The sequence below is a fragment of the Streptomyces sp. MAR4 CNX-425 genome, from assembly GCF_048656465.1.
Lineage (GTDB): Bacteria > Actinomycetota > Actinomycetes > Streptomycetales > Streptomycetaceae > Streptomyces.
This window is the reverse complement of sequence record NZ_JBMDLF010000008.1, coordinates 1-57,671: the sequence shown is the minus strand read 5'-3', so window position 1 is coordinate 57,671 and position 57,671 is coordinate 1. Positions and strand designations below refer to the sequence as shown.

43 protein-coding genes and 2 pseudogenes are annotated in these 57,671 nt (G+C 75.3%); 16 read left to right on the top strand and 29 right to left on the bottom strand.

The genetic code is table 11. The features are described from left to right. Positions 1-225: 225 nt before the first annotated feature. Both ACHZ99_RS22160 and ACHZ99_RS22155 read right to left on the bottom strand, forming a co-directional pair. On the bottom strand, positions 226-423 hold the full coding sequence (locus tag ACHZ99_RS22160; protein ID WP_420306447.1) for a hypothetical protein: 198 nt from the start codon (positions 421-423) through the stop codon (positions 226-228). A gap of 235 nt (positions 424-658) precedes the next feature. Then, a complete protein-coding gene (locus ACHZ99_RS22155; protein ID WP_420306446.1) occupies positions 659-850 on the bottom strand; it encodes a hypothetical protein in 192 nt (63 codons plus the stop codon). A 198-nt stretch (positions 851-1,048) separates the two neighbouring features. Here ACHZ99_RS22155 and ACHZ99_RS22150 point away from each other — a divergent pair, with 198 nt between their 5' ends. After that, complete coding sequence (locus tag ACHZ99_RS22150) at positions 1,049-2,296, top strand: helix-turn-helix domain-containing protein (RefSeq protein ID WP_420306445.1); 1,248 nt, start codon at positions 1,049-1,051, stop codon at positions 2,294-2,296. A 192-nt stretch (positions 2,297-2,488) separates the two neighbouring features. Here ACHZ99_RS22150 and ACHZ99_RS22145 read toward each other — a convergent pair whose 3' ends face one another. After that, positions 2,489-4,276, bottom strand: coding sequence for a serine/threonine-protein kinase (locus tag ACHZ99_RS22145; protein WP_420306443.1), 1,788 nt, complete (start codon positions 4,274-4,276; stop codon positions 2,489-2,491). A 250-nt stretch (positions 4,277-4,526) separates the two neighbouring features. Between ACHZ99_RS22145 and ACHZ99_RS22140 the strand changes: the two genes are divergently transcribed. Both ACHZ99_RS22140 and ACHZ99_RS22135 read left to right on the top strand, forming a co-directional pair. Further along, positions 4,527-6,494 (top strand): TPM domain-containing protein, encoded by a 1,968-nt coding sequence (locus tag ACHZ99_RS22140; RefSeq protein WP_420306442.1) that lies wholly within the window; start codon positions 4,527-4,529, stop codon positions 6,492-6,494. 88 nt (positions 6,495-6,582) lie between these two features. After that, complete coding sequence (locus tag ACHZ99_RS22135) at positions 6,583-7,335, top strand: PspA/IM30 family protein (protein WP_420306441.1); 753 nt, start codon at positions 6,583-6,585, stop codon at positions 7,333-7,335. Positions 7,336-7,384: 49 nt separating this feature from the next. Here ACHZ99_RS22135 and ACHZ99_RS22130 read toward each other — a convergent pair whose 3' ends face one another. From ACHZ99_RS22130 to mgtE, 5 genes are all read right to left on the bottom strand, one after another. Next, on the bottom strand, positions 7,385-9,886 hold the full coding sequence (locus ACHZ99_RS22130) for a SpoIIE family protein phosphatase (protein WP_420306440.1): 2,502 nt from the start codon (positions 9,884-9,886) through the stop codon (positions 7,385-7,387). Between the two features lie 217 nt (positions 9,887-10,103). Next, positions 10,104-10,652 carry an ATP-binding protein gene (locus tag ACHZ99_RS22125; RefSeq protein ID WP_420306439.1) on the bottom strand — a complete coding sequence of 183 codons (549 nt, stop codon included), beginning with the start codon at positions 10,650-10,652 and terminating at the stop codon, positions 10,104-10,106. 105 nt (positions 10,653-10,757) lie between these two features. Continuing rightward, entirely contained in the window at positions 10,758-10,946 is a 189-nt protein-coding gene (locus ACHZ99_RS22120; RefSeq protein WP_420306438.1) for a hypothetical protein, read from the bottom strand. A 156-nt stretch (positions 10,947-11,102) separates the two neighbouring features. Next, positions 11,103-11,855 carry a GntR family transcriptional regulator gene (locus ACHZ99_RS22115; protein ID WP_420306437.1) on the bottom strand — a complete coding sequence of 251 codons (753 nt, stop codon included), beginning with the start codon at positions 11,853-11,855 and terminating at the stop codon, positions 11,103-11,105. 198 nt (positions 11,856-12,053) lie between these two features. Then, complete coding sequence (mgtE, locus tag ACHZ99_RS22110) at positions 12,054-13,388, bottom strand: magnesium transporter (protein WP_420306436.1); 1,335 nt, start codon at positions 13,386-13,388, stop codon at positions 12,054-12,056. Between the two features lie 193 nt (positions 13,389-13,581). Between mgtE and ACHZ99_RS22105 the strand changes: the two genes are divergently transcribed. The 3 genes from ACHZ99_RS22105 (at position 13,582) to ACHZ99_RS22095 (ending at position 16,692) form a co-directional block, all read left to right on the top strand. Then, entirely contained in the window at positions 13,582-15,009 is a 1,428-nt protein-coding gene (locus ACHZ99_RS22105) for a glycoside hydrolase family 18 protein (RefSeq protein ID WP_420306435.1), read from the top strand. Positions 15,010-15,123: 114 nt separating this feature from the next. Continuing rightward, the gene (locus tag ACHZ99_RS22100) at positions 15,124-15,900 is read left to right on the top strand and encodes a PIG-L deacetylase family protein (RefSeq protein ID WP_420306434.1); all 777 of its coding nucleotides are present in this window, start codon (positions 15,124-15,126) and stop codon (positions 15,898-15,900) included. Between the two features lie 42 nt (positions 15,901-15,942). Next, a complete protein-coding gene (locus tag ACHZ99_RS22095; RefSeq protein ID WP_420306433.1) occupies positions 15,943-16,692 on the top strand; it encodes a MerR family transcriptional regulator in 750 nt (249 codons plus the stop codon). A 108-nt stretch (positions 16,693-16,800) separates the two neighbouring features. Here the strand turns inward: ACHZ99_RS22095 and ACHZ99_RS22090 are convergent, their stop codons facing one another. The 6 genes and pseudogenes from ACHZ99_RS22090 to ACHZ99_RS22065 form a co-directional block, all read right to left on the bottom strand. Next, positions 16,801-18,135, bottom strand: coding sequence for an FtsX-like permease family protein (locus ACHZ99_RS22090; RefSeq protein WP_420306432.1), 1,335 nt, complete (start codon positions 18,133-18,135; stop codon positions 16,801-16,803). Positions 18,136-18,139: 4 nt separating this feature from the next. Continuing rightward, positions 18,140-18,985, bottom strand: coding sequence for an ABC transporter ATP-binding protein (locus ACHZ99_RS22085; RefSeq protein WP_420306431.1), 846 nt, complete (start codon positions 18,983-18,985; stop codon positions 18,140-18,142). 169 nt (positions 18,986-19,154) lie between these two features. Next, positions 19,155-19,329 (bottom strand): annotated as a pseudogene (locus tag ACHZ99_RS22080) (Uma2 family endonuclease); the annotation flags it as partial. Then, positions 19,326-20,585 carry a hypothetical protein gene (locus tag ACHZ99_RS22075; RefSeq protein ID WP_420306430.1) on the bottom strand — a complete coding sequence of 420 codons (1,260 nt, stop codon included), beginning with the start codon at positions 20,583-20,585 and terminating at the stop codon, positions 19,326-19,328. The gene ACHZ99_RS22075 and the pseudogene ACHZ99_RS22080, both read right to left, overlap by 4 nt. A gap of 52 nt (positions 20,586-20,637) precedes the next feature. Next, on the bottom strand, positions 20,638-21,096 hold the full coding sequence (locus tag ACHZ99_RS22070; RefSeq protein ID WP_420306429.1) for an RrF2 family transcriptional regulator: 459 nt from the start codon (positions 21,094-21,096) through the stop codon (positions 20,638-20,640). Positions 21,097-21,148: 52 nt separating this feature from the next. Continuing rightward, positions 21,149-22,849, bottom strand: coding sequence for a sensor histidine kinase (locus tag ACHZ99_RS22065; protein WP_420306428.1), 1,701 nt, complete (start codon positions 22,847-22,849; stop codon positions 21,149-21,151). Positions 22,850-23,058: 209 nt separating this feature from the next. Between ACHZ99_RS22065 and ACHZ99_RS22060 the strand changes: the two genes are divergently transcribed. The 3 genes from ACHZ99_RS22060 to ACHZ99_RS22050 all read left to right on the top strand — a co-directional run bounded on the left by ACHZ99_RS22060 (position 23,059) and on the right by ACHZ99_RS22050 (position 26,951). Further along, the gene (locus ACHZ99_RS22060) at positions 23,059-23,949 is read left to right on the top strand and encodes an ABC transporter ATP-binding protein (protein ID WP_420306427.1); all 891 of its coding nucleotides are present in this window, start codon (positions 23,059-23,061) and stop codon (positions 23,947-23,949) included. A 14-nt stretch (positions 23,950-23,963) separates the two neighbouring features. Continuing rightward, positions 23,964-26,432 (top strand): FtsX-like permease family protein, encoded by a 2,469-nt coding sequence (locus ACHZ99_RS22055; protein WP_420306710.1) that lies wholly within the window; start codon positions 23,964-23,966, stop codon positions 26,430-26,432. A gap of 87 nt (positions 26,433-26,519) precedes the next feature. Beyond that, complete coding sequence (locus ACHZ99_RS22050) at positions 26,520-26,951, top strand: hypothetical protein (RefSeq protein WP_420306426.1); 432 nt, start codon at positions 26,520-26,522, stop codon at positions 26,949-26,951. 276 nt (positions 26,952-27,227) lie between these two features. On the opposite strand, the gene ACHZ99_RS22045 is transcribed toward ACHZ99_RS22050, so the two are convergent. The 12 genes from ACHZ99_RS22045 to ACHZ99_RS21990 all read right to left on the bottom strand — a co-directional run bounded on the left by ACHZ99_RS22045 (position 27,228) and on the right by ACHZ99_RS21990 (position 41,378). Then, the gene (locus tag ACHZ99_RS22045; protein ID WP_420306425.1) at positions 27,228-27,518 is read right to left on the bottom strand and encodes a muconolactone Delta-isomerase; all 291 of its coding nucleotides are present in this window, start codon (positions 27,516-27,518) and stop codon (positions 27,228-27,230) included. Positions 27,519-27,559: 41 nt separating this feature from the next. Further along, positions 27,560-29,047 (bottom strand): aldehyde dehydrogenase family protein, encoded by a 1,488-nt coding sequence (locus ACHZ99_RS22040; protein WP_420306423.1) that lies wholly within the window; start codon positions 29,045-29,047, stop codon positions 27,560-27,562. Next, positions 29,044-30,096, bottom strand: a complete 1,053-nt coding sequence (locus ACHZ99_RS22035; RefSeq protein WP_420306422.1) for an oligopeptide/dipeptide ABC transporter ATP-binding protein — start codon at positions 30,094-30,096, stop codon at positions 29,044-29,046. The genes ACHZ99_RS22040 and ACHZ99_RS22035 overlap by 4 nt, the downstream gene beginning before the upstream one ends. After that, positions 30,093-31,112, bottom strand: coding sequence for an ABC transporter ATP-binding protein (locus ACHZ99_RS22030; protein WP_420306421.1), 1,020 nt, complete (start codon positions 31,110-31,112; stop codon positions 30,093-30,095). Before ACHZ99_RS22030 ends, ACHZ99_RS22035 begins: the two co-directional genes overlap by 4 nt. A 15-nt stretch (positions 31,113-31,127) precedes the next feature. Further along, on the bottom strand, positions 31,128-32,075 hold the full coding sequence (locus tag ACHZ99_RS22025) for an ABC transporter permease (RefSeq protein ID WP_420306420.1): 948 nt from the start codon (positions 32,073-32,075) through the stop codon (positions 31,128-31,130). Beyond that, on the bottom strand, positions 32,069-33,169 hold the full coding sequence (locus ACHZ99_RS22020; protein ID WP_420306419.1) for an ABC transporter permease: 1,101 nt from the start codon (positions 33,167-33,169) through the stop codon (positions 32,069-32,071). Before ACHZ99_RS22020 ends, ACHZ99_RS22025 begins: the two co-directional genes overlap by 7 nt. Positions 33,170-33,231: 62 nt before the next feature. Beyond that, positions 33,232-34,914 carry an ABC transporter substrate-binding protein gene (locus ACHZ99_RS22015; protein ID WP_420306418.1) on the bottom strand — a complete coding sequence of 561 codons (1,683 nt, stop codon included), beginning with the start codon at positions 34,912-34,914 and terminating at the stop codon, positions 33,232-33,234. Further along, complete coding sequence (locus tag ACHZ99_RS22010; protein ID WP_420306417.1) at positions 34,911-36,680, bottom strand: phytoene desaturase family protein; 1,770 nt, start codon at positions 36,678-36,680, stop codon at positions 34,911-34,913. The genes ACHZ99_RS22015 and ACHZ99_RS22010 overlap by 4 nt, the downstream gene beginning before the upstream one ends. Before the next feature lie 50 nt (positions 36,681-36,730). After that, a complete protein-coding gene (locus ACHZ99_RS22005) occupies positions 36,731-37,714 on the bottom strand; it encodes a membrane dipeptidase (protein WP_420306416.1) in 984 nt (327 codons plus the stop codon). 60 nt (positions 37,715-37,774) lie between these two features. Beyond that, positions 37,775-38,509 (bottom strand): maleate cis-trans isomerase family protein, encoded by a 735-nt coding sequence (locus ACHZ99_RS22000; RefSeq protein WP_420306415.1) that lies wholly within the window; start codon positions 38,507-38,509, stop codon positions 37,775-37,777. A gap of 251 nt (positions 38,510-38,760) precedes the next feature. Further along, the gene (locus ACHZ99_RS21995) at positions 38,761-39,606 is read right to left on the bottom strand and encodes an IclR family transcriptional regulator (protein WP_420306414.1); all 846 of its coding nucleotides are present in this window, start codon (positions 39,604-39,606) and stop codon (positions 38,761-38,763) included. A 122-nt stretch (positions 39,607-39,728) separates the two neighbouring features. Then, on the bottom strand, positions 39,729-41,378 hold the full coding sequence (locus ACHZ99_RS21990; protein WP_420306413.1) for an alkaline phosphatase D family protein: 1,650 nt from the start codon (positions 41,376-41,378) through the stop codon (positions 39,729-39,731). Between the two features lie 242 nt (positions 41,379-41,620). Between ACHZ99_RS21990 and ACHZ99_RS21985 the strand changes: the two genes are divergently transcribed. The 6 genes from ACHZ99_RS21985 (at position 41,621) to ACHZ99_RS21960 (ending at position 52,312) form a co-directional block, all read left to right on the top strand. Beyond that, positions 41,621-44,119: a protein kinase domain-containing protein gene (locus ACHZ99_RS21985; protein ID WP_420306412.1), complete on the top strand. Its 2,499-nt coding sequence runs from the start codon at positions 41,621-41,623 to the stop codon at positions 44,117-44,119. Between the two features lies 1 nt (position 44,120). After that, positions 44,121-46,466 (top strand): protein kinase domain-containing protein, encoded by a 2,346-nt coding sequence (locus ACHZ99_RS21980; RefSeq protein WP_420306411.1) that lies wholly within the window; start codon positions 44,121-44,123, stop codon positions 46,464-46,466. Positions 46,467-46,598: 132 nt separating this feature from the next. Next, positions 46,599-48,782, top strand: coding sequence for a molybdopterin oxidoreductase family protein (locus ACHZ99_RS21975; protein WP_420306410.1), 2,184 nt, complete (start codon positions 46,599-46,601; stop codon positions 48,780-48,782). Between the two features lie 182 nt (positions 48,783-48,964). Then, positions 48,965-50,341: an FAD-dependent oxidoreductase gene (locus tag ACHZ99_RS21970; protein ID WP_420306409.1), complete on the top strand. Its 1,377-nt coding sequence runs from the start codon at positions 48,965-48,967 to the stop codon at positions 50,339-50,341. Then, positions 50,338-51,540, top strand: coding sequence for an NAD(P)/FAD-dependent oxidoreductase (locus ACHZ99_RS21965; RefSeq protein WP_420306408.1), 1,203 nt, complete (start codon positions 50,338-50,340; stop codon positions 51,538-51,540). The genes ACHZ99_RS21970 and ACHZ99_RS21965 overlap by 4 nt, the downstream gene beginning before the upstream one ends. A gap of 178 nt (positions 51,541-51,718) precedes the next feature. Continuing rightward, positions 51,719-52,312 carry a YbhB/YbcL family Raf kinase inhibitor-like protein gene (locus ACHZ99_RS21960; RefSeq protein ID WP_420306407.1) on the top strand — a complete coding sequence of 198 codons (594 nt, stop codon included), beginning with the start codon at positions 51,719-51,721 and terminating at the stop codon, positions 52,310-52,312. Positions 52,313-52,386: 74 nt separating this feature from the next. On the opposite strand, the gene ACHZ99_RS21955 is transcribed toward ACHZ99_RS21960, so the two are convergent. Then, complete coding sequence (locus ACHZ99_RS21955) at positions 52,387-53,019, bottom strand: TetR/AcrR family transcriptional regulator (protein ID WP_420306406.1); 633 nt, start codon at positions 53,017-53,019, stop codon at positions 52,387-52,389. A gap of 121 nt (positions 53,020-53,140) precedes the next feature. Here ACHZ99_RS21955 and ACHZ99_RS21950 point away from each other — a divergent pair, with 121 nt between their 5' ends. Further along, on the top strand, positions 53,141-53,929 hold the full coding sequence (locus ACHZ99_RS21950) for an SDR family NAD(P)-dependent oxidoreductase (RefSeq protein WP_420306709.1): 789 nt from the start codon (positions 53,141-53,143) through the stop codon (positions 53,927-53,929). 144 nt (positions 53,930-54,073) lie between these two features. Here ACHZ99_RS21950 and ACHZ99_RS21945 read toward each other — a convergent pair. Together ACHZ99_RS21945 and ACHZ99_RS21940 are read right to left on the bottom strand one after the other, a co-directional pair. Next, a pseudogene (locus tag ACHZ99_RS21945) lies at positions 54,074-56,382 on the bottom strand (glycosyl hydrolase); the annotation flags it as partial. 481 nt (positions 56,383-56,863) lie between these two features. Further along, positions 56,864-57,253 carry a hypothetical protein gene (locus tag ACHZ99_RS21940; RefSeq protein WP_420306405.1) on the bottom strand — a complete coding sequence of 130 codons (390 nt, stop codon included), beginning with the start codon at positions 57,251-57,253 and terminating at the stop codon, positions 56,864-56,866. Between the last annotated feature and the right edge of the window lie 418 nt (positions 57,254-57,671).

Genomic DNA, 57,671 nt, shown 5'->3' with positions numbered 1-57,671 from the left:
TCCCGAACACACGAGTCGCCGACCCCGAAGCCCTGCCGGTCGGCGGGGTCGTTCATGGACTCACCCGGACGTGAGGTGGGGCGACCGCTCTGTCTGCCGGATGGGAGACGGCAGGCAGGGCGGCTTACGCCGTTGCCGGCGGCGGCCTCTGACGTGCGGTCGGAGCACGGGCGGGCGACCCGCGACACGGGGGGCTCCATGCTCCACCCCACTACCGGGCGGGCATCAGTGGCCGGGATGTCGGCGGATGAGGACGGTGGCGTCGCTGACGGCCGACAGGTCGCCCGCCGCGCGGGCCGTCGCGCGCCCGTCGGCCAGTTCGGCGCACCGCCCGCAGTCGGCGGCCGGGGGCGCGTCGGGGAGGGGCCATACGCCCGGCAGGTGAACCGGGTCACCCGGGTAACGGCGTGGGGATGCGGTCACCGGGCCACCCCTCGCCGGGTGAGCACGCGGCACGTAGGCCGTACGCTCACGACCGCCCCCGGTGGCAGCGCGGGCAGGCGCACAGCGGCCAGCTTGGGCGCAGCTCCGGTGGAGCGTCGGTGTTCGGGCGGAACCACGTGGTGCGCACAGCGCGGCGCTGTCCGGCCGCGGTGACGCGGTAGACCTTGAGCGTCAACGCGGGGCGCCGGCGCCACCGATACGGCCCGGCAGGCACTCAGGTCACCTCCATGCCGTAGAGGGGGCCGAGCCCGATGCCGAGCCCGTCCACGGTCGGCAACGGGGCCCGGCGTCCAGCCCGCTGCCGGTGCGCCTCCTGCCGTCGTTCGTGGTCGTGGACGAGGGCGTACGGGCGCACCAGCGGGGCGGCGCGACGGCGGCGGCCCGAGGCGGGCAGTAAGCGACTCACCAAGGGCCCGAAGACCCTGGCGGGACAGTGCGGCATATCAACGCTCCTTCGCAGCGTGGGCCACGCCCCGGACCGTTCTGGGTCCCGCCCACGCCGGAGGCCGTGGGGGAGGTCGCGGGGGCCTGGCCGTCCACACTCCCGGGTGAGCACACGCGGATCCATGCCGAAGCCCTATACGGGCGTCCTAGAGTCGAGTTCATGAGGGAGCACGCTGCGGACCTCTGGTCACACCCCCGCCTCGCAGCGGCCGTCGCGGCCGAGGACTGGGGTGCGGTGCTGCGGTTGTACCGTCGGCTCACGGGCACCGGCCAGACGAAGGCCGGCGAACTGGTCGGCCTGACACAGCCGGACGTCTCCGCCATCGAGCGCGGCCGGCGTCGCGTCACCTCCCTGGAAGTATGGCAGCGCATCGTCTCCGGCCTCGGAGTACCGGCGGCCCTGCTCACCTCCGGGCCGCAGCACGACACCCAGCCGGTGCCCGGCCTCGCGCTCGCCGGCGTGCTGCCGGACGGCGACCTGCTCGCCCGGGTGACGAGCGTTGTTCGCGCCGAGCGGAAGCCCGACGCGGCAACCCTGGACTGGCTGGACCGCCTGCTCGCCGAGCACCGCCGGGCCGAAGACCGCATCGGATCCGGCCCCTTGGTCGAGCTGATCCGCCGGCAACTGCGCGTCGTGGTCGAGATGCACGCCGGCGCCCGGGGAGAAACGGCGAACCGGGTGGTGCGTCTGGCCTCGGAGCACGCCCAGTTCCTCGCGTGGATGGCCCAGGACCAGGGGGAGACCGCTTCGGCGCTGGCGTGGTACGACCGCGCCCACGAGTGGGCACTGGAGGCCGCCGACGCAGCCATGGCCGCCACCGCGTTGAGCATGAAGGCGCACATGGCGTGGTCCGGCGGGCGCGGCGTCCGCTGCGTACGTCTGGCCGAGGCCGCCCGCTGGTCCGCCCCCGGCACGTCCCTGGGGGTGCAGGGCATGGCCGCTCAGATGCAGGCCCGGGGACACGCGCTGGAGCAGGAGTCCGACGCCGCGCGCCGGCTGCTGGACGAGGCACAGGACCTCATCGTCCGGGCCGCTGAGCGCCCGGAGGACGAACCGCCGTGGATGTACTTCTACGACGAGACGTGGTTCACCCTCCAGCGGGGCATGGCGCAGATGCACCTGCGTCGGTGGCCGGCCGCAGCCGAACTCATTGCGACGGGTCTTGAGGCCCTGCCGGACTCCTATCGGCGGGACAAGACCTGGTACCGCGCATGCCTGGCGCACGCACTTGCCGGTGCCGGAGAGGGGCAGGAGGCCCTGTCGGTGGCGCTGTCGTGCGTGGGCGACTCCGCCGAAGTCGGCCGGCCGCACTCGTGGAACGAGCTGCACACCACGGCGGCGCTCCTCCTGCGGCAGGGCGCGCCGGAGTCGCGGGAACTGGTCGACGCTCTACGCGAGCACGGCTAGGCACGCTCACGCCCGAAGTCGGTGAAACCGGTGAGAGACGCCCTTGGGGGCGACGCCCCGGCCGAGAACGCCGTTGTGTGGCTGGCGGGAGGTCCGTGACGCGGACGGCCTGGGACGGTGGGTGGCCCGGTGTCGGGGTGGGCGGGCCCGGCCGGCCCGATCGCGGCTGGTACGGGCCGAGGGCGGCTCATCTCAGTCCTTGGGCGTGGCGACGCCGGCGGGCAGTTTCGCGTCGACCCCTTCCAGCGCGCACGTCACGAAACGAAAGCCCTCGTCCCAGTCGTCGGAGTTGGTGTAGCCGACGACGTCGTGCTGCTCGGTGCGCACCCACGCCTGCTTGAACCGGCTGGCGCAGATCGCGTACAGGTCCACGTTCTCGTACGGAACGTCCTGGGACGCCTCGACATGGCCGATGACCTGCTGGTCGTGGGGCCGGTCGCAGTCCGCCAGGAAGATGTCGTCGTCCTCCTCGTCGATGCAGTCCCCGGTGCCCAGCTGCGATATGTAGAGGGACGCGCCCTGCTCCCGGTGTTCGCCCAGATTCCCGCCGGTGAGGATGCCGCGCTGGAAGACCAGGCACGCCGCCTCGGCCCCTGTTCCGGAACCGCCCGCGTCATCGGGCCGCAGGACGGTCAGGAGGGCGTCTGCCAGACTCCGGCGGAGTTCAGCCGTCTGCCGGCCGCACTCCCGGCGCACGGGCGCCTCGCCGCCCCCGGCGTCCGGAACGGTGGCGACGACCTGCCCTGCCGGGGTGGGGCTCGACTCCGTCTCGACACAGTCCACGGTCACCACGTCGGTCAGGACCGTGTAGTCGTCGTTGTGGGTGCCGACGATGACGCAGTCCCCCGCCTCCAGCGGCTTCCGCAGCCCGACGTCGCCGCCGTACAGCACACCCGCCTCCGTGGCGGAGTCGTCGGCGTCCGCCGGCCCGGTGCGGTCGGCCTGGCGCGCCGGGGGGTCCGTCTGGCCGGTGTTCTGCTGCCCGTCGTCGCTCAGGGCGGCCACGGCGGTCAACGCGGCGGCGGTCAACGCCACGGCGCCGGCGACCGCCCACGCCAGGATCCTGGGCGGCTGCGGCGGGAGGCTCTTGCGGGTCGGGCTCCCGCCGGAGCCGCCCGGCGGGTCCGCCGCGGCGCGTGCGGCCGTCTCGACGGCGGCGAGTCCGGTGAGGGCGGTGTGCAGGGTGGGGCGGTGGCCGGGCTCCTTCGACAGCAGGCCCATGATGAGGTCGGCCAGCGGGTCGCAGGCGTTGACGGGCCGGGCCGGCGACTCGGTGAGGGAGGCGGTGGCGGTGCTGTCGCCGTCGCCGCGGTCGAAGGGCGGGTGCCCCTCGGAGGCGCAGTAGAGCGTGGCCCCGAGAGAGTACAGGTCGGAGGCCGGCGGCTCCGCGCCCTGGACCCGCTCCGGTGCCATGTAACCGGGGGTGCCGATCACACCGTTGGTCATCCGCGTCTGCCCGGAGCCCGCGTAGAGGGAGATCCCGTAGTCGGCCAGCATCACCCGTCCGTACCGGTTCCCCGAGTGGTCCGGGGCGAGGAGGATGTTGGCGGGCTTCACGTCGCGGTGCACGATGCCCAGGGAGTGCCCCGTGCTCAGCGCCTTCAGCACGGCGATGCCGACGCGGGCGATGTCCGCGTCGGACAGCCTGCCCTGGTCCCGGATGATCGTCCGCAGGTCGGTCGCGTCGGTGACGTACTCCATGACGATCCACGGCAGCCCGTCCTGCTCCACGAGGTCCACGACGTTCACCACGTGCGGATGGCCGCGTAACAGCGCGGCGTTGCGCGCCTCCGCCCGGGCCCGTGAGACGCGCTGTGCGCGGGTGCCGTCGCCCGGGTCGCTCGACACGTCGATCTGCTTGATCGCGACCTGGATCCCCAGGTGCTCGTCCTCGGCCAGCCATACGCTGCCCATGCCGCCGGCCCCCAGCAGGCGCAGCAACCGGTACCGCCCCACCCGCGAGCCATTCAACTCCGTCACCGCGGTTCTCCGTTTCACGCCCACCCGTCGGTCAAGCCTTCAATCTCCCCACTGGACCGGGGCTTCCGCAACCACACGAGCCGGCCGTTGCGGTCCGGTAGGGCCGCCACCGCCGGGGGCGGTCCGGGGCAGGTGACGGGGCCCGGGGGGGGTTCTGCGCTCCGGGTCCGGGTGCGGCTCCGGCAAAAGCCGCATACCCTCCCGTACAGGGCGCCGACCTGCGGCGCGTACCTGTGCGGGAGGCGCGCGCATGCGGAGACGGCGGCTGGCCGCCCGGCTCACCACGGCCGCGGCGCTCGCGCTCCTGCCCGTCGCCGTTCCGCCCGCCTCCGCGCGGGGCGCGCCGGCCGCGCAGCCGCCCGCCGCCCCGGCGGCCCACGCCCCGCCGGCGGCCCGCGCGCCCGCCGCCGACCCCCTCCCCCTCGACCGCGACGGGCAGATCACCGACCGGGTCGGCGCCCTCGGCGACCGCCGGTACGCCGTCTCCGCCGCCGGCTCCGGGTTCTCCCGGCGCGACGTCGACGCCGTCAACGCCGACGAGCCCGCGCCGCGCCGGAACGACTGGGCGGGCGCCGCGATCGGCGGGGCGCACGGGTACGCCGCCGTGCTCGACGGCCGCCCCGTCCCCGCGCCCGACATCACCCCCGGGCCCGCCGACCCCGGCGGGGCCGACGACCCGGACGACACCGGCGCCGCCACGTTCCTGGTGCCCGCCGTCGCCGCCCTCGCCGTCGTCCTCGCCGTGTACCTCTACCGGCGGCGGAAGGCCGCGCCCAAAAAGCCGGTGCGGCTGCGGGAGGGCGGCCCGGCCACCCGCCCGCCGACCCCCCTGCCGGAGCTCGACGCCCGCGCCCGCGAGCTTCTCGTCGAGACCGACGACGCCGTCCGCACCAGCCGGGAGGAGCTCGGCTTCGCCGCCGCCCAGTTCGGCGACGAGACCGCCCGCCCCTTCGCCGCGGCCGTCGACCACGCGCAGGCCGAGCTGACCGCCGCCTTCCGGCTCCGGCAGGCCCTCGACGACGCGCAGCCCGAGGACGACGCCGCCCGCCGCGCCATGCTGGACGAGATCGTCACCCGCTGCACCGACGCCAACGCCCGCCTCGACGCCGAGTCCGACGCCTTCGACGAGGTGCGCGCGATGGCGCCCCGGGCGCCGGAGGTCCTCGCCGCCGCCGAGGCCGCCGCGCAGGGGCTGCCGGAGCGTATCGACGCCGCCGAGAGCACGCTGACCGCGCTGGCCGACGCCTACGGCCCCGGCTCCTCCGCCGCCGTCGCCGGCAACCCCGCCGCCGCCCGCGACCGCCTGCAGTTCGCCGTCGACAACCTCACCCACGCCGGCGCGGCCCTCGCCGCCGACGACCGGGCCACCGCCGCCGTCCACGTACGGGCCGCCGAGGCCGCCGCCGGCCAGGCCGGCACCCTCGCCGACGCCGTCGCCCGGCGCGAGCGGGAGCTGGGCGAGGCCGCCGCGGCGCTCGCCGACGCGCTGCGCGACCTCCGCGCGGACCTCGCCGACGCGCGGGGCGTGGTGCGGGGCACGGCCGCGGACGGGTCGAGCGCCGACCTGCGGGGCCGGGTCGCGCGGGCGGAGACCGTGCTGGATGAGGTGGAGCGGGAGACGTCCGGCGGCCGGTACGACCCGCTCGCCGCGCTGCGCCGCGTGGAAGAGGCGGACGCGGCGCTTCAGGAGGCGCTCGCCGGGGCGCGGGAGCGGGAGGACGCCGAGCGGCGGGCGGGCCGGCTGCTGGACCGGGCGCTGGTCGGCGCGCGCAGTTCGGTCGCCGCCGCCCGCGACTACGTCACCACCCACCGCGGCGGCGTCGGCCCCGCGGCCCGTACCCGGCTGACCGAGGGCGAGCGGCATCTGACGCAGGCCGCCGAGCACGCCGGCACCGACCCGGCGGGCGCCCTCCGGCACGCCCAGCGCGCGGACGGACTCGGCCGCGAGGCGCGGCGGCTGGCGGAGGAGGACGTCAGCGGCTTCGACGGCTCGTACGGCGGCGGGCCCTTCGGCGGCCGGTACGGCGGCGGCTACGGCAACGGCGGCGGGCGCGGGGGCATGGGCACCGGGATGCTCGGCGGCATCATCCTCGGCGGCATGCTCGGCGGCTTCGGCGGGGGCCGGGGCGGGGGCTTCGGGGGCGGCTCCGGCCGCGGGCCCGGGAGCTTCGGCGGCGGGGGCACGCGCGGGCGGATGGGCGGCGGAGGCCGCTTCTAGCGCGTACGGAGCACGGAGCACGAAGTACGGAGCACGAGCACGGAGCACGCGGTCCCGGCCCACGCCACCACCCCCGGAGGAGACCCCCATGACCGGCAAGCAGACCATCCTCGGGCGCACCCTCCAGCTCGCCCGCGCCGACATCAACGCCCTCGTCGACCAGGCCGAGGACCCGCGGAAGACGCTCGACCAGCTCATCCGCGACTACGGCAACCACATCCGCGAGGCCGAGCAGGCCGTCGCCACCACCGTCGGCAACCTGCGGCTGATGGAGGCGGACCACCGGGAGGACACCGGCGCCGCCGACGAGTGGGGCGCCAAGGCCCTCGCCGCCAGCCGCCGGGCCGACGAGTTGCGCGCCGCCGGCGACGGCCCGCGGGCGGAGACGTTCGACAACCTGGCCCGCAAGGCGCTGGAGCGGCAGATCACCGCCGAGAGCGAGGCGACGGCGGCGGAGCCGCTGATCGCCGCGCAGACGGAGGTCGTGGAGAAGCTGAAGAAGAACCTCGACGCGATGCGGGAGAAGCTGGCCGCGCTCGACTCCCGGCGCGACCGGCTCGTCGCCCGCGCCGCAACGGCGGAGGCGCGGCACCGGATGCTCGACGCGGTCGAGAGCATGGACGTCACCGACCCCACCGCCGACCTGGGCCGTTTCGAGGCGAGGATCCGCCGCGAGGAGGCCCGCGCGGCCGGCCGGGCGGAGCCGGCGGACTCGTCGCTGGACGCCCAGTTCGAGCAGCTGGACGACCTGGGCAAGCAGGCGGAGGTGGACGCGCGGCTGGCGCTGCTCAAGGGCGGCGGCGACATCCCCCGGATCGGCGACGACCAGGCCGCGGCCTGAGCCGCGCGCGGGCCCCGCCCCCGGGCGTCCGCCGCGGCCCGCCCCGGGCTCAGAACGCCGACAGCAGGGCCTCCGCGTCCAGCTCCTTCCGCGGCTCCGACCCCGGCAGCGCCAGCTCGTACCAGACGGTCTTCCCCCGGTGCGTGCGCCTGCTGCCCCAGTTGTTGCTGAGCATGCTGACCAGTTGCAGTCCCCGCCCGCCCTCGTCGGTGTCCCGGGCGCGGCGGCGGCGCGGCTGGACCAGGTTGCTGTCCCACACCTCGCACACCAGCGTGCGGTCCAGCAGCAGCCGGAGCCGTATCTCCGGCTCGCCGCCGCCGCTGCGGCCGCCCTCGCCGTGCCGGAGCGCGTTCGTCACCAGCTCGCTGACCAGCAGCTCGGTGGTGTCGATCAGCGGCTCCAGCTGCCAGGCGGCGAGCTGCGTACGGGCGTGTTCGCGGGCGAGCGCGACCGAGCGGGGCTCCGCGGGCAGCAGCCAGTCGCCGACGGTGTCGGCGGGCAGTCCGCGGATACGGGCCATCAACAGGGCGATGTCGTCCTCTCCGTGCCGGGTGTAGAGGGTGTCCAGGACGTGATCGCAGACGTCCTCCAGCGGCTGCGCGGGGTCGGAGAGCGCCTTGCGGAACTCGTCCAGGCCCTCGTCGAGGCCGTGGTCGCGGGACTCCACGAGGCCGTCGGTGTAGAGCGCGAGCAGCGCGCCGTCCGGCAGCTCGACCTCGACCTCCTCGAAGGGCTCGCCGCCGACGCCGAGCGGCATGCCGGTCGGCACCTCCAGCAGCAGCGGCGGCTCGCCGGGCTCCACGACGACCGGCGGCAGGTGGCCGGCGTTGGCGATGGTGCAGCGCCGGGTGACGGCGTCGTAGACGACGTACACGCAGGTGGCGAGGTAGACCTCGTCGGAGACCCCGCCGAGGCCGCCGGCGATCTCGTCGAGCGCGGCGAGCACCTCGGCGGGCTCCAGGTCGAGCATGGCCAGGGTGCGTACGGCGGTGCGGAGTTCGCCCATGGCGACGGCGGCGCGCAGGCCGCGGCCCATGACGTCGCCGACGATGAGCGCGGTGCGGTGGCCGGGCAGCTCGATGACGTCGAACCAGTCGCCGCCGACCTCGGTGGCGGTGTTGCCGGGGAGGTAGCGGCAGGCGATGTCGAGGCCGGCGGCCCCGGGGTCGCCGGGCGGGAGCAGGCTGCGCTGGAGGATGAGGGCGCGGGAGTGCTCGCGGCGGTAGAGGCGGGCGTTGTCGATGCAGACGGCGGCGCGGGCGGCGAGCTGTTCGGCGAGGGCGGCGTCGCGTTCGCCGAAGTCCTCGCTGCCGCGGGCGCGGGAGAACTGGACGAGCCCGACGACGGTGTCGCCGGCGACCAGCGGCACCGCGAGCGTCGTCTGCACCAGCCCGCTGTCGCCGCTCTCGCCGCCCGGCACCCGGCGCACCTGGGCGGTGCGCAGCGCGGCGGCGTACGGGGAGTGGAAGTCGAAGCGGTGGGTGGAGCCGACGGCGGTCACGGGGGCGTCGGAGACGGCGCTGGCGAAGGCGACGCGGCGCAGCTCGGCGCTGCCGTCGGCGATGCCGGGGCGGCCCTCGTCGCCGTCGAGGAGGCTCTGGTAGACGTCGACGCAGGCCATGTCGCAGAACTGCGGGACGGTGACGCCGAGCAGCTCGCGGGCGGTGGTCTCCAGGTCCAGCGAGTTGCCGATGCGGGCGCCGGCCTCGTTGAGCAGCGCGAGGTTGCGGCGGGTGCTGGCGGCCTCGCTCTCGGCCCGGCGGCGGCGGGTGACGTCGGAGGCGATGGCGGCGACGCCCATGGGCCGGCCCGTGCCGCTGTGCACCCGGTACAGCGATATGGACCAGCGCAGGCTGCCCGGCTGCCCCTCGCGCCCGGACGGCTCCTCGCCGGCGGGGCCGAGGATCTGCATGTCGGTGACGGGTTCGCCGGTGTCGAGGACCTGGCGGAGGGCGGCGGTGACGCGCTCGGCCTCGGCGCGCGGGAGGTAGTCGCGGGGGGTGCGGCCGGCGTGCGAGGCGACGGTGCCGCCGAAGGCGGCGGCGAAGCGCTCGTTGACGCGTACGAGCTGGAGGTCGGTGCCGAACAGCAGGAAGCCCATCGGGGCCTGGCCGAAGACGGCCTGCGAGGCGGCGAGGTCGGTCTCGATGCGGCGCAGCGCGTACGCGTCGACGGCGACGCACAGCGCGCCGCGGACGCCGTCGGCGCCGGTGGTCGGCATCACGTACAGCTCGGCGATGCCGTCGACGGCGGGGTGCGCGGCGCCGGCGGCGTCCGTCGACGCCGGTCTGCGGTACGGCAGCAGGCCGGTCCACTCCCGTCCGTCGAGGATCTCCGCGACCTTCTCCCCCACGTCCGCCCGGTGCTCCTCCGGAACCAGCGCCAGCACGGCGTCGCGGCCCACCACCTCGGCCGCGGGGATGCCGAGGAGTTCCTCGGCGCGGGCGCTCCACCGCTCGATGCGCCCGTCCGCGTCCAGGGCGAAGGAGGCCACCTGGATGTGGTCGTAGATGGAGCCCGGCGGACTGCTCTGCCAGAACGGTGCTCCCACGCGCCGCCCCCTTTGCTGATCCTGCTCCGGGTATGCACCGCAGAGTATGCGCGAAGATCTGTATCCGGAACATGGTCGTCGGGTCACGGGTTCGGAACGCCCCACCGGTCCCGTCCCCGTCACCGCTGCGTCTGCGAAGTGGTGCCCGCCCGGCACCCGGCGCTACGCCCCCGTGCGCCCCCCTTCCGTACGCCGAAGAAGCCCTCCCCCGTACGTTCTAACCAGCGGACCCCAGCTCGAACCACACGGTCTTGCCCCTTCCCCCGCAGCGGGTTCCCCAGCGCAGTGCGACGCTGGCGACGAGTTGCAGCCCGCGGCCGCCCTCCTCGTCCGGCGCGGCGGCCCGCACCAGCGGCGGGACCGGCAGGGTGTCGGAGACCTCGACCCGGACGCCGCCGCCGGCGCCGGGGCCGCCGACGGCGCGCAGGCGCAGGCCGACGGGGCCGGAGGCGTACCGCAGGGAGTTGGTGACCAGCTCGCTGACGAGCAGGACGGCGAGGTCGCTCACGGGGTCGAGGTGCCAGGTGCGCAGGGTCTCGCGGACGACGGCGCGGGCGGTGCGGACGCAGCCGGGGTCGTCGGGGAGGCTCCACTCGGCGGCGCCCGCGGGGGCCGGCGCGCCGGCGGCACCGGCGGCAGCGGCGGCACTGGACGGGCCCGGCGCGCCGGACGGCCCGGGCGTGCCGCCGGGAGCGGCGAGCAGCGAGGGCGGCGGCGGGGCCAGGGGGGTCACGGCGGCGTGGCGGAGGAACGGGGGGTTGCTCACGCCTACCACATCCCAGCGGAGTCCTGTCGGATTTGCCCGACTTGAGGGGAGTGGTAGTTGCATACCCGTTTTGGTGGGAAATATCACCTACATGCGCATACCGGACTACCTGGAGTCGGGGTCCCCGCCGCCGGTGCACTCCACCCGGTATATCTGCCGCTGCTCCGCCGGCCCGAAACGGGAGACCACGTTCTCGGCCTCGTCGCGCGTGGCGTAGCGGCCGACGCGGTAGCTGTTGCCGTTCCCGTCCTCGCGGACGACGACCCACCGGTACGCCGCGCCGCTGTCAGTCATGTGTCCCACCCCAGGAATGCTTGCCTTCCGAATATGCCAGAGCTTACGCCCGGCATTCACTCCCCGCATACGGCTTTACACGAGAAGTGCATTTCTCGGCCAGAAGTTCGAATCGGGACACGAAAAACGCCGCCCGGGCACGGCCCCGGGCGGCGGCTACCTGACCGGCAGGTGGTAACTGACGCGGTAGCGGTCGGCCGGCACGATCACGTCCGCGGTCTCGACCGCCCGCCCCGAGGCGTGGAACGTCCGCTGGATGCACAGCACCGGCTGCCCCGGCACGGCGCCCAGCGCCTGCGCCTCCTCGGCCAGCGCGGGGCGGGTGCCGACCTCCTCCACGACGTTGTCCACGACGACGTCGATCGCCGCCATCCGCTCCACCACCCCGCGCCCGGCGAGCGGCCCCTCCTCGGGCAGCATCACGGGCGTGCGGCCGGTGAGGGCCAGCGGCTCCCAGGAGGTCGACAGCAGCACGGGCTCGCCGCCCGAGCGGAAGACGTAGCCGGTACGCATCACGGGCTCGCCCGCGGCGACGTGCAGCCGGGCGGCGACGCCGGCGTCGGCGGGCTCCTGCGCGCTGCGCGACTCCCAGGAGCCGGTGACCGCCTCGTCGGCCTGCTCCTGGCGGAAGGGGGTGACGTCGCCGAGGCCGCGGTAGCCGGTGCGGGCCAGCCGGTGCGGCTCGGGGCGGGGGCGGACGTACGTACCGGAGCCGGACCGGCCCTCGACCAGCCCCTCGGCCATCAGCACCTTGCGCGCCTCCAGCGCGACGGTGTCCGAGACGCCGTACATCCGGCGGATACGGGCCTGGGAGGGCAGCCGCGCGTGCGGCGGCAGTTCGCCGCTGACGATCTTCCGGCGCAGCTCCGCGGCGACCCGGAGATAGGCAGGCTGCTCACCTAGAGGCACCGTTTCTTCACACCCCCGTCGACGCGGCCGCCGTCCCGGCCCACGCCATCCCCGGCCTGCGCCGTTCCGGCCTGAACACGCGCGAAAGCCTGGCAACCGGCGGCCCGGCGCCGCAACCCCGGGCCAGAACTTCACGGTACGCGCTCACCGGCCCCGCGCTCCGGCCCGGTTCTCCGGCCCGGTTCTCCGGCCCCGTTCTCACAGCCCCAGCACGGCGCGCGCGATGAGGAAGTAGATCACCAGCCCGGTCGCGTCGACCAGCGTGGTCACCAGCGGGGCCGAGATCACCGCCGGGTCGATCCCCGCCTGCCGCGCCAGCAGCGGCATCACGGAGCCGACCACCGCCGCCCAGGAGCAGATCACCACCAGCGACAGCGACACGGTCAGCGCGATCCGGCCGTCGGTCATGAGCGTCGCCAGCACCACGCCCACGGCGCCGAGCCCGACGCCCAGCAGGAACCCCACCCGGCACTCCCGCCACGCCACCCGGGCCACGTCGCCCGGCCGCAGCTCGCCGACCGCGAGCGCGCGCACCGCCGCCGTCGCCGCCTGCGCGCCGACGTTTCCGCCGGTGCCGACGAGCAGCGGGATGAACACCGCCAGCGCGGTCACCTCCGCCAGCTCCCCCTCGAACGCCTGGAGTACGCCGGCGGTGAGGGTGGCGGCGAGGATGAGGAGGAACAGCCAGATGATGCGCGCGCGGGCGAGCCGGAAGACCCCGACCGACAGGTAGTGGCCCTCGACCGGCTCGGCGCCGGACTGCCGCGCCATGTCCTCGGTGTCCGCCTCCTCGATCAGCTCGATGGCGTCGTCGACCGTCAGGATGCCGACGAGCCGCTCCTCGCTGTCCACGACGGGCAGGCCGAGGAGGTTGGCCGCCTGCATCAGGCGGGCGGCGGCCTCGGCCGCGTCGGTGGCGTAGACCCGCGGGAACTCGGTGTCCACCAGCTCGATGAGCGGGCGCCCCGGCGGGGCCAGCACCAGGTCCCGCAGCGAGGCGACGCCGACGAGGTGCCGGCGGTCGTCGACGACCGGCAGCGTGTAGACGGTCTCGGCGTCCGCGCCGGTCCGGCGCACCCGCTCCAGCGCCTCGGCGACGGTGGAGCGCTCCTTGAGCAGCACCAGCTCCGGCGACATGTACCGGCCGGCGGCGTCCTGCGCGTAGCCGAGCAGCGGGGCGGTCAGGGAGCGCTCGTACGGGCTGAGGCCGGCCAGCACCCGCTGGGCGAAGTTGGCGGGGGCCTCGCCGAGCAGCCGGGCGCGGTCGTCGGGGTCCATCTCCTCGACGACGTGCCGGAAGGTCTGGTCGCGCAGCCCTTCGAGGATCTTCTGCTGGTCGCCGGCGCCCAGCTCCTCGAAGACCTCGACCGCGCGGTCCTTAGCCAGCAGCCGGAAGCAGAAGACGGCCGTGACCTCGTCGGCGCGGGCGAGTTCGTCGGCGACGACGTGCGGGGGGTGGTCGGCGAGCCACCGCTGCAACCCGGCGACGTCGTTGCCGTCGAGGAGGTCGCCGAGGCCGACGTCCGCGGTCATACCCGTACCTCCCGCCCGCGTGCCGCCGCTGTCCGGCTTCACCCTAGATCGTGCCGATTACCGTGCTGAGCAGGGACGTGCCACCGGGTGCGCCGTGCCGTACGAACCCTTGACGAACCCTTGACCCTATTGGTCTAGGCCAATAGCGTTCGGCGCACCGAGAGAAGCGCGATCTCCCGAGAAGAGGGTTTCCATGCACCGAAGACTCGTACGCCGACTGGCCGTTGCCGGCTGTGCGCTCTCCCTCCTGGTCACCCCCGGCCTGACGACGGCCGGTGCCAGCGCCGCCACCCCCGACGACGCCGCCGCAGCCCCCGCCGCCGAGCGGCACGGCGGGAAGGGGGGCGGGCACCACCACGGGGACCGGGACGAGGCCCGGCGGGTCGGCTACTTCACCCAGTGGGGTGCCCGGGACCGCGACTTCCTCGTCAAGGACCTCGTCACCAGCGGCACCGCCAAGCGGCTGACGCACCTCAACTACGCCTTCGGCAACGTCAGCCCGGACGGCAAATGCTTCGAGGCCAACCTCGGGGACGAGGGCGACGCCTACACCGACTACCAGCGCCCCATGACCGCCGCCGAATCCGTCGACGGCCGGGCCGACAAGCCGCGGCAGCGGCTCGCGGGCAACTTCAACCAGCTCCGCAAGCTGAAGCGGATGTACCCGGACCTGAAGGTCATGATGTCGCTGGGCGGCTGGGCCTGGTCGACGCACTTCTCGGACGCCGTGCGCACGCCCGAGTCGCGCCGGGAGTTCGTCTCGTCCTGCCTCGACCTGTTCATCGAGGGCAACCTGCCGCGGATCGACGGCAAGGGCGGCCCCGGCAGCGCCGCGGGCCTGTTCGACGGCATCGACCTGGACTGGGAGTGGCCCAACTACCCCGGTGACGTCGACACCGTCTACCGCCCCGAGGACAAGGAGAACTTCACCGCGCTGGTCGCGGAGTTCCGCCGGCAGCTCGACAAGGCGGAGCGCGGACGCCACGACCGCGACCGCGGCCGGGGACACGGCCACGGGCACGGGCACGAGTGCGACCGGGACCTGCTGCTGACCGCGTTCCTGCCGGCCAGCTCGGCGGCGATGGACGCGGGCTACGAGACCCGCAAGCTCTTCCCCCACCTCGACTACGCCACCGTCCAGGGCTACGACCTGCACGGCGCCTGGGAGAAGAACACCAACCAGCAGTCCGCGATCCACTCCCCCGACGACAGCCTGGAGCAGGTCGTCGACGACTGGCTGGAGCGCGGCGCGCCGCGGGACAAGATCGTCCTCGGCATCCCGTTCTACGGCCGCGGCTGGCAGGGCGTCGAAGGCGGCGGCGACGGCTTCAACCAGCCCGCCGCGGGCGCCGCGCCCGGCACCTGGGAGGCCGGCTTCGAGGACTACAAGGTCCTGAAGGAGTTCGCGGCCTCGGGCGAGTACGAGGTCTACCGGGACCGGGAGAACGGCCACGCCTGGCTGTTCGACGGCAACACGTTCTGGACGTACGACGACCCGCAGGTCATCGCCCAGAAGGCCGAGTACATCGACGACCGCGACCTCGGCGGCGCGATGGTCTGGTCCCTCGACGGCGACGACGACGGGGAGCTGTACCGGGTCCTGGACCGCGGCCTGGACTGAGCGGTCCGGAGCAGTCCACCCACCGACGAGGCGGTGCCGGGTCCGGGCCCGGCACCGCCTCTCACTTCGTTTCCCCGCCGGGGCGATGACGGCGCGTCATGTGACCATGGCGGCATGACAGACAGCGCACACCCCGCGGCGGCGCCCCTCGCCCCCCTGCCCGACGACTGGCGGCGGGCCCTCGCGATCGTCGCCCACCCCGACGACCTGGAGTACGGCACCGCCGCCGCGGTGGCGAAGTGGACGGACGCCGGCAAGGAGGTGGCGTACGTCCTCGTCACCCGCGGCGAGGCCGGGATCGACGGCCTGGAGCCCGGGGAGTGCGCCCGGGTGCGGGAGGCGGAGCAGCGGGCCAGCTCCGCGGTCGTGGGCGTCACCGCGCTGGAGTTCCTCGACCACCGCGACGGCGTCGTCGAGGAGGGCCTGCCGCTGCGCCGCGACCTCGCCGCCGCCGTCCGCCGGCACCGCCCCGAGCTGATCGTCACCCTCAACCACCACGACACCTGGCTCCCCGGCCCCGGCGCCCCCCGCAACACCCCCGACCACCGCGCCGTCGGCCGCACCGTGCTGGACGCCGTCGGCGACGCCGGGAACCGCTGGATCTTCCCCGAGCTGCGGGAGCAGGGGCTCGAACCGTGGGACGGCGTCCGCTGGACCGCGGTCGCCGGCTCCCCGTACCCCACCCACGCCGAGGCGGTCACCGGGGCGGCCCGGGACCGCGCGGTGGCGTCGCTGGCCGAGCACCACGCGTACATCGTCGGGCTGGGCGAGGAGGACCCGCGCGCGTACGCCCGCGACCTCATCGACCAGATGCTCTCCGACACCGGCGAGCGCGGCGGCGCCGAGCTGGCCGTGGGCTTCGAGCTGGTGCCGCACGCCTTCGGGGACTGACCGCTTGACCTTGACGTAGCGTCAACTTCTACGGTTTCCGTCATGGAATGGTCCATCCAGGAGATCGCGCGCACCGCGGGCACCACCAGCCGCACCCTGCGCCACTACGGCGAGCTGGGGCTGCTCCGCCCCAGCCGGGTCGCGGCCAACGGCTACCGCTACTACGACGAGCACGCCCTCGTACGGCTGCAGCGCATCCTGCTGCTCCGCGAACTCGGCCTCGGCCTCCCCGCCATCGCCGACGTGCTCGACGACGGTGACGAGGCGGCGGCGCTCGGCGCGCACCTGGAGCTGCTGGAGCAGGAGCGGCGGCGCATCGGCCGGCAGATCGCCTCGGTGCGGACCACGTTGCGGAAGCTGAGGGAAGGTGAGCCGCTCATGGCGGACGAGGTGCTCGACGGGTTCGACCACACCCGGTACGAGGAGGAGGTCACGCGGCGCTGGGGCAAGGCGGCGTACGAGCGGGGCGACCGGTGGTGGCGCGCGCTGAGCGAGGAGCAGCGGCGGGACTTCCAGCGCCGCCAGCGGGACATCGCCGCCGACTTCGCCGCCGCGCACGCCGCGGGCGAGGCGCCGGACGGGGCGGTGGCGCAGGAGATCACGCGGCGGCAGTACGAGTGGATCGCCGTGGGCTGGCAGGGGCGCGAGCCGTCGGCGGAGGCGTTCGCGGGGCTGGGGCAGCTGTACGTGGACGACCCGAGGTTCACCGCGAACTACGACGACCACGGGGCGGGCACCGCGGAGTTCGTACGGGACGCGATGCGGGTGTACGCGGAGCGGAACCTGCACTAGCGGGGCCCGGACGCGCCGTACGCCCCCACCGGCCGCGGCCCGCCCGACCGCCCGTACCCGCGCCGAAGGGCCCGTCGATCCCCTCGACGGGCCCTTCCCCGCGCCCCCTCACGCCGCCAGCGCGACCGTCTCGACCGCCGGCGTCCGCAGCACCCGCCGGGCCGTGCCCAGTGCGGTGGCCATCGTCGCCGCCACGGCCACCCCGGCGACCGCCGCCCAGATCCCGTACCCGGCCTGCGGCAGGACGTCGTCCGTACGCGCCACGGTGAACGGCACGATCCCGGCCACCGCCGCCACCGTCCCGAACAACACCCCGGTCACCGTCAGCAGCAGCCCCTCCAGACCGACGCCCGCCAGCACCTGACCGGGCGTCGCGCCCGCCAGCCGCTGCTGGCCGAACTCCCGGCCGCGGTACGAGGTCGCCGCGTACAGCGTGTTGATCAGCATCACGCAGGCGAAGACCGCGATGATCCCGACGACCACGAAGTTGAGCGTCTCCAGGTTCTTGTCGTCGACCGACCGCGTCAGCCCGGCGGCCTCGATGTGGTCGTTCTCGACGGCCTGCATGTACAGCGTCGCGACCGAGATGCCCACGAAGAGGACCATCGGCATCAGCACCCCCGACAGCTGCGCGGCCCGCTGCCGCAGCCCGTGCACCGTCAGGTAGCCGCTGCCCCCGCCGAACGCCGTCAGCAGCCCGCCGGTCAGCCGCAGCAGCCCGCCCAGCAGCGCCGGCGAGAAGGCCGCGAAGCCCACCGACAGCAGGATCGCCCCGTACGCCGGCGGCGCCATGGCCTCCGGGCCCGCGTCGCCCATGGCGAAGCCGGTCAGGCACAGCGCCGCGCCCAGCCCCAGCGCGGCGGAGCCGCCCCAGGTGCGCAGCCGGGCCCGCGGGGCGCGCCGCCCGCGCGCCCCGGTGGCCCGCCGCACCGCGAGGAACGCGGCGCCCACCGAGGCCAGCAGCGTGATGTCGATCCCGGTCAGCAGCGCGACGGTGCCGAAGACGTGGTCGACGTCCGCCGCGACCTGGCCGCTGTCCTGGAACATGTCCAGCAGGATCCGCCCGCCGACCACGCCGGGCACGATCGCCAGCAGCGACCCGGCGAGGCCGACGACCGCCGCCTCGCCGACGATCATCCGGGTGATCTGCGCCGGGGTGGCGCCGGTGGAGCGCAGCAGGTCGATCTCGGCGGCGCGCTGCCGTACGGCGACCGTGAGGGTGGAGGCGACGGCGAAGAACACCAGCAGCGAGCCGTAGCCGCCGACGACCATCGCGGCCGTGGACAGCGACTCCGAGCTGGTGTCGTCGACGCCGTCGGCGCCGGCGGTGTCGAGCAGCGAGTTGAACATCATGATGATCGTCGCGCCCAGGAACGCGGACAGGAGCGTCGCGGCGAAGCGGCCGGGCCGCTGCCGGATCGAGCGCATGGCCAGCGAGAACATCGGCTCAGACCCCCAGCGGCGCGGAGTCGCGCCCCTCGTGGGCCGCGGCCCCTTCGTACATGTCGCCCAGGTGGGTCATCCGCTCCGCGACGGCGTCGGCGGTCGGGGCGTTCAGCTGCCCCACCAGCCGGCCGTCGGCCAGAAACAGGACCGCGTCCGCGTACGAGGCCGCCACCGGGTCGTGCGTCACCATCACCACGGTGCGGCGGTCGACGCGCACGGTCTCCCGCAACAGGCCCAGCACGTCGCGGGCGCTGCGGGTGTCGAGCGCGCCGGTCGGCTCGTCGGCGAACACCACGCTGGGCGCGGCGACGAGCGCCCGGGCGATGGCGACGCGCTGCCGCTGGCCGCCGGAGAGCTGGTCGGGCCGGTGCCGCATCCGGTCCGCGAGGCCGACGCGGGCCAGCACCTCGCGCACCCGGCCGCGGTCCACGCGGCGGCCGGCGAGCTTCAGCGGCAGCACGGTGTTCTGCGCGACGTTCAGCGTGGGCAGCAGGTTGTACTGCTGGAAGACGAACCCGATCCGCTCCCGCCGGAACTTCGTCAGCTCCGTCTCGCTGCCCCCGGTCATCTCCGCGCCGTCGACCATCACCACGCCGCTGTCCGGCCGGTCCAGGCCCGCGGCGCACTGCAAAAGCGTCGACTTCCCGGAGCCGGAGGGCCCCATCACGGCGGTGAAGGACCCGGCCGGCAGGCTCAGCGTCACCCCGTCGAGTGCGGTGACGGCCGCCTCCTCGGCGCCCCCGCCGCCGTAGACCTTGGTCACCTTGACCAGCCGCAGCGCCTCGTGCGGCGCGCCGCCGGCGTCGGGACCCGCGGCCGGCGCGCGGCGCTCGTTGCGTCCGAACATCGTCTTCACCCCTCGCTTCTCCGGCACTCCCTGTGCCTGACTTCGAAGCTACGGACGGTGACGGGCGCGGGCACTGGGCGCATGACCCCAATGCGGGGTGGTGTTACGTACACCCTGCCGGGGCGGATCGGCCTCACGCAGGAGGTCGGGTGGTGCCCGCGGTCGGGGGGACGGTGGGCGCGGTGACGGGACGGCCGTGCCGGGACCGCTGCGGCACCGTCGTGAAGACGAGGGCTCCGTCGATCAGCCCGGTGTGCCGTGGCACCTGCGGGAGGTGATCCAGGTCCGTCCGCGAACCACCCCTCCGCGCGGGGCGGGCGCATCCGGCCCGGCAGGGAGGTCAGTGCACCGTCCAGCGGTAGCAGCGGGTGACCGTGCCGCCGGCGGGGTGGGTGAACGAGGCGGTGCCGAGGGCGTCGCCGGCGTTCGTCAGCCAGCTGACCCCGCTCTCCACCGCGCCGTCCGGGAGCCCCAGGTCGACCACGCGGCCGTGCCGCCAGTAGACCGCGCGCTGCCCCGCCTCCGTGAAGCAGTGGCCGGCGACGTCGCCGCGGTCGTTGAGGGCGGTGGCGGTGGTGCCGTAGCGGGCTTCCGGGAGGGTGGGCAGCGGGGTGAGGCCGGTGTGCGGGGACCAGCGGAAGGGGCCGTCGGTGGCGTTGCTGCGGCCGATCACGTGGCCGCGGGCGTTGAGGAAGCGGCCGTCGAGCGGGACGCTGCTGGCGCCGCCGTCGAAGCGCGCGAAGTCCGTCAGCCGCTCGCCGTCCCAGACGAACGCGCGCCACTCCCCCGTGTCGCCCTCCGCCGAACCGGCCACCAGGCCGCGCGCGTTGACGCCCGCGCCGAACACCGGGCGGTACGCGCCCGTGAGCCGGGTCAGCTCCGTGACCGTGCCGTCGTGCCACAGGAACGGGTCCGGCGACCAGGCCATGAAGCGCAGCTGGCCGGCGACGACGTGGCCGCCCGCGCCGAGCGCGGCGCCGCGGGCGCCCACCGCCTCGGGGTCGGGGGGCGTGACGCGTACCGGGGCGGCGGGGCCGAGGACGTACAGGCCGCCGCGGGGCGGGAGTTCGGGGTCGGCCTGGTACTCGGTCTGGGTCCGGACGAGGACCCGGCCGCGGTCGTCGATGTGCGTGCCCCACGCGCGGTAGTCGTCGCCGGCCAGCACGCGGCGGGGCACGCCGCGGCGCCAGACGACGGCGTGCGTCCGGTCCTCCTCCGGCAGGTGGTGGTAACCGACCAGCGCGCCGTGCCCGTTGACGCCCCGCAGGGTGTACGCACCGGAGGCGTGCGGCGCGCGCGGCCGCCGCACCCGCGCGCCGCGCCACACCGCCTGCACCTCGTCGCCGTCCGGCCCGAGGGCGCGGCCGACCGCCGGTCCCGCGGGGTGGACGTACGCGAGGAACGTCATGGGCAGCGAGCCGTCGGGGTTGGCGAGCGGGCGCGCGCTGACGCGGGGGCCGGGGCGCGGGGAACGTGCGGGGCGTGCGGGGCGTGCGGGGCGTGCCTGGGCGCTCGCCGCCCGCGGGACCGACGCGGCCAGCCCGCCCGCCGCCGCGCCCGCGAGCAGCGCCCGCCTGCCGATGCTCCGGTTCTCGGCCACGTCTCTCCTCCGGTCGGGTACGGCTGTCCGTAAGGGAGACGCGCAAGCCCCGCTAGGGGTTGGTCCAGGCGTCGGGGTCCTCCGCCAACTCGTGTACGTACCCCGGCATCCGGGCCGACGCCACGTCCGCGAGCGTGACCTCCCCCAGGATCTTGCGCACGTTCACGCGCAGCGCGATCCACAGCGGCAGCAGCGACTCCGCCGGCCCCACGTACGACAGCTCCGGCGGGCGCGCGCCGCGCACCGACACCAGCGGGCCCTCCACCACCCGGATGACGTCGGCGATGGTGATCTCGTCGGCGGGCCCCGCGAGCCGGTAGCCGCCACGGCCGCCGCGCTGGCTGACCACGAGCCGGCCGCGGCGCATGTCGCCGAGGATGCTCTCCAGGAACTTGTGCGGGATACCCTGCGCGTCCGCGATGGCCTCCGCCTTGACCGGCGCGTCCTCCTTCGCCGCCGCCAGCTCCAGTGCCGCGCGCACCGCGTAGTCTGCTCGTGCCGAGATCCGCATGCCGGTCATTATGTCTGCATGGCGCCACTCCGCTCTGTCAGGGGCATGCGCGTCACACGTGCGTGCCGGGCGGCCCGGCCGGGAGCGGTATCACCGCGCGGACGCGGTAGCCGCCGCGCGGGCGCGGGGCGGCGTGGAGCGTACCGCCGTAGACGGCGAGGCGTTCGCGCAGGCCGATGAGCCCGCTGCCGCTGCCGTCGCCAGCCGCGGCGCGGGCGGCGGGGCGGCCGCCGGTGTCGGTGACCTCGACGCGCAGTTCGCCGGGCGCGTGCGCGACGGAGACGGCGACGGAGGCGCCGGCGGCGTGCTTGACGGCGTTGGTCAGCCCCTCCTGCACCACGCGGTAGGCGGCGAGGTCGACGCCCGCCGGCAGCGGGGCCCCGGGGGTGCCGGTCACCGACAGCGCCACGGGCACGCCGGTGTCGCGTACCCGCCCGGCCAGGGCGGCGAGTTGACCGAGGCCGGGCTGAGGGGCGAGGTCCACGGCCAGGGCGGGGTCGGGAACGGTGCCGGGGCCGGTGCCGGTGCGGGCGCCGGCGGGGGTGCGCGCCGGGTGGGGCGGGGGATCCGCGGCGCGGTGCGCGCCGGCCTCGCCGTACGGCCCCCGGGCCGGACCCGGATCCGCGTCCGTCGCGCGGCCTGCCACGGGGTCCGCCGCCGGATCGGCCGCGGCGTCCGGCGGCGCCCCGGCCGCCCCCTCCGGCCGGGCCGCCGCCGCCATCGTCAGCAGCCCCATCACGTGCCGCAGCTCCGCCATCGCCGCCCGCCCGCCGGACTCCACCGCGCGCATGGCCTCCCGCGCCTGCTCCGGCGACGTGTCCAGCACCTTGCGGGCGGCACCGGCCTGGATCGTCATCATGCTGACGTTGTGCGTGACGACGTCGTGCAGCTCGCGCGCGATCCGCGCCCGCTCCTGGTCCACGGCCCGCCGCGTCGCCGCCTCCTGCCTCTCCTGAAGGGCGCGCACGCGCTGCTGCCAGGTGTGGATCGCGTTGGCGGCCAGCCCGACCGGCAGCAGCACCAGCAGCGGCTGGAACCCGCGGTTCAGCTCCGGCACCGCCCCCGACACCGCGAACAGCGGCACCCCCGCGACCACGCTCGCCAGCGCGCTCCTGCGGTGCGGGCTGTACATCGCCGCGCTGTACGCCGCGACCACCCCGGCGGCGAACGTGAACGCCGTCGCCCCCCGCGTCGGCTCGCCCAGGTGGAACGCCACGGCCGAGCCGAACACCACCCAGCACGCGGCGAGCGGGTAGCGGCGCCGTACCGCCAGCGGCACGGCGGCCAGCGCCGCGAACGCCAGCTCCCAGCCCTGCACCGGCGGCAGCACGTGCTCGACGACGTCCGGCAGCCGGTAGTCATGGGCGGGCTCCGGCAACCACGCCCCGCCGGGTCCCCCGGCGTCCGGCGGGTCCGGCGCGCGCGGCTCCGGGAGCCGCGGCAGGCCGGGCGGCGCGGGCTCCGGGACGACCTTCTGGGGGGCGTCCTGGCGCTCCTCGTAGAAGGAGCGGTCGAGGTCGGCGACGACGGTGCCGACGGCGAGCACGAGGGCGAGGGCGATGTCGGCGGTCCAGGCCCACCGGGAGAGCCGCGGGGGCGTGCGCACGTCGCCGCCCGATCCCCGGGTCCCTCCGCCGCGCCCGCCCGTACGCCCGTCCGTACGCCACCGCGCGAACCACCCGCGCGCCCGCCGCCCGGCCGCCCGCCCCGCCGCGCGCCCGTACCGACCGATGCCCGCACCCGCCCTCGTCACCGGTTCAGTGTGCCAACCCGCCCCCCGCCGCCGGATCCCCCGCGCGGCCCACCCCCCGTCAGCCCCGCGCCTACACCGCGCGGATGACGCCGCCGGCCGTCGGCCGGATGCGGTACGGACCTTCCGCACCGCGGCCGACGTGCCCGCCCCGCCGCCGCGCCTAGCGTCTGGCCGCACGCCGACCGCCGAGCTGGGGAGGAACCCGGGCCATGGCCGCAGAACCGCACACCGCCGAAGCCGGACCAGGAGCCGGAGCCGGACCAGCAGCCGGACCGGACACCGGCCCGGAGACCGCGCCCGGGACGGCCGCCGGCCACGGCGCCGGCGTCCTCATCGACCTGCGCGGCGTCAGCAGGACGTACGACGAGGGCCCGCCCGCGCTGGACGACCTGACCCTCGCCGTGCGCGCACGAGAGGCGCTCGCCATACTGGGCCCGTCCGGCAGCGGCAAGTCGACGCTGCTCAACCTGGTCGCCGGGCTGGACCGCCCGAACACCGGCACCGTCACCGTCGACGGCCTGCGCGTGGACGGGCTGAGCGAGAGCGCGTCGGCGAAGTACCGGCGGGCGTCGGTCGGCATGGTCTTCCAGTTCTTCAACCTGCTCGACGACCTCACCGTCGCCGACAACGTGCTGCTGCCGGCGCAGTTGGCCGGCATGCCCCGGGCCCGCGCCGCCGCCCGGGCCGCCGAGCTGCTGGCGTACCTCGGCATCGACCGGCACGCCCGCGCCTACCCCGGCCGGCTGTCCGGCGGCGAGCGGCAGCGCGTCGCGGTGGCGCGGGCGCTGATGAACCGCCCGCCGCTGCTGCTCGCCGACGAGCCCACGGGCGCGCTGGACACCGCGTCGGGCGCGGAGGTGCGCGAGCTGCTGCGCGACCTGCACGCCGAGGGGCAGACGATCGTGCTGGTGACGCACGACCTGACGCTGGCGGAGTCGTGCGCGACGCGGACGGTGGAGCTGGTGGACGGGCGGATCGCCCGGGACAGCGCGGCGGACGGGGGCGCTCCGGCCGCGTACGGGGTGTCCGGCTCGCCCAGCGCGCCCGGTGCGCCCGGCGTGTCCTTCACGTCCGGCGACGGCCGCGGGACCGCCCGGTGAGCGCCCTGGGCCGGGTGGTGCGCGCCGGGGTCGGCCGGCGGCGCGTGCAGACCACCGTGATGGTGCTGACCACGCTGCTCACCGTCGCCGCCGCCGTCCTGGCGACCGGGCTGCTCGTCTCCTCGCGGGCCCCCTTCGACGACGCCTTCGCGCGGCAGCACGGCGCCCACCTCACCGGGCAGTTCGACGCGGCGAAGGCCACGGACGGGCAGCTGCGCGCCACCGCCGACGCCGAGGGCGTCGCCGCGGCGGCCGGCCCGTACCCGATCACCCAGCTGCGCCTGCACGTCGCCGGCGCACCCGCCGGGGCCGTCTCGCCGCCGCTGGCGGTGGCCGGGCGGGCGGACGCCGGCGGGGCGGTGGACGACGTCGACGTCACGGACGGCCGCTGGGCGGAGCGGCCCGGCGAGTTGGTGGTCGAGGCGGGCGCGCGGGCCCCGGACATGGTGGTCGGCGCCCGGCTCACCGTCGACGGCCTGCGGGACGGCCCGACGCTCACGGTCGTCGGGATCGCCGAGTCGGTGGGCGAGAGCGCGGGCGGATGGGTCGTACCGGAGCAGCTCGGCGAGCTGGTCGCGCCCGGCGGCCCGCGCCCGGACCGGCAGATGCTCTACCGCCTCGACGACGCCGGCTCCCGCGCGGGCGTCACGGCCGGGCGGAAGGCGGTGGCCGCGGCGGTACCGGCGGGGGCGCTGACGGGATCGCAGTCGTACCTGGACGTCAAGCAGATCGCGGAGGGCAACACCGCCGCCTTCATCCCGTTCGTCGTCGCCTTCGCGCTGCTGGGGCTGGCGATGTCGGTGCTGATCGTGAGCATCGTCGTCAGCGGCGCGGTGGGCGCGGCGACGCGGCGGATCGGGGTGCTGAAGTCGCTGGGCTTCACGCCGCCGCAGGTCGCCCGGGCGTACGTGGCGCAGGCGGCGATCCCGGCGACGGCCGGGGCGGCGCTGGGCGCGGTCGTGGGCAACGCGCTGTCCGTACCGATGATGAGCGAGGTGGCGAGCGCGTACGGCACGGGCCGGATCCTCATCCCGCTCTGGATCGACGTCGCGGTGCCGGCGGCCGTCCTCCTCCTCGTCGCGGCGACGGCGCTGGGCCCGGCGCTGCGCGCCGCCCGGCTCCGTACGACGGCGGCGCTCAGCGTCGGCCGCACGCCGCGCGCGGCGCGGGGGCGGCGCGTACGGCACCTGCTGGGGCGGCTGCCACTGCCGCGGGCGGTGGGGCTGGGGCTGGCGGGCCCGTTCGCGCGGCCGGCGCGGTCGGCGACGATGGCGGCGGCGGTGACGTTCGGGGCGCTGGCGGTGACGTTCGCGGTGGGGCTGGGGACGTCGCTGCTCGCGGTGCAGAAGGAGGGGACGCCGGACGCGTCGGGGGACGTGGTCGTCCACCGCATGATGGGGCCGGGCGGCCCGGTGGCGCCGGGGCCCCGGGGCGTGCCGGAGGCGCCGGGCGACCCGGGTGCCGTCCCGGGCGCGCACGCCCCCGCGGAACCGGACCCCGCGCCGCCGGCCCCCTCCACCGCCGCGGCCGCCCACACCACCTCCGCCTCCTCCGCGTCCGCCGCCGCCGAGGAGATCGCGGCGGCGATCCGTGCCCGCCCGGAGACGGAGGACTACTTCGCCACCGCCGAGACCGACGTGGCCGTCGCGGGCCGGAAGGGCGCCGTACCGCTGGTCACGTACCGCGGCACGGCCCCCGGCGACGGCCACCGCCTCGCCGCCGGCCGCTGGTTCACCGCCCCGGGCGAGGCGGTGGCACCGGTCCGCTTCCTCAAGGCCACGAACACCGCCATCGGCGACACCGTCACCCTCCAGGACGGCGAGCGCACCGCCCGGCTCCGCATCGTCGGCGAGGTCTTCGACCTGGGCGACGAGGGCATGGCCGTACGCACCGCGTACGCCTCCGTCACCGCCCTCGTCCCCGGCCAGGAAGCCGGCCAGTACACGGTGGACCTGGCCCCGGGCGCCGACCGGAACGCCTACCTCAAGGCGCTCAACGCCGAACTGGAGCCGCTGGGCGCCCGGGCGAACGTCCCGGAGGAGGACGAGGAGTCCCCCGTGCTCCTCGCCATGCAGGCGCTGATCGCCATGCTCACGGCGATGCTGGTGGCGGTGGCCTGCCTGGGCGTGCTCAACACGGTCGTCCTCGACACCCGCGAACGGGTTCACGACCTGGGCGTGTTCAAGGCCCTCGGGATGAGCCCGCGGCAGACGGTCGCCATGGTCCTCACGTCGGTCGCCGGCATCGGCCTGGCCGCGGGCGCGGCCGGCGTGCCCCTCGGCGTGGCCCTGCACCACTACGTGGTCCCGGAGATGGGCCGCGCCGCCGGCACCAACATCCCCGACGCCCTCGTCGACATCTACACCCCCCTCGGCCTCGCCCTCCTGGCCCTCGGCGGCATCGCCATCGCCACGGCCGGCGCGCTGCTCCCGGCCACGTGGGCGGCGGCCACCCGCACGGCGACGGCGCTGCGCTCGGAGTGACGGGGCCGCCGGGGCGCCGCGGGCGCCGGCCGCCGGGGGGCGGCCGGCGCCTGGCAACGGGGGCCCGGGGGAAGGAGGATGGACGGCATGCGGCCGCTCACCCGACTGTGGAACGCCTACCGGCTCCCCTGCCGGGACGGTCTCTACCTCGCCACGGGCGCCTCCTACGCCGTCCGCCCGAGCCCGGAGGCCCCGGGCGGGCTGCGGATCCACGCCCCCTTCGACCTCGCCGCCTACGTCGCGGCCCACCCCGGCCGGACCTCCGAGGTCGACGGCCTGACCTCGGCCGGGACGGACGACGGGGACCTGCTCTGGGGCGGCGAGGGATCGTACGGGTCCGAAGGCTTCGCCGCCCGGCTGCGGAGCGACCGCACCCTGGTCTGGGCGGTCTTCCTCACGGACGCCAACCCCTTCACGGAGATCCGGACCTCGGGACGGACCGCGACGTTCCGCTCGACCTCCGGTGTCGGAATCACCCTGGACCTCGACGATCCGGCCGGCGGAAGAGGAGAGACGTGATGTGGCCCTTCGCCGCCCAACTCGTGGACCACGACGAGAGCACGTCACTCCAACGCGTCGTCCTCGTCGACGGCAGGCACCGGCTCGCCTTCCTCAGAGCCGGGAGGTGACGGCGCTCTGCTCGTCAGAGGGCGGTGACCGGACATGGCGTCCGAGCCCCTGGCCGCCGTCGTGGGCAGGACCAAGGCGGCGATCCTCGCCAGTCTGGAACTCCCCATGTCCACCACCCAGCGGCGGCGCCCCGCCGGCCGGGGTGCTCCGGCACGCGGCGCAGACTCACACCTCGGCCGCCTTCGGGTCCACCGGGTGCACCGCCAGGGCGTGCACCGTCACGTCCATCCACGGCCACACCGGCAGCGACGAGATGATCGCGTGCATCTCCGTCGGGTCCGCCGCCCGCCACAGGCCCCAGTTGTCCGTGCGGCCCGGGACCCGCCACATGCGGACCAGGTGGCCCGCCTCGGCGAGCTCCGCCGCGCGGCGGCGTTCGGCCTGGGAGACGGAGTCCTTGTGTTCCGGGTCCATCCCCTCGGGCCAGGTGATGCGGATATTGATGAGGAATTCCATCCGGGGTCCTTCGTCTCGTAGGGAGGCGTTCGGGAGGTGCTTCAGGCGCCGAACGGGTCGGCCGGCGTGCCGTGTTCGGTGACCACGGACTTCGTCTGCAGGAACTCGGCAACCGCCTCGACGCCGTTCTCCCGCCCCAGGCCCGACTGCTTGTAGCCGCCGAAGGGGACGCTCCAGTGCAGCAGCCGGTACGTGTTCACCCAGACCACGCCGGCCTGGAGGCGGCGGGCCAGGCGGTGGGCGCGGGACGCGTCGCGGGTCCAGAAGCCGGCGGCCAGGCCGTAGTCGACGGAGTTGGCGATCGCGACCGCCTCGTCCTCGGTGCCGAAGGGGTGGACGGTGACGACCGGGCCGAAGACCTCCTCGCGGCAGACCGCCGCGTCGGGGGCGGCGTCGGCCAGGACGGTCGGCTCGTACCAGAAGCCCTTCCGGAAGTCGGCGTCCACCGGGGCCCGGCGGCCGCCCGTCAGGGCGCGGGCGCCGCCGGCGACCGCGTCGTCCACGTATCCCTCGATCCGCTCCAGCTGCGCGGCGGAGGCGACGGGCCCGACGTGCGTGGCGGGGTCCGCCGGGTCGCCCACGCGCAGCCGGGCGACCGCCTCCGTGTAGCGGTGCAGGAACTCGTCGTAGACCTCGCGCTGGACGAGGATCCGGGAGCCCGCCACGCACGTCTGGCCGGCGGCGGAGAAGGCGCCCTGACGGGCGGCGGCGACGGCGGCGTCCAGGTCGGCGTCGGCGAAGACGAGGTGCGCGGACTTGCCGCCGGCCTCGCAGACGTAGCGCTTCATCAGGCCGGCCGCGCGCGCCCCGAGCGTACGGGCCACGGCGGTGCTGCCGGTGAACGTGACCATCGCGACGTCCGGGTGGGCCACCAGCCGCCCGCCCTCCTCGGCGCCGCCGACGATGACGCTGACGACGCCCGGCGGCAGCCCGGCGTCGAGGGCCAGCTCCGCCAGCCGTACGGAGGACGCGGGGGCCTGCGGCGGCGGCTTGAGGACGACGGTGTTGCCCGCGGCCAGCGCCGGGGCGAGCTTCCACGAGCCCAGCGAGAGCGCGCCGTTGAACGGCGTGAAGGCGGCGACGACGCCCAGCGGCTCGTGGCGGATCAGCGCGTCGGTCGTGGCGCCGAGGGTGCGGTGGCGGTCTTCGAGGGTCTCGGCCGCGGCGGCGAAGTAGCGGTACCAGCGGGCCAGCGCGCGCACCTCGCCGCGGGTGGCGGCGAGCGGCTTGCCGTTCGCCAGGGTCTCCAGGCGCGCCAGTTCGTCGGCGTGGTCGACGATCACCTCGCCGAGCCGGTGGAGGAGGTCGGCGCGGGCGTGCGCGGGCAGCCCGCCCCAGGGGCCGTCGGCGTACGCGGTGCGGGCGCCGCGCACCGCGTCGTCGACCGCGTCCGGGTCGAGGCCGGCCAGCGCCCAGGTGCGGCCGGTCGCCGGGTCGGTCAGCGGCACGGCGGTGCCCGCGGGCGGGCGCCGGGAGCCCTCCGTGTGGGAGGTGTAGTCGGCCATCGGATCGGGAGCGGCGGGGGTCATGGTGCGGGGGTCCTTTCGGCGAGGGCGGCGCGCACGGCCGGGGTGTCGTGGTGGTGGCAGGCCACGGTGTGGCCGGCCGCCGAGACCGCGGCGGGCGGCGGCGCGTCGCCCTCCCGGCACTCGGCGGTGGCGAACGGGCAGGACCGCTGGAAGCGGCAGCCCGGGGGCGGGGCGGAGGGGTCCGGGGGTTCGGCCCGCGGCTCCTCGGTGTCCGTGCCGCCGGCGTCGCGCGCCCGCGGGTCGGGCACCGGCACCGCCCGCAGCAGCGCCCGCGTGTACGGGTGCCGGGGTGCCGCGAACAGCTCGTCGCACGGCGCGCTCTCCATGACCTTCCCGCCGTACATCACCACGACGTGGTCCGAGAGGTGCCGTACCACCCCCATGTCGTGCGAGATGAACAGGAAGCTGACGTCCCGCTCCCGCCGGAGGTCGTGGATCAGGTTGAGGATCTGCCCCTGGATGCTCACGTCGAGCGCCGAGACGACCTCGTCGCAGACGATGAACCGGGGCTCCACCGCCAGCGCCCGCGCGATCGCCGCCCGCTGCCGCTGCCCGCCGGACAGCTCGTGCGGGTAGCGGTCGGCGAGCTGCGCGCGCAGCCCCACCTGGTCGAGGAGTTCGGCGACCCGGCCGGAGACCCCGCCCGCGGCCACCGTGCGGTGCACGGTGAGGACTTCGCGGAGCATGGTGCGCAGCGTCATCCGCGGGTTGAGGCTGGCGTACGGGTCCTGGTAGACGATCTGCGCGACGCGCGGCAGCGTGCGGTCGCGGCGCAGCTCGCCCAGCTCCCTGCCGTGCAGCCGCACGCTGCCCGACGTGACGGGTGACAGGCCGAGCAGCGCCCGCCCGGTGGTGGTCTTGCCGCTGCCCGACTCGCCGACGAGGCCGACGATGCTGCGCGCCGGGACGGTGAAGGACACGCCGGCGACGGCGTGGGTCGTGCCGGTGACCCGCCGCAGCAGCCCGGTGCGTACGGGGAAGTCCACCCGCAGGTCCGTCACGACGGCGGCGGGCGGGTCGGCGGGCGGGGCGGGGTCCTGGGCCGTCATGCTCGGGCTCCTTCCGAGGCCGCGGATACGGGGGCGGTGACCGGGCAGCGCACGAGGTGGCGGGCGGGCCCCGGGGCCGCCGGCTCCGGCTCCGCCAGCGGCGGCACGCCGTCCCCGCACTCCGCGCGCGCCTGCGCGCAGCGCGGCTGGAACGCGCAGCCGGGCGGCGGCGCCGCCGGGTGCGGCGGGAGGCCGGGGATGGCGGGGAGCCGGTCGCCGGGGCGGCGGTCCATGCGCGGTACGGACCGCATCAGCGCCCGCGTGTACGGGTGGCCGGGGGCGTCGAACAGCGCGGCGGTCGGCGCCGTCTCGACGACCATCCCCCCGTACATCACCGCGATCCGGTCCGTGACGCCGGCGACGACGCCGAGGTCGTGGGTGATGAGCACCAGCGCCATGTCCAGCTCCCGGCGCAGCCGGTCGATGAGCCGCAGCACCTGGGACTGGACGGAGACGTCGAGGGCGGTGGTCGGCTCGTCGGCGATCAGCAGCTTCGGCTCGCGGCTGATCGCCATCGCGATCAGGACGCGCTGGCGCATGCCGCCGGAGAGCTGGTGCGGGTAGGCGCGGAGCCGTTCGCGGGCGGCCGGGATGCCGACGAGCCCGAGCAGTTCGGCGCAGCGGTCGGCGGCGGACCGGCGGCTGTGGCCGTCGTAGCGGACGAGCGGCTCGGCCATCTGCCGGCCGATGGTCATGGCGGGGTTGAGCGCGGACAGGGCGTCCTGGGAGACGAGCCCGATGCCGGAGCCGCGGTAGGCGCGCAGTTGCTTCTGCGTCAGCGCGGTGAGGTCCGTGCCGTCGAACGTCACCCGGCCGGAGACCTGGGCGCCGCTGCGGCCCAGCATGCCCAGGACCGCCAGCATCGTCTGGCTCTTGCCGCTGCCGGACTCGCCGACGACGCCCAGCGACTCGCCCGGGGCGACGTGGAAGGAGACGTCGCGGACGGTGGTCAGCGGGGAGCCGGGGCCGGGGCCCGGGTGGGCGACTTCGAGGTGCGCTACGTCGAGCACGTTCACGGTGGTGCCTCCCCGCTACGCGAGCTTGATCTTGGGGTTGAAGTACGCCTGCGCCACGTCGACGAGCAGGTTGATCAGCACGAAGGCGACGGCGATGACGAGGATTCCGCCCTGGACGAGCGGGATGTCCCGGGACGAGATGGCCTGCTGGAGCGCCAGCCCGACGCCCGGCCAGGAGAACACCGTCTCGGTGAGCACCGCCCCGCTGAGCAGGAACCCGGCCTGGAGGCCGATCACCGTGACGACCGACGGCATGGCGTTGGGCAGGACGTGCCGGACGACGACGTGGAACTCGCCGACGCCCCGCGAGCGGGCGGTCTGCACGTAGTCGTTGTCGATGACCTCCAGCACGGCGGAGCGGGTCATGCGGGCGATGACGGCGAGCGACCAGGCGGCCAGGGTGATGACGGGCAGCACCATGTGGGCCGCGGTGTCGAGGGCGCCGCCGCCCGCGATCGAGGTCATGCCGGTCGCGGGGAGGATCCGCAGCTGGAGCGAGAACACGACGATCAGGACCAGGCCGAGCCAGAACGACGGCACGGAGTTGAGGAACAGCACGCCCACGGTCAGCCCGCGGTCCCGGACGGAGCCGGGCTTCTGCGCGGCCCAGGTGCCGATGGCCACGCCGAGCACCGCGGCGACGACGATGGCCGTGCCGGAGAGCAGCAGGGTGTTCAGCAGCCGCTCCGACAGCACCTCGGAGACCGGGCGGCCGAAGGACAGGGAGCGGCCGAGGTCGCCGCTGAACAGGTTGCCGAGGTAGGTGAAGTAGCGCGAGACGGCGGGCTCGTCGAGGCCGAGGTCCTCGCGGAGCGCCTGGCGGTCCTCCTCGGAGGAGGTGGGGCCGAGCAGCGCGGTGGCCTGGTCGCCGGGGATGATCTGGCCGAGGCCGAAGGTGGCGACGGTGACCCCGAGGAGTACGGGGATCATCTGGAGCGCGCGGCGCAGGACGAAGGTCAGCATGCGGGGTCTCCCGTCTTGCCGGTACGGGCCGCCTCGCCGGGCCGGGCGTCGTCGGCAGGGGCGGCGTCGGCAGGGGCGTCGTCGCCGGTACGGGCCGGGCCGTACGCCGCGCCGCCGTCCGCGGCGCCGTCCGCCGCGCCGCCGTCCGCGCCGTCGTCGTCTGCCTGCGCCGCCCGCGAGCGCCGCGAGCGCGGGTCGAGCCGGTCCCGTACGCCGTCGCCGAGGAGGTTGAAGCCCACCGCCAGGACCACCACCGCCAGCCCGGGGAGCGTGGCGACGTGCGGCGAGGTCACGAGCAGCGCCCGGCCGCCGCTGAGCATCTGGCCCCAGTCGGGGGTGGGTGGCTGGGCGCCGAGGCCGAGGAAGGCGAGGCTGGCGCCGAGGATGACGTTGCGGCCGGTCTGGAGGGTGGCGAAGACGACCACGCCGCCGAGCAGGTTGGGGGCGATGTGGCGGAACGCGATCCGCCGGTGCCCGTAGCCGAGGGCGGCGGCGGCCTCGACGTACTGCTCCTGCCGGAGCGAGACGACGTTGCCACGGACGATCCGGCCGAACTCGGGGATCGTCACGACCACCACCGCGACGATCAGCGACGTGGTGCTGGGCCCCAGCGCGACGCCGATGCCCAGCGCCAGCAGGATGCCGGGGAACGAGAACATCACGTCGAAGACCCGCATGAGCACGCTGTCGGCCCAGCCGCCGACGTAGCCGGAGAGCAGGCCGAGGCAGCCGCCGACGGCCAGCGCGAGGACCGTCGGCAGGATCGCGACGAGCAGCGCCATCCGGGCCCCGTACATCAGCCTGCTGAGGATGTCGCGGCCGACCTCGTCGGTGCCCAGCAGGTGCCCGTCGCTGAAGAGGCCGAGGCCGATGGCCGCGGGGTCGGTGTCCAGCGGGTCGTGCGGGGCGATAAGGGGCGCCAGGAGCGCGACGAGGACGGTGGCGGCGACGATCCCGCCGCCGAGGTACGCGGTGGCGTTGCCGGCGGAGAGCCGGGCGAGCCGCCCGCGCACACCGGCCCGCGCCCGCGCCCGCGGGCGGGCGGCGGACGCCGCGCCGGCGCCTCCGGGTGGTGCTGCCGCGGTGGCCTTCATGGCTGTGCTCCCCTCGCTTCTCTCCACACGTGTCTCGGCACCTGTCTCACCTCTCCCGTCCCTCACCGGCGGCGGATGGTGGTGTAGTCGACGTAGACCGAGGCCGCGGCCGCCACGCCGCGGACCTCGTCGGCGAGCAGCCGGGGCAGCCGGTCCTGGTAGAGGAAGACCCAGGGGGCGTCGGCCGCGATCCGGTCGGCGGCCCGCCGGTAGAGCCGCATGCGGCGGGCGTCGTCGGGCTCGCCCCGGGCCCGGCCGAACAGCGCGTCGACGTCGTCGTTCGCGTACCAGCCCCGGTTGACGCCCTCCGGCGGGTGGGCCTGGCCGCTGAACATCCGCTCCAGGAAGTCGGCGGCGTCGGCGCCGGTCGTCCAGCCGTTGAACGAGCCGTGGGTGCGGTCGTCGTAGCCGTTGCCCTCCTCGGCCACCAGGGACGCGAACTCCAGGTAGCGCACGTCCAGCGCCACCCCGACCGCCTTGAGGTCCTGCTCCAGCAGCGCCATGATCTCGGTCGACTGCGAGAAGCCCGGGCCGCTGTCGGGGGCGAGGAGGGTGAGGCGTACGGGCGTCTCGACGCCGCTCTCGCGGATGAGCTGCCGGGCGCGCTCCGGGTCGTACCGGTAGGCGGAGCCGTCGTTCCCCGCCGCGGCCCGCTCGTCGTACGCCTCGTTCCCGCGCGGCAGCGGGCCGGAGGAGGGCGCGACCTGGCCCTGGGTGAGGGTGGCGATCGCCTCGCGGTCGACGGCGTGGTTGAGCGCCTGCCGGAACTCCGGGTCGTCGGTGGGGGCGATACGGGTGTTGAGCCGCAGGAAGTACTGGTTCGCCGCGTCGGGGTACTGCACCCGCATCGCCTCGTCGTGGGTGAGCTGGTGCACCTGCTGGGCGCCGGCGCTGAGGATGGCGTCCACCTCGCCCGTCTCGGCGGCGATGGCGAGGGTGGTGGGGTCGGTGACGGACTCGACGACGATCGTCTCCGTGCGCGGCCTGCCGCCCCAGTAGCCGGCGTTGCGCTCCAGGGTGATGCGGCGGCCGTGGTCGGCGGCCTCCTGCGTGAACGGGCCGGTGCCGGCCGGGTGCAGGCCGATGTCGTCGGGCTTCAGGCCGGTCAGCGCCCGGGGGCTGACGATCGACATGCGCCGGTCGGTGAGCAGCCGCGGGAGCCCCGCGTACGGCTCGGAGAGCCGCAGCGTCAGCCGGTACGGGCCGGTGACCTCGACGCGCTCGATCCAGCGGGTCAGGAACGTCATGTTCCCGGCGGCGGTGGCGTCGTGGACCGGGGAGTCCTCGTCCATGATCCGGTCGAAGTTCAGCTTGACGGCGTCGGCGTCGAGGCGGGCGCCGTCGGCGAAGGTGACGCCCCGGCGCAGTTCGAGGGTGTAGCCGCGGGCGTCCGGGGCGGGCTTCCAGGACGTCGCGAGCCCGGGGCGGAGCGCGGGTGCGCGGTCCGTACGGGCGCCGAGGTCCTCGCGGATGAGGGGGTCGTAGAGGGCGTCGATGACGCGCAGGCCCACGGTGCCGGACATGCGGTGCGGGTCGAGCGGGGGTATCTCGCCCTCGGCGCCGATGACCAGGGTGCCGGAGTCCCGGCCGAAGGAGGGGTTGGCGCCGCAGCCGGCGAGGAGCAGGGCGGCGGCGAGGGCGCAGCCGACGGCGGCGCGCGCTCCCCTGCGGGGGGCGCGTGCGGTGCGGGGGGTGCGGGATGCGCGGGTCGGACGGGACGCACGGGGGCGGTGGGTGAGCCTCATGCCGGTCGCCTTTGCTCGTCGTCGGATGGGTGGTGCCGCGGGTGACGCAGGCCGTCGCCCGTGCCCGCGCCACGGCCCGCGCCGGCGCCCCCGTCGCTGTCCGGGGCGCCGCCGGGGCCCGCGCCCGGGGCCCCGGCGCCCGCGGCCGCGCGCAGGTCGGTCAGCACGGCGCGGGCCGCGTTGCGGCCCGGGGTGCCGGTGACGTAGCCGCCGGGCCAGGTGCCGGCGCCGGAGAGGTAGAAGCCGCGCAGCGGGGTGCGGTAGCCGGCGACGGCGGGGTGGGGGCGGGCGCCGAAGAGGCCGGCGGGCAGCATGTCGCCGTGCGTGATGTTGCTCTCGGCCAGGCCGAGTTCGCGCTCGATCTCGACGGGGCCCATGAAGCGGTGGTCGGTGATCCGGTCGGCGAGGCCCGGCATCAGCTCCTCCAGCACCGCCACGCAGCGGCGGCCGAACGCCTCGACCCGCCCCGCGTCCCAGCCGCCGCCGTCCTCGGGCGCGTACGGCGCGTGCCAGGCGTTGACGCTGACGAGGTGGGTGTCCCCGGGGGTGAGGCCGGGCGAGGTGAGGGTGGGGACGAGGCCCCACATCAGCGGGCGCTCGGACGTCCGCCCCGCCAGGGCGGCGGTGACGGACTCCCCGATGTGGCCGAGGGAGTCGCCGAAGCGGAACTGGCAGGCGCGCGCCGCGTCCGGGTCGGTGCCGGGCGGCAGACCGGCGTACGGGGGCAGCGAGTCGACCTCCAGCACCAGCTTGAACGCCGAGCCGCGCATCCGCCGCGCCGCCACGTCCGCGCGGATGCCGGCGCCCAGCGCGCCGTCGTCGAGGAGGTCGCGGAAGAGGTGGACGGGGTTGACCGCCGCGACGACGCGGTCGGCGGCGAACTCCTCGCCGGACGCGGTGAGTACGCCGCGCACGCCGCCGCCGGCACCGCCGGCGCTGTCGTCGTCGTACAGGATGCGGGCCACGGGCGTGCCGGTGTGGAGCGCGACGCCGTACGCGCGGCAGCTCGCTTCGAGCGCGTCGACGATGGCGCTCATGGAGCCGACCGGCAGCCCGGTGGAGCCGCGCAGCGCCACCCGCTCGGCGTCCCCGGGGCCGCCGGCCCCGCCGGGTCCCGCCGCCGTCGCGCGGGCGAAGGGGCGCATCATCAGCCCGATCGCGGTGCCCGGCGCCGACGGCGGGACGAGCTGGGCGTTGAGGGCCAGCATGCCGAGCAGTCCCCCGACCTGCTCGGAGCGCAGCCGCTCGCCCAGCAGCCCGGCGAGGCTGCCGTCGAAGACGGCGTCGTAGAGCTTCAGGTCCTCCGGGTCCGAGAGCCGGCCGCGCAGCTCGTCCAGGGCCGGCGGCGGCGCGTCGAGCGAGACGCCGAGGGCGGCGCCGAGCCGGTCCAGGCCGGCGATCAGCTCGCGGTAGCGGCGGGCCTCGCCGGGGGCGAGGGCGTCGAGCTGGGCGTCGACGCGGGCCTGGTCGCGCCAGCCGACGAAGCTGCGGTCGGCGAAGCGGTGCACGACGGTGGGGTCGGCCCGTACGAACCGCAGACCGTGGTCCGCCAGCCGCAGCTCCCGGACCACCGCGGGGTTGAGGGAGCCGGGCGAGTTGGTGAACGACAGGGTCCGGCCGGGGAGGAACTCGTACGCCCCGCACGGCCCGCCGAGCCGGTCGCGCGCCTCGACCACCGCGACGCGCAGCCCCGCCCGGCCCAGGTAGGCGGCGGTGACCAGCCCGTTGTGGCCGCCGCCCACGACGACCGCGTCAAGACGCCTCATGGCGCACCACGTCCTCTCCGTCCGTCCCGGCTCGTCGGTACCGGCCGCCGTCAGCCCCGCGGGCCCGGCCGGAAGCCCTCGTCGAAGGCCCGGACCCAGTTGCCGCCCGCGATCAGCTCCACCTCGTGCTCGGCGAACCCGCGGCGGCGCAGCTCCGCGAGCACCTCGGCGTAGCCGCTGCCCGCGGCGAACCACTCGGGGAAGTCGACCTGGCCGGAGATCGGCACCATGGGCGTGCGGCTCCAGCGCCCCTGGCGCCACCAGTGGAGCTCCTCGTCGCCCTGGCCGGCGTAGTAGTCGGAGGCGAGGCCGACGTGCTCGACGCCGATCAGCTCCGCGGTGTACGCGACCATGTCGCAGAAGTCGGCGACGGTGCACGCCTGGCCGTTCGGCGCCAGCCGCGGGTACATGCTCAGGCCCACGACGCCGCCCTGCCGCGCCGACTCCTTCAGCACGGTGTCGGACTTGTTGCGGAAGGCGAGTTCGACGTCCTCGCCGACGAACGCGCGCGGGTTGGCGTGCGTGATCATGACGGGCCGGCCGGAGGTCTCGATCGCCTCCAGCGAGGTCCGCTCGTTGCAGTGCGAGATGTCGACGAGCATCCCGACGCGGTTCATCTCCTTGATGAGGTTCACGCCGTACGTGCGCGAGAGCCCGGCGTTGTCCGCCTCCCAGCAGCCGGCCCCGGCGGAGTTCTGGGTGTTGTACGTGAGCTGGGCGATCCGCACCCCGGCCTGGTGGAACGCGCCGACGAGGTCGAGGTCGTCCTCGAACGGGCTGCTGTTCTGGAAGCCGAGCACGACCGCGGTGCGGCCGTCGCGGTCCGCGGCGCGGATGTCGCCGGCGGTGCGGCCCTCGGCGAGCAGGTCGGCGTGCTCGGCGAGGTGCCGCTGCCAGCGTCCGACCTCGCGCATCGTCTCGGTGGAGTCCTCCCAGATGGCCACGGTGACGTGCACGGCGGTGAGCCCGGCGGCGCGCCACTCCTCGAAGCGTTCGCGGGCGGGCTTGTTGAACTGCAGGGCGTCTACGAGCACGGTCCTGTTCCTCTGCGGTGCGGTGGGGTGGTGGTGCGGGGCGCGGCGGGCGGCCGGGGCTCAGCCGGGCAGGCCCGGGATTCCGCCGAGCCGGCCGAGGGCGGGCAGGTCGTCCCGCAGCCCCAGGTGGCGCAGGGCCCGCCACAGGGACGCCTGGTTGCTCGTCACGACCGGCAGCCCGGTGTCGAGTTCGAGGTACGGCAGCACCTCGAACGTCCGGAACGTGCCGCAGGAGATGAGGAGGGCGTCCGCGTCGGGCGCCGCCCGGTGCAGCCGGCGGCCGAGCCGGTAGGCGCTGTCGGCGTCGTGCACGCTGGCCTCGTACGGGTCGGTGAGCTGGAGCCCCTCCATCGCCGCGACCTCGAAGCCGAGGGCGGTGAGGTACGTGCGCAGGGCCTCGTTGACCTCGTCGGTGTAGATGGTGCCGACGGCGACCTTCGTGGCACCGAGGGCGCGGAGGGCGTCGTTGGTGGCCTGCTGCATGGTGATCGCCGGGACGCCGGTGGCGGCGGTGATCTCGCCGGTGACCTTCTCGTCGGTGCCCGGGCCCGGGATGAAGGTGCCGGGGGCGCCGCACTGCACGATCAGGTCCACCTTGGCGGTGGCCAGCTGCCGCGACGCCTCGACGACCTGGCCCATCATCTCCCGCAGCCCGGCGGCGTCGACGCGCGGGACGATGGTCCGGGCGTCGGCGAACGCCACGCCCGTAGGCGCTACTTCGCGCCACTCCTCCGCTCCTTCGATCGCCGTCGCGGGGCGGATCTGCCCGATTCGCGCACGCCAGCCGAGCAACATCAGACGCTCACCTCAAGTTCTGGGACACTGTACCAAGACTGATTGGGACACCGTACCCACGGCTTTTGGGCAGGTCAATGGGGTGAGCCCGGACGGATCCGGAAACGAGGCGGCCGGTCAGGCGCCTGAGCGGCGCCGGACCGGCCGGAAAACGCGGGTGGTGAGGGACGTGGAGCGGGCCGCGCGGACCCTGCGGACCACGAGGACTGCGCGGACCGGGCGGACCGGGCGGACCGGGCGGACCGGGCGGACTATGCCGGCTGCCGCCAGCGGAGCGCGATCTCCGTCGCCGCCTTCTGCAGCACCGGTACGAGCTCCGCCATGCGCTCGTCAGTGAGCCGGGCCTCCGGCCCGTAGATGCTGAGGGCGGCGACCAGGCTGCCCTGCCTGCCGATGGGCACCGCCACGCCGCAGCCGCCGGCGATCCACTCGCTGCGGCTCAGCGCGAAGCCGTCCGCGCGGACCTCGGCCACCTGTCCCAGAATCCGGTCCGCGGCCGTCTCGTCCGGGCCGCCGGCCACGTGCTCCGCTACCAGCGGGCGCAGTTCGTCCTCGGGCAGCAGGCCCAGCAGGACCCGGCCGGTGGCCCCGGAGAACAGCGAGTAGGGCCGGCCCACGCCGGTGATCAGCCGCAGCGGCTGCGAGCTCTCCGCCTCGTGCACGGTCACGCGGCGGCCGTCGACGACGGTGGAGATGCAGGCGGTCTCGCCGGTCACCGCCGCGATCCGCGCGGTCGTGCCGGTGGCGGCGCTGACCAGGTCGCTGTTGTCCGCGTGCTTCCAGGCGAGCGTGAGCGCCGCGGGCCCGACGACGTACTTGCGGGTGGCCTCGTCCGCGACGGCCAGACCCACCCGCTCCAGGGAGGCGAGGATGCGCTGCGTGGAGCTCTTGCTGATCGCGAGGTCGCGGCTCAGCTCACGTACGCCCCGCGGGCGGTCGGCTTCGGCGATGGCCTTGAGCACCATCAGGGCGTGGTCCACGATCTGCACGGTCCCGGGCCCCGCGGCGCCCTGCGCACCCCCGCCCGTACCGGCCGCGGCGGCCGCGCCGCCCCGCCCGGCCGGGGCCGCCGGCTCCGACGCCTCTCCGGTCGCCATCGAGCCCGGTCCTCTCCTCGCAGCCGCTCCCTGATCCGCCAGGAGTATCACACAGGGCCCCATGAGCAGTCACTTCACGGCCGCGGCCGGCGCCGGCCCGGGAGCCGGCGCCGGGCCCCGGCTCAGACCTGGTCGTCGTCCACGTCGTACCGGCGCTCCGCCAGCCGCATCGGCCGGGCGGCCTCCGGGGTGCTCGCCACGGTGACGCCCGGGCGGCCCGCCTCCACGACGAACTCCGCCGACGTCGTCGCCCTGGTGCCCTCGGGGCGCCAGACCGTGTCGACGGTGCGCAGGGAGGCGGTCATCCGCTCCCGGGTCACGTCGCAGAGCACGTACGCGCGGCGGTTGTCGATGTACTTCCAGTGCGGGCTCTCCGCCATGATCGGGTCGTAGCGCGCGTGGAAGGCCGCCGGGTCGCTGTCCCCGCCCGAGGAGATCGACGAGCCGGTCAGCTCCGCGCCGACGACCGGGCTGGCCGGGTCGTCGAAGTCGGGCTTGAGGTCGCAGACCCAGGTGCAGTGGCGGTCGCCGGTGAGGACCACCGGGTTCTCCGTACGGCCGGAGCCGAAGAACTCCAGCAGGCGGCGGCGCTGGGCGCGGTAGCCGTCCCAGTTGTCGAAGTCGAAGACCTGCTCGGGGCCCGCCGTGCGGTCGTTCTGGGCCCACATGAGCTGGTTGGCCAGCAGGTTCCAGCGGGCGCCGGAGCGCTCCATGCCGCGGACGAGCCAGCGCTCCTGCTCGGCGCCGGTGATGGAGCGGGCCGGGTCCTCGGACTCCTCGATGCTGGTGATCTGGTCGCTGCGGTACTGCCGGGTGTCCAGGACGTGCACGGTGGCGAGGTCGCCGTAGCGCACCGACCGGTACAACTGCATGTCCAGCCCGTCGGGCATGGAGGTGCGGCGCAGCGGCATGTGCTCCCAGTACGCCTGGAGCGCGGCCACACGGCGGGCGCGGAACGCCTCGGGGGTCTGCTTGCCGGGGTCCTGGGGGATCTCGTCGGCCCAGTTGTTGTCGATCTCGTGGTCGTCGAGGGTGACGATCCAGGGGGCGTGGGCGTGCGCGGCCTGGAGGTGGACGTCGCCGCGGTACTGGGCGTGGCGGTTGCGGTACTCGGTGAGGCTGTACGGCTCGCCGGTGCCCTCGTGGCGGCGGACGGTCGTGTCGCGGGGGACGGACTCGTAGATGTAGTCGCCGAGGAAGGCGACGAAGTCGACGTCCTCCTGCGCCGCGTGGTGCCAGGCGGTGAAGTAGCCGTCCTGCCAGTTCTGGCAGCTGGCGAAGAGGAAGCGCAGGTTGCGGGGGTGGGCGTGGGCGGCGGGGGCGGTACGGGTGCGGCCGGCCGGGGACGTCTCGCGGCCGGCGCGGAAGCGGTACCAGTACTCGCGGTCGGGCCGCAGCCCGTGCACCTCGACGTGGACGGAGTGCCCGTGCTCGGGCCGCGCGAGGGCGGCGCCCCGCCGCCGTATCCGCGTGAAGGAAGGGGTGTCGGACACCTGCCACTGCACGGGCACCGGCCGCCCCGGCATGCCGCCGCCGGCGAGCGGGTCGGGCGCGAGCCGGGTCCAGAGGACGACCCCGTCGGGCAGCGGGTCGCCGGAGGCGACGCCGAGGGTGAACAGCCCGGCGGGCAGCCGGTCGGCGGTGCCGCTGCGTTCGGCGGCGGTGGCGGTGGAGGGGGCGAGCAGGGCCGGGGCCCCGGCGGCGGCGCCGAGCGCAAGGCCGCCGCCGGTGCCGAGTACGCTGCGCCGGTCCGGATTTGAGCGAGAACTCACGGATTCTTCCTTCTTGTGTGGGAAGTTGCCTGAGAACTTGCATGACCATGACGGCTGGAGAAGAAGGCGCGGGGAAGCGGCGGCGACGCCGAGACGGGCGCGGCCTGAAGGATGGGCGTCCCGCCGCGCGCGCCGCCGGATGCCCAAGCGCCGCGTGACCGTGCGCGCACGCAGGGGGACAGGAGACCGCCCCCGTGCCAGACTTGACGGCGTCGGTCCGGTCCCGTGCGGAGGAGTGGGACTTGCTCGAACCGCTGGAGGCGAACGCGCCGCGCCGGATCGGCCCGTACGAGCTGCTCGCGCGCCTCGGCGCCGGCGGCATGGGCGAGGTCTACGTGGGCCGGGAGCCCCCGGGGCAACCGGGCCGGCTGGCCGCCGTCAAGACCGTACGCCCCGAGCTGGCCGGGGACGCGGCCTTCCGGCGCAGGTTCCACCGCGAGATCGAGCTGGCGGGACGGGTCGGCGGCGCGCACGTGGCCGGGCTGCTCGGCGGCGCCGCGGACGGCGAACCCCCCTGGCTGGCCACCGAGTACGTGCCGGGCCCCAGCCTCGGCGAGGCGGTGCGGCGCAGCGGCCCGCTGCCCGCGCGGACCGTACGGGCGGTGGGCGCCGGGCTCGCCGCGGCGCTGGAGGCGATCCACGCGGCGCACATCCAGCACCGCGACCTCAAGCCCGCCAACGTGCTGCTCTCCGCCGCCGGCGTGCGGGTGATCGACTTCGGCATCGCCCGCGCCCGGGGCGTGACCACGCTGACGACGACCGGCTCCCTCGTCGGCACCCCCGGCTTCATGTCCCCCGAGCACCTCGCGGGCAGCAGGTCGGTCACCGCGGCCTCGGACGTCTTCTGCCTCGGCGCCGTGCTGTGCTACGCGGCCACCGGGCACGGCCCGTTCGGGGACGGCCAGCCGGCCGCGGTGCTCTACCGCATCGCCGAGGAGGAACCCGACCTGGAGCGGGTGCCCGCGGAGTTACGGGAGTTGCTGGCGCGGTGCCTGCACAAGGACCCCGGTCGGCGCCCCACCGCGGCGGACCTCGCCACGGACCTCGACGACCGGGACGACCCCGCCGCCCCTGGCGGCCCCGGCGGCACCGGCGGCACCGGCGCTGCGGACTGGCCGCCGGCCGTACGCGCCCGGATCGCCGAGCACGAGGAGGCCGCCGAGCGGCTGCGCCGGGTCCCCGGCGGCTCACTGCACCGGCTGCCGGCCCTGCCCGCCGAGCCCCCGGCAGCGCCGGGAGCGGGGACGGCGGGCGGTCGGCGGGCAGGCGCTCGGCGGCGGGCCGTTCTGGCCGGCGCCGCGGGGCTGGCGGTGGCCGCGCTGATCGCGGGGACGGTCGTCGTGCTGGAGCCGTTCTCCCCGGACACCCCCGACGGCGGATCCGGCGCCGGGCCCGCCCCGCCGCCCGGGGACGGGGCCGGAAACGGAAACGGGGACGGGGACGGGGCCGGGGCCGGCACGACGCCCCTGGTCGACGGCGTCGACGCGCTGGGCGGCCTGGACGGCTCCGGGGTCATCCCGCAGGACCCCGGGCAGCGCCCCGAGGGCTGGCGGCCGTGGCAGGGCACGCTCTCCGGGCCCCCGATGGGCTGCGCGGCCGACCCCGTCGTCCTCGTGTGCCAGCTGGTCGACGGAGCGTACGAGGGCGTGAGCGCGGCGGACGGCCGCCCGCTGTGGCGTACGGGCGCCGCGCCCCCCGAGCCGCCCCATCCGCGGGAAGCCTCCTACGGCGGGGCCGCGGGCGATCTCTACGTCCCGGGAGCCGGCGGCTTCCCCACCGTCCGCGACGGCGTCGCCGTCTTCGGCACCTCCGGGCGCCTGCAAGTGCGGGAGGCCGCCACGGGGCGGCTCCGGTGGCAGAAGCGGCACGAAGACGCGACCGGGGGCTACCAGGGGGGCAGCTTCGGCCGCCCCGTGGTGGCCGGCGGCCGGGTGTTCGCCACCGCCGGCGAGAAGGTCTTCGCCTACGACCTCGGCAGCGGCCGGGAGCTGTGGCGCCGCAACCTCACCAACGCGGACCTCCCGATGGCGGCGCGCCGGGTCAAGACGTTCGCGGCGACGACGTACGCGCACGACCGCCTCTACGCCCGTACCGACCTGGGACTCGTCGCCTACGACCCGGCCTCCGGCGACATCCTGGCCGAGTCCCCGCCGTACGAGCAGTCCTGCGACGTGGTGCGGGTGCGGGGAGACCACGCGTACTGCGCCGGACTCCTCCCGAAGGGCGAGCGCTACTCCTGGACGCTGTTCCGGCACGACGCGCGCACACTGCGGCGCGAGGGATCGGTCCGGGTCGACGGGATCGACACGAACACGCTGATCGGCTCGATCGGGACGTCGAAGCTGCTCGCGAGCGACTTCTTCGGCGGCGACATCCTCGTGATGGACCGCGACAGCGGCCGGGTCCTGCGGCGGTTCCCGTTCGGCAAGGACGCGTTCGGGCGGCATCTGTTCGTGGCACCCCCGCTGATCGCCGACGATCGCGTCCTCTTCGCCGACCACTCCCGGCTCTACGTGCTGCCGCTCGACGACCCCGGTACGGAGCCGCTGCGCGTCGAGGTCGACGGCGCCCCGGGCCGCAGGACCGAGCCGGAGCGGCACCCGCTCGACGACGTTCCCGTCGCGGACATCCCCCGCCACCCCTGGGTGCTGCCGCTGGGCGGCGTGGTCCACCTCGTCTACGACCGCGGGAAGATCGTCTCGATGCCGCTGCCGGACGGGGCCGGACCCGCGGAGAGATGACGTGTTCGAGCGGCTGCCGCCCGGCCACGACGGGCACATCGGGCCCTACCAGCTGCTGGCGCGGCTCGGCGCCGGCGGCATGGGGGAGGTGTACCTGGCGCGCCGCCCCGCCCCGGTCGGCCCGGGGGCGCCGGAGCTGGCCGCGGTCAAGACGATCCGTCAGGACGTCGCCGCCGCCGAGGAGTTCCGGATCCGCTTCCGGCGCGAGACCGAGGCCGCGCGGGCGGTGACCGGCCCCCGTACGGCCGCCGTGCTCGACGCCGAGGTCCGGGCCGCCCGGCCCTGGCTGGCCACGGAGTACGTGCCGGGCCCCGCGCTGGCGGACGCGGTGCGGCGCTGCGGGCCGCTCCCGTACGACACGGTGCGGGTGCTCGGCGCCGAACTGGCCGCGGCGCTGGAGGACATCCACGCCGCCCGGGTGCTGCACCGGGACTTCAAGCCCGGCAACGTGCTGCTCGCCCGCGGCGGGCCCCGGGTCATCGACTTCGGCATCGCCCGCGCCTTCGACGCCACCGCCCTGACCGCCACCGGACTGGTCGTCGGCACCCCCGGCTTCATGTCCCCGGAGCAGGTCACCGGCACCGGCGTGCCCGGACCCGCCGGCGACGTCTTCTGTCTCGGCTCCGTGCTGTGCTACGCGGCGACCGGGCGGAGCCCGTTCGAGGACGAGGAGGCCGCGGCCGTCCTCTTCCGCACCGCCCGCGCGGACGCGGACCTCGGCCGGGTGCCGGCCCCGCTGCGCGAGACCCTCGCCGCGTGCCTGCGCCGGGACCCGCGCGAGCGGATGGACGCGCGCACGCTGGCCGCGGTCCTCGGCGCGGAGCCCGCGACCGCGGTCCCGGGCGGCGGCTTCCCGTGGCCGCGCCCGGTCGGGGAGCTGATCGCCACGTACGAGCGGGCCGCCGCCGACATCGCCGCCGCGGCGCCCGCCGTACCACCGCCGCCGCACCGAGCGCCGCCGCCGGCCCCGGCCCCGGACCCGCCCGAACCGCCCCGGCCGGGCGCCCGGTGGGCACTCACAGTCGGCGCCGCCATGGCGGCCGTGATCACCGTGGTGCTGCTGGCCACCCTGCTGCCGGGCGGCGGCGGGACCGGCGGGAGCGGCGGGAGCGGCGGGAGCGGGACCGGCGGGACCGCCGCCGGTGCGTCCGGCGGCCGCACGTCCCCGCCGGCCGGCGGTGCCGCGGCGGACCGGCCTCCCGTCGTGACCGACGGCGGCGCCGCCGTCCGTACGGGCGACTTCGGCGACGCGGCCCTGAGCCTGACGGCCCGCCCGCCGGGCTGGAGCCCGTGGAACGCGTCCCTGCCCCCCGTCGACGGGTGCGCGATGGGCGGCCACGTCCTGGTCTGCACCACCGGTGGGGGAGGTGCCGTCGGCATCGACGCGTCCGACGGCACGCGGCTGTGGACCGTGCCGGGAGCGGCCCGGGAGCAGATCGGCAGCGTGTACCCGCCGCCCGCGATCGAAGGAGACGTGGCCTACCTGCCCCGGGCCGACGGGGTCACCGCCGTACGGCTGCCGGCGGGCGAGCGGCTGTGGACGGAACGCGGCAACGGCGAGCCGGTGCTGGGGCTGGCGGTCCTCGACGGCGTGCTGACCGTGGCGCAGGGGCCGCTGGACGCCCGGACCTCGATCCGCGCCCTCCGCACCACGGGCGGCCGGAAGGAGCTGTGGTCGTTCCGGGACGACCGGGTCTTCGGCGTGGCGGCCGTGGACGGCCGGGTCTACCTCAGCCACGCGCTGGCCCCGGGGCACGGTGCGCGGGTCGGGTACGCCGCCGAGGTCAGCGCCGTCGGCCTCCGCTCCGGCGACCGCTGCGGGCGGGCACGGTGCCGCGACTTCGCGGTCAGAGACGCGTGGATGCTCTGCTGGGAGTCGCCCGACCTCGCCGGGAAGACCGGCGCGACGGTGCTGACGGCCGACACGCTGGAGAAGCGCGGAACAATCGCCCCCGACGTGCCCCTCCGCGCCTCGCCCGTGCTCGGCGACGACGGGACGGTCCTGCTCGACGAGGACGGCCGCAGACTCGCCCGCTACGACCTCGCCTCCGGCGAGCGCCTGTGGGACAGAAAGATCATCACCGCCATCGCCGGCGTCGCGCTCCCCGCGGAGAACGACGTCCTGCTGCTGGCGGGCGACCGGATCATGGCGGCCGAGGGCGTCACCGTCCACGCCACTCCCCCGGGAGACCCGGACGGGCGCGTGCGCCGACGGCGGTTCGACGTGGAGTTCAACACGGACACGACCGACACCGGGCCCCTGCTGACCGCCACCCTGGTCTCCGGCGGGGTCGTCTACCTGGTCTACGGCGACGGCACCGCGGTCTCCGGCTACCTCCCCGGATGAAGCGCCCGGAATGCCCGGCCTCACCGCCGGGAGGCGGGGGCTGACAGCAATCTGCCAATACCCGCCCCGCCCCCGGCGGGCGATGATGCCGGTACGGCTCCGAAGCGGTGACGCCTGAAGTGGGGTATCCGGATGGGCACTGGCTCCTCGCGCGCACCGTCGTCAGCGGACCCCGAAGAACCCGCGGTCGCCACCCACTGCCCGTACTGCGCCCTCCAGTGCGGCACCCTGCTGCGGTCCGGCGCGGCGCCCGGCGCACCCCCGCACGTCGAGCCCGACGCCGGCTTCCCCGTCAACCGGGGCGGCCTGTGCCAGAAGGGCTGGACCGCCCCCGCCGTCCTCCGCGCCCCCGACCGGCTGCGCACCCCCCTCGTCCGCGACCGCGCCGACCGCCTCGCGCCCGCCGCCTGGGACACCGCCCTCGACACCGTCGCCTCCCGGCTCGCGGCCATACGCGCCGCGCACGGCCCCGACTCCGTCGCCGTCTTCGGCGGCGGCGGGCTGACCAACGAGAAGGCGTACCTGCTCGGCAAGTTCGCCCGGGTCGCCCTCGGCACCCGGATGATCGACTACAACGGCCGGTTCTGCATGTCCTCCGCCGCCGCGGCCGGCGTCGCCGCCTTCGGCCTGGACCGCGGGCTGCCGTTCCCCGTCACCGACCTCGCCGAGGCCGACACCGTCCTCCTCGCCGGCGCCAACCCCGCCGAGACCATGCCCCCGCTCATGCGCCACCTGGGCAAGGCCGGCGCCCTTGTCGTCATCGACCCGCGCCGCACCCCCACCGCCGAGCGCGCCGCGCTCCACCTCGCCCCCGCCCCCGGCACCGACCTGGCCCTCGCGCTCGGCCTGCTGCACGTCGCCGTCGCCGAGGGCATGCACGACGAGGAGTACGTCCGGACCCGTACCGTCGGCTTCCGCGCCGCCTGGCGGCGGGCCGCCGGCTGGTGGCCGGAGCGCGTGGAGCTGGTCACCGGGGTCCCGGCGGCGGCGCAGCGGGAGGCGGTACGGCTGCTGCGCGAGGCCCGGCGCGCGTACGTCCTCACCGGCCGCGGCGCCGAACAGCACAGCAAGGGCACGGACACGGTCGCCGCGTTCGTCAACTTCGCGCTCGCGCTGGGCCTGCCCGGCCGCCCCGGCTCCGGATACGGCTGCCTGACCGGCCAGGGCAACGGCCAGGGCGGCCGCGAACACGGCCAGAAGGCCGACCAGCTGCCCGGCTACCGGCACCTCACCGACCCCGCCGCCCGCGCCCACGTCGCCGGAGTCTGGGGCGTCGAGCCGGACAGCCTGCCGGGTCCGGGGCTGAGCGCCGCGGAGCTGCTCGGCGCCCTCGGCACGGACCGCGGGCCGCGCGCGCTGCTGGTGTTCGGCTCCAACCCGGTGGTCTCCGCGCCGGACGCCGGGCGCGTCCAGCGGCGGCTGGCGGGGCTGGACCTGCTGGTCGTCGCGGACTTCGTACCGTCCGAGACCGCGGCGATGGCCGACGTCGTCCTGCCCGTCACCCAGTGGGCCGAGGAGGAGGGCACCCTCACCAACCTGGAGGGCCGCGTCCTGCGCCGCCGCCGCGCCCTGGCCCCGCCCCCGGGCGTACGCACCGACCTCGCCGTCCTCCGCGCCCTCGCCCTCCGCCTCGGCGAACCCGCCCACCGCTTCCCCGACGACCCGCGCCGCGTCTTCGACGAACTCCGCCGCGCCTCCGCCGGCGGCCCCGCGGACTACGGCGGCATCAGCTACGACCGCCTCGACGCCGGCGAAGCGCTCCACTGGCCCTGCCCCGCCACCCCCGCCGACGGCCCCCCGCACCCCGGCACCCCGCGGCTGTTCCTCGACCGCTTCGCCCACCCGGACGGCATGGCCCGCTTCCAGGACGTCGACCACCGCGAGCCCGCCGACGCGCGCGACGACCGCTTCCCGCTGTGGGCCACGACGGGGCGGCAGCTCGCCCACTACCAATCGGGCGCGCAGACCCGCCGGGTGCCGGAGCTGGTACGGGCCGCGCCGGAGGCGGTGGTGGAGATGCACCCCGACACGGCGGCCCGGGCGGGGCTCGCGGAGGGCGAGCTGGCGCGGGTGCGGTCGGCGCGCGGGGCGGTGCTGGCGCGGGTGCGGCTGGTGGCGACGCTGCGGACGGACACGGTGTTCCTGCCGTTCCACTTCCCGGGGCACGGGCGGGCGAACCTGCTGACGGGGACGGCGCTGGACCCGCGGAGCCGGATGCCGGAGTTCAAGGTGAGCGCGGTGTGTGTGGAGCGGGTGGGGGCGGAGGAGCCCCGGGCGGGGGTGCCTGCGGTAGCGGTACGGGGCGCGGCGGGTTGAGGGGGGCGCGGCGCGGCCGGCGGGCGGAGGCAGGGGGCGACGGGCCGGTGACCCCGGGGACGGGCCGGGGACGGGAGCCGGACCCGGGGACGGGCCGAGGGCCAGCCCCGGCCCCGGACCCGGAGCAGGCGCCGGGGACGGGCCGGAGCCCGGGCCCGGATCGGGGTCCGGGAGCCCGCGTCGTGATCGTCGGCGGCGGTCCGGTCGGTCACCGCGTGGCCGAGCGCCTGCGCCACCACGGCCACGCCGGGCCCGTCACCCTCCTCGACGCCGAGCCGGGCCCCGCCTCCTACCACCGGGTCCTCCTCCCCTCCCTCCTCGACGGCAGCCTCACCCCCGCCGACCTCCGCCTCCCCGACCTGCCCGGCGTCGGCGTCCGCCACGGCGTCTCCGCCGCCGGCGTCGACCGCCGCCGGCGCCAGGTGCGTACGACGGAACACGACCGGATCCCGTACGACACCCTCGTCCTGGCCACCGGCGCCCGCCCGCACCTGCCGCCCGTGCCCGGGCTGCGCGACGCCGCCGGCCGGCCGCTCGACGGCGTCACCGGGCTGCGTTCGCTGGCGGACGCCGCCCGCGTGCGCGGCGCCGAGGTCGTCGTCCTCGGCGGCGGCCCGCTGGGCGTGGAGACGGCGGCGGCGCTGCGGCGCGGCGGCCGGAACGTCACGCTGGTGCACCCCGGCCCGTATCCGCTGGACGACCGCCTCGACGCCGAGGCCGGCGCGCTGCTGACCCGGCGGCTGGCGGGGCTGGGGATCGGGCTGGAGCTGGGGCGGGTGGCCGCGGAGGTGCTGCCCGGCAAGCTGGTGCTCGACGACGAGTGGCTGCTCGGCTGGGACACCCTGCTGTGCTGCACGGGTGTCCGCCCGCGCACGCGGCTCGCGGAGGCGGCGGGTCTGGCGGTACGGACCGGGGTGCTGGTCGACGCCGAGGGGCGGACGAGCGACCCGGCGATCCGCGCGGTGGGCGACTGCACGGAGCCGGCGGGTTCGCTGGCCGCCGGGTGGGAGCAGGCGGAGGCGGTGGCGAGGTCGCTGGCGGGCAGGCCGGCGCCGTACGGGCTGGACGCCCGGCACCGGCCGGTGTTCCGGCTGCGGGTGCCGGGGCTGACGGTGGGGGCGCTGGGCGGGGCCGGGGCGGGAGACGACGCGGACGCCGGCGGCGAGGTCGTGACGTACCGCGACCCGGCCCGCGGCCGCTACGCCCGGCTGGCGGTGGACGCCGCCGGGCGGCTGTCGTCGGCGGTCGTCGTCGGCCTCCCGCACGCGCTGGCCGTGCTGTCCCAGCTGTACGGCACGGGCGCACCGCTGCCGGAGAGCCGCCTCGCGCTGCTGCTGGGCCGCGCCGCGCCGCGGCCGGGGCGGGGGCCCGACCTGCCGCCGGAGGCGGTGGTGTGCCGCTGCAACAACGTGACGAAGGCGGCACTCGCGACGGCCTGGCGCGCGGGGGCGCACGACCCGGGCGCGCTGGCGGAGGCGACGCGGGCGACGACGGGGTGCGGGACGTGCGCGGAGGAGATCCGGGGCCTGTGCCGGGAGTTCGCGGAGGGCACGCCGTGAAGCGCCTGCTGGTCATCGGGTACGGGATGACGGCGCACCGGCTGGTGGCGGAGCTGCGCTCGCGCGACCGGGCGGGCCGCTGGCGGATCCTGGTGCTGGGCGAGGAGCCGTACGCGGCGTACAACCGGATAGCGCTGGCGGACAGGCTGCGGGGCGTACCGGCCGGGAAGCTGACGCTGGCGGCGCAGGACGATCCGCTGGTGGAGCTGCGTACGCGCACGAGAGCGGCGGCGATCGACAGAGCCGCGCACGAGGTGGTGACGGCGGCGGGCGAACGGCTGCCGTACGACGCGCTGGTGCTGGCGACGGGCGCGGTCCCGGCGCGGCCGCCGCTGCCGGGGGCGGAGCTGCGGGGGTGCTACGTCTACCGGACCCTGGAAGACGTCAACGCGATCCGCGCGGCGGCGAAGCCCGCCCCGGAAGCGGTGGTCGTCGGCGGCGGCCTGCTGGGCCTGGAGACCGCGGAGGCGCTCCACCGCCACCTGGGCGTACGCCCGCACGTGGTGGAGGCGGCCCCGCACCTGATGCCGGCGCAGCTGGACCGCGCGGCGGCGGAGATCCTGTCGGCCGGCCTGCGCCGCACGGGCCTGCGCCTGCACGAAGACATGCCGCTCCGCTCCGTCGACGCGAGCCCGGACGGCACCGTGGCCGGTGTCACGCTGGCGGACGAAACCCGGATCAGGACCCGGCTGGTGGTCTTCACCGCGGGCACCCGCCCCCGCGACGACCTGGCGGCGGCCGCGGGCCTGCCGCGCGGCGAGCGCGGCGGCTACCTGGTCGACGCCGACTGCCGCACCCCGGACCCGGACATCTGGGCGATCGGCGACTGCGCGGCGGTCGAGGGCCGCCGCACGGGCACGGTGGCCCCCGGCTACGCCATGGCGACCCGGGTCGCCACCCACCTCACCGGCACCCCGGCACCCGCACCACCCCGGCCGCCGGCGGAACCGTCAACGGTGCTGAAGCTCCCGGGCGTCGACGTAGCCAGCCTGGGCAACCCCCACGCCACCACCCCCGGCGCGATAGAACTCACCTACACCAGCCCCGCCCCCACCCCGCGCTACGCCAAACTCATCCTGGACCCGGACGCGCACACCCTCCGGGCCGCCATCCTCCTGGGCCACCCCCGCGCCCACCCCCGCCTCGAAGCCCTGATGGGCCGTGAACTCCCCTCCTCCGCCGAACAACTCCTGGCCTGACGCCGCTCAGTTGTTTCTGCGAGATCAGCGCTGCTCGCGACGGCGAGAAAAGTACCTCGATCGGATCGATAAGTGACATGACGCCGGAATCCCCGATGCATACGCTGGTGCCACCGCACGAGTATCACTCCCGCCCCACGGACAGCTGAGCAACCCTAGGTATCCCCGGGAGTCTCCAGTGAGAAGTACACGCATTGCGTTAGGCGCCCTGCTCGTCACCGGGGCCGCCGGTCTCTCCCCCGCCACCGCTGCGCCGATCGCGCCGACGCCGCCGGAAACCCGGAACGCGTACGCCCTGTCCAGCACCGCGTTCGCCGACGGTGGCGCCATCCCCAAGGTCCACGAGTGCACCAGCGGCGGCGGAAACGACCCGGCCAAGAGGAACGAGTCCCCGCCCCTGACCTGGTCGGACGCTCCAACCGCCGCCAAGAGCTACGCGATCGTCATGCGCGATCTCGACAACGCCGACCTCATCCACTGGGTCATCTACGACATCCCGGCGACCACGACCTCGATCCCCCAGAACGTCGATCACACCTACCGGCCCTCGATTCCGGCGGGAGCAAGGCAGGTCTACTACCGGGGCAGCGCCAACTTCTACGGCTACCAGGGACCGTGCTCGCCCTGGACGGTGAACACCTACGAGTTCGTCGTCCACGCGCTCAACACGGAATCACTGACCAGCCTGAACTCCGGCTCGTCGACCCGGACCGCGGCCAGGGAGATCGACGCGGCGACAATCGCCTCCGCCGGCATCACCGGCGAGTCATAGCACCCGCCGCCAACGCCGCGCCGCAAAATCGTGGCCGGCCCTGATTCGCACCGTGTCTCCGAATGCGATTCCCTTCACGGAGAAGCGGGTGCGCCGTATCGGGCGAGCATGGTCAGCACCGCTTCGTCGACCGCGTTGGTGATGGCGGCGTCGTCGGGCTCCCAGTGCGCGAGCAGCATCCGCGGCCAGAACACGTAGTTGGAGATCATCCCAAGGAACTGCGTCGCCGCCGTCTCCGCATCGTCGAGCCGGGCCGTACCGGCGGCGTTCTCCGCCGCCAGGTAGCGGCGGACCGATGCGAAGTAGGGCATCTTGCCGAGCTTGAACTGGGTCTCGCCGAGTTCGGGAAAGCGCGGTACCTCGGCGATGACGATGCGGAAGAGGGCGGCCATGCCGGGCTGCGTGAGAAGAGCCGAGTAGCGGCGTCCGATGGCTTCGAGCCCCGCGCGGAGGTTCCCCGGCTCGGGGAGGGGCTCCTCCTCGTCGCCGGCCGTCCAGTACTCGGTGACGATCGCCTCGAACAGGGCCGCCTTGGTGGTGAACTGCTTGAACAGGGTCGCCCTAGACACTCCGGCCGCCTCGGCGATGCGGGCCAGCGAGGTGCCGTCGTAGCCGGAGTCGAGGAACAGCTTCGTCGCCGCCTCGATGATGGACGTCCGCTTCTGCGCCGCCACGCGCCGGTGGTATTCCGAAGGCTGTGCCGTCATGCCCTCCAGTATGCCCCTCACTGCGAGGTGAGTCACTTGACTCACCTCTACCCCGGCCGTACCTTGAGAGAGGAGGTGAGTCACTCGGCTCACCACTAGTGCGAGCCTGAAAGGAGGCACCATGGGACGCTTCGAGGGCCAGACCGTCATCGTCACGGGCGGCAGCGGGGGCATGGGCAGCAGTCACGTGCGGGGCTACCACGCCGAGGGGGCGAACGTCGTCATCGCCGGCCTCGACGACGACGCCGGCCGCGATCTCGCCGCTCAGCTCGGCGATCGGGCTCTGCCCGTCCACCTGGACGTGGCCGGCGAGGACGACTGGGCGGCGGCGGTGCGAGCAGTCGAAGACCGCTTCGGGCCGGTCACCATCCTGGTCAACAACGCGGGCGTCCAGAACCCGGCGGCCCCCATCGAGCACACCGACCTCCGCACCTGGGAGCACACCTTCGGCGTCAACGTCACCGGCCAGTTCCTCGGCATCAGGGCCGTGGCTCCGTCGATGCGCAGGGGCGGCGGCGGAACCATCGTCAACATCGCCTCGACCGTGGCCCACGGCGGCACGGCCTTCTACGCCCCGTACACCGCCAGCAAGTGGGCCGTGCGCGGGCTGACCAGGACGGCCGCCCTGGAGCTGGGGCGCGACAACATCCGGGTCAACTCCATCCACCCCGGCGTCGTCTCCACACCGCTGATCAACGAACCCACCGTCGCGGGCCAGCCCCCCATCGCCGACTTCTACTCGCCCGAACCCTTCGCCATCCCCCGCCTCGCCGAACCCTCGGACGTCACCCGCCTGTTGCTCTTCCTCACCTCCCAGGACGCGTCCTTCGCCACGGGCTCGGAGTTCGTCCTGGACGGGGGCCTGCTGCTCGGCCCCGCGCTCCCGCCCGAAACCGGCATCGCAGCCTGAGCCGGCGGTGCGGTACGGGGCGCGCAGCACCGGGCTGGGCCCGCGCTGCCGCGGGCGGCCTCCGAGCCGCCGTCGGCCTTCGCGGGAGCCGGAGGGAAACGGGACTGGCACCCCGCGCCGCCCGGCGGGGTCGGGGTGAGCGGGCGGCGCGGGGCACGGGGGCGGGGCTGCGGCGCCGGTCAGCCCGTTTCGGTGGCGGAGGAGCGGGCGGGAACCGTGAGGGTCTTGCCGTCGGAGAAGGTCACGGTCTGCTCGCTGTCGCCGTAGTTGTGTGCGGCGTACGTCTTCGTGCCGCCGGTGGCGAAGACCGCCGCCGTCGGGCTGTCGGCCGTCACCGTGGTGTCCGGCGGGCCGGTCGCGGCGAGGGTGTGGATCCAGTGGTAGACGTGCGCCCACGACTCGCCGGCCTCCGGTGCGTACGTGCCGCCGCCGCCCGCCGCGTACGCGTCCCGCGCCGCGGCCGGGTCGCTGAGGGCCCGGAACTCCCACAGCAGCTCGCGCCACTCCACCGCCGGGCCGCCGTTCTCCCGCTCCATCTCGGCGAGGTTGCGGTCGATGGCGGCCTTGTCGCGGGCGAGGTGCAGGGAGGCGCCGGTGACGGGGAGGACGTTGATGCCGTGGATCTCCTCCGGGTTGCCGGTCCACCAGGTTGCGTGGGCGCCGCCGGCGCTCCACACCATGCCGAGGGTGTTGTGCGCGTAGTCCGCCGGGAAGGTGTCCTCGTCGGCGTCGAACCAGTAGTTGCGTACCGCCTCGGACTCGGTGGTGAGCATGTAGACGCCGAGGTCGCGGAGTTCGGTGTCGCCCGTGGCGGCGCCGAAGAGGATCAGCCCGGCGCTGAGGTTGACCGACTCGGACGACGCCTCCTGGTTGTTGCCCGCGGCGAAGCCGGCGTGGCCGGCGGCCCAGCTGTGGCCGGCGTAGACGTCGAAGCCGCGCAGGAACGGGTAGCGGTCGCCGTCGCGCGAGGAGTTGGCGGCGTCGGCGATCAGCTCGCGCACCATGCCGCCCCAGGCGGAGTCCGCGGCCCAGGCCGGGTCGTACTGCGTGACGACCGCGGCGGCCATCACGTAGTAGCCGTAGTGGAAGTGGTGGTCGTTCAGCTCGGTGTCGCTGCCGTACGAGGCCGGGTAGCCGGTGAGGGTCTTCCAGACCGCGTCGTACGAGAACTCCGTCTCGCCGCCGGCCGTGAACCACTCCTCCAGCCGCGACTTCATCGCGCCAAGGATCTTGTCCCGCGCCGCCGTCGCGCCCACCTGGTCGGCGAGCGGCACGACCTGGGCGAGCCGGCCGAGGGCCTTGCCCGTCCAGTACGTGTCGGCGGCACCCACGGTGGCGCTGTCGGCGACCTCGTCGACGAAGGCGGTGAGCTGCCCCCGGTCGACGCCGTCCGACTGCGGCAGCGCGGGCAGCACGCCGGTGACGGCCTGGGAGGTGGTGAAGGAGGCGCCCTCGCGGAGCTTCATGGTGCCGCGCGGCGAGATGTACTCGTGCGCGGTCAGCTCGTCGGCGGTGTGCTTCCACTGGTGCGGGTAGAGCGCCTGGAGGGTGCCGGTCTCGGTGCCCTCGCGGGCCTCGGTCCGCAGCGTGTACGTGGCGTTCATGCGGCCCTCGTCCGGGGCGTAGTCCCAGTCGACGCGGGAGCCGGTGACGAAGCTGAAGGCGTACCGGCCGAAGGTCGCGAAGGTGTCGGCGCCGGCGTCGGGGAGGACGGCGACGGAGTAGTAGTCCTTGCCGGCGAGGTCGGCGGTGAGGGTGCTGCCGGAGACGGTCCAGTCGCCGCCGGTGGGGGCGAAGAGCGCGTAGTGGTTGCCGCCGACGGTGATGCCGAGGGCGTTGCCGTCGTCGGCGAAGACCTCGGGCGCGGCGGCGGCGGTGACCTGCGCGGCGCCGCCGGTGGCCTCGGCGTAGACGTACGGGCTGCCGTGCCCGATGGTCGCGCGGAAGGTCTGGGCGCCGCCGTCCCAGTAGGGGCTGACGGTCCAGTCGGACCAGCCGTCGGCGCGGGCGTCGGGCGCGTTGAGGCCGGTGACGCCGAGGGTGAGGTCGGCCTTGTGCGGGAACTCGTACTGCACGCCGCCGCCGACGACGACGTGCTCGGTGGCGTAGCCGATCTCCAGCCCGCCGGCGACGGCCTGGTAGCTGAGGGGGTGGCCGAACATGGGCAGCGAGTACGGGTTGTCGGCGGCCCGCTGGAACGCGAGCGACGACCACCAGTCGTTCGTCGGCACGGGCCGGTCGGCGACCCGGTCGGTGACCTTGGGCGTCACGGGCTGCCCGGCGTTGTCGACGGGCCCGGAGGCACCGGGCGGGCGGGTGTCGGAGTAGCTCCCGCTGCCCACCGGTATCTCGGCGGCGCCGGCGCTCCCGGCGGGCAGGGCCACACCGGCGGCGACGGTGGCGGCGGCGGTGAGGATCAGGAGGGTGCGTCTGCGCTTCGGCTGTGGTCCCACGAGCTGCGTACCTCGCAATGAGTGGGGGACAGAGGAGGGTGAGAGCGCTCTCAGAGGGGCGACGCAGAACCTAGAGCCGCCCGAAACCGCTGTCAACACCTCTCGTCGGAACACGCCTTGAAACCCTCCCCCCGCATTCAGTTCCTGAACGCGCCCCGACACACAAGCAGTCGGTCACGGCCGGTGGGGAAGGTGGGGCGCCGGGCTGACTGCGCGGTGGCCGGGTGCCCCGGAGGGGCCTCCCCTCCGGGGCCCCACAGACCCCACCGTGACGGCCTCCCGCCACCGGGCACTTGCAACGCTGCCGCGCAGCCGCTCGGTCTGCTTCCGTCCTCGTCCAGTGACGTTGCCGTCAACTACTGCCGTCAGGCGGTCCCACTGGGCACCACCCACCAAGTAGCGATTCGCGAGTGAAAGCAAGGTCACGGGCTACAGGAAGAGGGGGCAGGTCGTCAACCTTTACCGCACCCGCTCGCGGAGGTTATTCACCCACCGCGAATCTCCAATCCCACAGAGGTTCCCTCTGGAACCGTGCCAGAACCTCTCCATATTCGATGAGTTCGCCGTAATTCGTATCCAGCAAGCCCGATAGCCCCTGGATTACTTCACCCAGGAGATCCCGAATGCAAGACATTCCCGAGTATTCAAGCGTGATCGCCTGAAACTCGCCAATCTTCTGGCGAATCTCATCCACTTCTTCCTGATCGAATTCATCGAGAACATCCCCGGACGCGTCTACGCCGAAGCTGCATTCTCCTCGATCCAGCAGATCAAAGGTTTCACCCTCACTGTAGGCGCCAGCTTGCTCCAGGCGGTCTACGATGCGCTGATGGCTCCCTGGGGGACTGAGGAGAACGATGGTAGGCCTCATGGATCTTCCTGTCGTGACGGGCGTGTCGGATCTTGTACTACGGAGCCAGGACATCCAGCAGGACATTCTTATCGCGAGTGACCATGATGCCGGCCCGCTCAAGACTCTTGATCGCGAGTTCTCAAAGTCTGTTTCAGCGCTCCCTTACCCGGGCCCGTCTTTGACCTGAACCACAGCGTTCCTGGTCACGATGTCGAAATCCGTGAGCACTTGACCGTCTGCACCGACGATGTCGACTCCCTGCCCGGACATGCCCCGGATAACGTGCGTGTTGATGTCGTCAACCAGTTCGGGAACGGGAGGATCGTCTCCCTTTCCGACCATGTGCGTCGGACACCCATTGCTGTCGTGGACGAGGACCGGCGTCTCGCCCGCCAGCACATAGTACGTGTGCTACGCGACCCCTCTCTATCTGCGT

Coding starts and splice junctions, on each gene's coding strand:
- ACHZ99_RS22095 (WP_420306433.1), top strand. CDS start 15,943: ATGGAATGGTCCATCCAGGAGATCGCGCGCACCGCGGGCACCACCAGC.
- ACHZ99_RS22060 (WP_420306427.1), top strand. CDS start 23,059: ATGGCCGCAGAACCGCACACCGCCGAAGCCGGACCAGGAGCCGGAGCC.
- ACHZ99_RS22015 (WP_420306418.1), bottom strand. CDS start 34,914: ATGAGGCTCACCCACCGCCCCCGTGCGTCCCGTCCGACCCGCGCATCC.
- ACHZ99_RS22050 (WP_420306426.1), top strand. CDS start 26,520: ATGCGGCCGCTCACCCGACTGTGGAACGCCTACCGGCTCCCCTGCCGG.
- ACHZ99_RS22045 (WP_420306425.1), bottom strand. CDS start 27,518: ATGGAATTCCTCATCAATATCCGCATCACCTGGCCCGAGGGGATGGAC.
- mgtE (WP_420306436.1), bottom strand. CDS start 13,388: ATGACCGCGGACGTCGGCCTCGGCGACCTCCTCGACGGCAACGACGTC.
- ACHZ99_RS22000 (WP_420306415.1), bottom strand. CDS start 38,509: ATGTTGCTCGGCTGGCGTGCGCGAATCGGGCAGATCCGCCCCGCGACG.
- ACHZ99_RS22100 (WP_420306434.1), top strand. CDS start 15,124: ATGACAGACAGCGCACACCCCGCGGCGGCGCCCCTCGCCCCCCTGCCC.
- ACHZ99_RS22135 (WP_420306441.1), top strand. CDS start 6,583: ATGACCGGCAAGCAGACCATCCTCGGGCGCACCCTCCAGCTCGCCCGC.
- ACHZ99_RS22010 (WP_420306417.1), bottom strand. CDS start 36,680: ATGAGGCGTCTTGACGCGGTCGTCGTGGGCGGCGGCCACAACGGGCTG.
- ACHZ99_RS21995 (WP_420306414.1), bottom strand. CDS start 39,606: ATGGCGACCGGAGAGGCGTCGGAGCCGGCGGCCCCGGCCGGGCGGGGC.
- ACHZ99_RS21955 (WP_420306406.1), bottom strand. CDS start 53,019: ATGACGGCACAGCCTTCGGAATACCACCGGCGCGTGGCGGCGCAGAAG.
- ACHZ99_RS22150 (WP_420306445.1), top strand. CDS start 1,049: ATGAGGGAGCACGCTGCGGACCTCTGGTCACACCCCCGCCTCGCAGCG.
- ACHZ99_RS22140 (WP_420306442.1), top strand. CDS start 4,527: ATGCGGAGACGGCGGCTGGCCGCCCGGCTCACCACGGCCGCGGCGCTC.
- ACHZ99_RS22120 (WP_420306438.1), bottom strand. CDS start 10,946: ATGACTGACAGCGGCGCGGCGTACCGGTGGGTCGTCGTCCGCGAGGAC.
- ACHZ99_RS21950 (WP_420306709.1), top strand. CDS start 53,141: ATGGGACGCTTCGAGGGCCAGACCGTCATCGTCACGGGCGGCAGCGGG.
- ACHZ99_RS22090 (WP_420306432.1), bottom strand. CDS start 18,135: ATGTTCTCGCTGGCCATGCGCTCGATCCGGCAGCGGCCCGGCCGCTTC.
- ACHZ99_RS22020 (WP_420306419.1), bottom strand. CDS start 33,169: ATGAAGGCCACCGCGGCAGCACCACCCGGAGGCGCCGGCGCGGCGTCC.
- ACHZ99_RS22070 (WP_420306429.1), bottom strand. CDS start 21,096: ATGCGGATCTCGGCACGAGCAGACTACGCGGTGCGCGCGGCACTGGAG.
- ACHZ99_RS21940 (WP_420306405.1), bottom strand. CDS start 57,253: ATGAGGCCTACCATCGTTCTCCTCAGTCCCCCAGGGAGCCATCAGCGC.
- ACHZ99_RS22105 (WP_420306435.1), top strand. CDS start 13,582: ATGCACCGAAGACTCGTACGCCGACTGGCCGTTGCCGGCTGTGCGCTC.
- ACHZ99_RS21975 (WP_420306410.1), top strand. CDS start 46,599: ATGGGCACTGGCTCCTCGCGCGCACCGTCGTCAGCGGACCCCGAAGAA.
- ACHZ99_RS22085 (WP_420306431.1), bottom strand. CDS start 18,985: ATGTTCGGACGCAACGAGCGCCGCGCGCCGGCCGCGGGTCCCGACGCC.
- ACHZ99_RS22040 (WP_420306423.1), bottom strand. CDS start 29,047: ATGACCCCCGCCGCTCCCGATCCGATGGCCGACTACACCTCCCACACG.
- ACHZ99_RS22025 (WP_420306420.1), bottom strand. CDS start 32,075: ATGCTGACCTTCGTCCTGCGCCGCGCGCTCCAGATGATCCCCGTACTC.
- ACHZ99_RS22035 (WP_420306422.1), bottom strand. CDS start 30,096: ATGACGGCCCAGGACCCCGCCCCGCCCGCCGACCCGCCCGCCGCCGTC.